The 57,671-nt window shown below is 38.3% G+C and carries 54 protein-coding genes and 1 riboswitch (1 of these 55 cut by a window edge); of the genes, 15 read left to right on the forward strand and 39 right to left on the reverse strand.

Going from position 1 to position 57,671, the window contains the following annotated elements; all coding sequences use genetic code 11:
- Positions 1–224 precede the first annotated feature (224 nt).
- The 3 genes from G6R08_RS04570 to G6R08_RS04580 form a co-directional block, all read right to left on the reverse strand.
- The gene (locus G6R08_RS04570) at positions 225–1,070 is read right to left on the reverse strand and encodes a DegV family protein (RefSeq protein ID WP_163526888.1); all 846 of its coding nucleotides are present in this window, start codon (positions 1,068–1,070) and stop codon (positions 225–227) included.
- Positions 1,071–1,462: 392 nt separating this feature from the next.
- Positions 1,463–2,140, reverse strand: a complete 678-nt coding sequence (locus G6R08_RS04575; RefSeq protein ID WP_079527233.1) for a response regulator — start codon at positions 2,138–2,140, stop codon at positions 1,463–1,465.
- Between the two features lie 163 nt (positions 2,141–2,303).
- Positions 2,304–3,443 (reverse strand): sensor histidine kinase, encoded by a 1,140-nt coding sequence (locus G6R08_RS04580; RefSeq protein ID WP_163526889.1) that lies wholly within the window; start codon positions 3,441–3,443, stop codon positions 2,304–2,306.
- Positions 3,444–3,611: 168 nt separating this feature from the next.
- Here G6R08_RS04580 and G6R08_RS04585 point away from each other — a divergent pair, with 168 nt between their 5' ends.
- The 3 genes from G6R08_RS04585 to G6R08_RS04595 all read left to right on the forward strand — a co-directional run bounded on the left by G6R08_RS04585 (position 3,612) and on the right by G6R08_RS04595 (position 7,028).
- Positions 3,612–4,250, forward strand: a complete 639-nt coding sequence (locus G6R08_RS04585; RefSeq protein ID WP_163526890.1) for a YigZ family protein — start codon at positions 3,612–3,614, stop codon at positions 4,248–4,250.
- Positions 4,251–4,298: 48 nt separating this feature from the next.
- Complete coding sequence (locus G6R08_RS04590) at positions 4,299–5,324, forward strand: LCP family protein (RefSeq protein WP_163526891.1); 1,026 nt, start codon at positions 4,299–4,301, stop codon at positions 5,322–5,324.
- Between the two features lie 243 nt (positions 5,325–5,567).
- On the forward strand, positions 5,568–7,028 hold the full coding sequence (locus tag G6R08_RS04595) for an APC family permease (RefSeq protein ID WP_163526892.1): 1,461 nt from the start codon (positions 5,568–5,570) through the stop codon (positions 7,026–7,028).
- Between the two features lie 38 nt (positions 7,029–7,066).
- Here G6R08_RS04595 and G6R08_RS04600 read toward each other — a convergent pair whose 3' ends face one another.
- The 5 genes from G6R08_RS04600 to G6R08_RS04620 all read right to left on the reverse strand — a co-directional run bounded on the left by G6R08_RS04600 (position 7,067) and on the right by G6R08_RS04620 (position 10,615).
- Positions 7,067–8,329 carry a TcaA second domain-containing protein gene (locus G6R08_RS04600; RefSeq protein ID WP_163526893.1) on the reverse strand — a complete coding sequence of 421 codons (1,263 nt, stop codon included), beginning with the start codon at positions 8,327–8,329 and terminating at the stop codon, positions 7,067–7,069.
- 185 nt (positions 8,330–8,514) lie between these two features.
- Positions 8,515–8,631 (reverse strand): anti-repressor SinI family protein, encoded by a 117-nt coding sequence (locus tag G6R08_RS04605; RefSeq protein WP_163526894.1) that lies wholly within the window; start codon positions 8,629–8,631, stop codon positions 8,515–8,517.
- A 28-nt stretch (positions 8,632–8,659) separates the two neighbouring features.
- A riboswitch (cyclic di-GMP riboswitch) is annotated at positions 8,660–8,770 on the reverse strand.
- Positions 8,771–8,827: 57 nt separating this feature from the next.
- Entirely contained in the window at positions 8,828–9,034 is a 207-nt protein-coding gene (locus G6R08_RS04610) for a YkvS family protein (protein ID WP_163526895.1), read from the reverse strand.
- Between the two features lie 131 nt (positions 9,035–9,165).
- On the reverse strand, positions 9,166–9,867 hold the full coding sequence (locus G6R08_RS04615; RefSeq protein ID WP_420810374.1) for a CpsD/CapB family tyrosine-protein kinase: 702 nt from the start codon (positions 9,865–9,867) through the stop codon (positions 9,166–9,168).
- Positions 9,857–10,615, reverse strand: a complete 759-nt coding sequence (locus G6R08_RS04620; protein ID WP_163526896.1) for a YveK family protein — start codon at positions 10,613–10,615, stop codon at positions 9,857–9,859. Before G6R08_RS04620 ends, G6R08_RS04615 begins: the two co-directional genes overlap by 11 nt.
- A gap of 225 nt (positions 10,616–10,840) precedes the next feature.
- Between G6R08_RS04620 and G6R08_RS04625 the strand changes: the two genes are divergently transcribed.
- Positions 10,841–11,956 carry an RNA-guided endonuclease TnpB family protein gene (locus tag G6R08_RS04625; protein WP_163526897.1) on the forward strand — a complete coding sequence of 372 codons (1,116 nt, stop codon included), beginning with the start codon at positions 10,841–10,843 and terminating at the stop codon, positions 11,954–11,956.
- Positions 11,957–12,318: 362 nt separating this feature from the next.
- On the opposite strand, the gene G6R08_RS04630 is transcribed toward G6R08_RS04625, so the two are convergent.
- From G6R08_RS04630 to G6R08_RS22250, 6 genes are all read right to left on the reverse strand, one after another.
- On the reverse strand, positions 12,319–13,365 hold the full coding sequence (locus G6R08_RS04630; protein ID WP_163526898.1) for a glycosyltransferase family 4 protein: 1,047 nt from the start codon (positions 13,363–13,365) through the stop codon (positions 12,319–12,321).
- Positions 13,366–13,406: 41 nt separating this feature from the next.
- Entirely contained in the window at positions 13,407–14,534 is a 1,128-nt protein-coding gene (locus tag G6R08_RS04635) for a glycosyltransferase family 4 protein (RefSeq protein ID WP_163526899.1), read from the reverse strand.
- A gap of 42 nt (positions 14,535–14,576) precedes the next feature.
- The gene (locus G6R08_RS04640; RefSeq protein ID WP_163526900.1) at positions 14,577–15,308 is read right to left on the reverse strand and encodes a WecB/TagA/CpsF family glycosyltransferase; all 732 of its coding nucleotides are present in this window, start codon (positions 15,306–15,308) and stop codon (positions 14,577–14,579) included.
- Positions 15,309–15,566: 258 nt separating this feature from the next.
- Positions 15,567–16,373, reverse strand: coding sequence for a teichoic acids export ABC transporter ATP-binding subunit TagH (gene tagH, locus G6R08_RS04645; protein ID WP_163526901.1), 807 nt, complete (start codon positions 16,371–16,373; stop codon positions 15,567–15,569).
- Between the two features lie 15 nt (positions 16,374–16,388).
- The gene (locus G6R08_RS04650; RefSeq protein WP_163526902.1) at positions 16,389–17,207 is read right to left on the reverse strand and encodes an ABC transporter permease; all 819 of its coding nucleotides are present in this window, start codon (positions 17,205–17,207) and stop codon (positions 16,389–16,391) included.
- A gap of 154 nt (positions 17,208–17,361) precedes the next feature.
- Positions 17,362–19,407: a CDP-glycerol glycerophosphotransferase family protein gene (locus G6R08_RS22250; protein ID WP_163526903.1), complete on the reverse strand. Its 2,046-nt coding sequence runs from the start codon at positions 19,405–19,407 to the stop codon at positions 17,362–17,364.
- A 172-nt stretch (positions 19,408–19,579) separates the two neighbouring features.
- Between G6R08_RS22250 and G6R08_RS04660 the strand changes: the two genes are divergently transcribed.
- Positions 19,580–21,151, forward strand: coding sequence for a glycosyltransferase (locus G6R08_RS04660; RefSeq protein ID WP_163526904.1), 1,572 nt, complete (start codon positions 19,580–19,582; stop codon positions 21,149–21,151).
- A gap of 51 nt (positions 21,152–21,202) precedes the next feature.
- On the opposite strand, the gene G6R08_RS04665 is transcribed toward G6R08_RS04660, so the two are convergent.
- Both G6R08_RS04665 and G6R08_RS04670 read right to left on the reverse strand, forming a co-directional pair.
- Positions 21,203–22,714: a glycosyltransferase gene (locus G6R08_RS04665; protein WP_163526905.1), complete on the reverse strand. Its 1,512-nt coding sequence runs from the start codon at positions 22,712–22,714 to the stop codon at positions 21,203–21,205.
- Between the two features lie 80 nt (positions 22,715–22,794).
- Entirely contained in the window at positions 22,795–27,414 is a 4,620-nt protein-coding gene (locus G6R08_RS04670; RefSeq protein ID WP_163526906.1) for a PA14 domain-containing protein, read from the reverse strand.
- A 350-nt stretch (positions 27,415–27,764) separates the two neighbouring features.
- Between G6R08_RS04670 and tagD the strand changes: the two genes are divergently transcribed.
- Positions 27,765–28,163 carry a glycerol-3-phosphate cytidylyltransferase gene (tagD, locus tag G6R08_RS04675; protein ID WP_163526907.1) on the forward strand — a complete coding sequence of 133 codons (399 nt, stop codon included), beginning with the start codon at positions 27,765–27,767 and terminating at the stop codon, positions 28,161–28,163.
- 16 nt (positions 28,164–28,179) lie between these two features.
- Positions 28,180–29,355 carry a CDP-glycerol glycerophosphotransferase family protein gene (locus G6R08_RS04680; RefSeq protein WP_275897947.1) on the forward strand — a complete coding sequence of 392 codons (1,176 nt, stop codon included), beginning with the start codon at positions 28,180–28,182 and terminating at the stop codon, positions 29,353–29,355.
- Between the two features lie 81 nt (positions 29,356–29,436).
- Here the strand turns inward: G6R08_RS04680 and G6R08_RS04685 are convergent, their stop codons facing one another.
- From G6R08_RS04685 to G6R08_RS04695, 3 genes are read right to left on the reverse strand one after another with little or no spacing between them, the layout of a single operon-like run.
- A complete protein-coding gene (locus tag G6R08_RS04685) occupies positions 29,437–30,150 on the reverse strand; it encodes a WecB/TagA/CpsF family glycosyltransferase (protein WP_163526909.1) in 714 nt (237 codons plus the stop codon).
- Positions 30,147–31,442 (reverse strand): nucleotide sugar dehydrogenase, encoded by a 1,296-nt coding sequence (locus G6R08_RS04690; protein ID WP_163526910.1) that lies wholly within the window; start codon positions 31,440–31,442, stop codon positions 30,147–30,149. Before G6R08_RS04690 ends, G6R08_RS04685 begins: the two co-directional genes overlap by 4 nt.
- Entirely contained in the window at positions 31,439–32,791 is a 1,353-nt protein-coding gene (locus G6R08_RS04695) for a phenylacetate--CoA ligase family protein (protein ID WP_163526911.1), read from the reverse strand. Before G6R08_RS04695 ends, G6R08_RS04690 begins: the two co-directional genes overlap by 4 nt.
- Positions 32,792–33,041: 250 nt before the next feature.
- On the opposite strand from G6R08_RS04695, the gene G6R08_RS04700 reads away from it, so the two are divergent.
- Positions 33,042–34,460: an O-antigen ligase family protein gene (locus G6R08_RS04700; RefSeq protein ID WP_163526912.1), complete on the forward strand. Its 1,419-nt coding sequence runs from the start codon at positions 33,042–33,044 to the stop codon at positions 34,458–34,460.
- Positions 34,461–34,504: 44 nt separating this feature from the next.
- Positions 34,505–35,575, forward strand: coding sequence for a glycosyltransferase family 4 protein (locus G6R08_RS04705; protein ID WP_163526913.1), 1,071 nt, complete (start codon positions 34,505–34,507; stop codon positions 35,573–35,575).
- 34 nt (positions 35,576–35,609) lie between these two features.
- Here G6R08_RS04705 and murJ read toward each other — a convergent pair whose 3' ends face one another.
- From murJ to G6R08_RS04795, 18 genes are all read right to left on the reverse strand, one after another.
- Positions 35,610–37,139 carry a murein biosynthesis integral membrane protein MurJ gene (gene murJ / locus G6R08_RS04710; protein WP_163526914.1) on the reverse strand — a complete coding sequence of 510 codons (1,530 nt, stop codon included), beginning with the start codon at positions 37,137–37,139 and terminating at the stop codon, positions 35,610–35,612.
- Positions 37,140–37,264: 125 nt separating this feature from the next.
- Positions 37,265–37,999: a 7-cyano-7-deazaguanine synthase gene (locus G6R08_RS04715; protein ID WP_163526915.1), complete on the reverse strand. Its 735-nt coding sequence runs from the start codon at positions 37,997–37,999 to the stop codon at positions 37,265–37,267.
- A gap of 51 nt (positions 38,000–38,050) precedes the next feature.
- A complete protein-coding gene (locus tag G6R08_RS04720; protein WP_163526916.1) occupies positions 38,051–39,151 on the reverse strand; it encodes a glycosyltransferase family 4 protein in 1,101 nt (366 codons plus the stop codon).
- A 106-nt stretch (positions 39,152–39,257) separates the two neighbouring features.
- Positions 39,258–39,587, reverse strand: coding sequence for an EamA family transporter (locus tag G6R08_RS04725; RefSeq protein ID WP_163526917.1), 330 nt, complete (start codon positions 39,585–39,587; stop codon positions 39,258–39,260).
- Positions 39,580–39,930 carry an EamA family transporter gene (locus tag G6R08_RS04730; RefSeq protein ID WP_163526918.1) on the reverse strand — a complete coding sequence of 117 codons (351 nt, stop codon included), beginning with the start codon at positions 39,928–39,930 and terminating at the stop codon, positions 39,580–39,582. Before G6R08_RS04730 ends, G6R08_RS04725 begins: the two co-directional genes overlap by 8 nt.
- Entirely contained in the window at positions 39,923–41,665 is a 1,743-nt protein-coding gene (locus G6R08_RS04735) for a DUF6020 family protein (protein ID WP_163526919.1), read from the reverse strand. Before G6R08_RS04735 ends, G6R08_RS04730 begins: the two co-directional genes overlap by 8 nt.
- A complete protein-coding gene (locus tag G6R08_RS04740) occupies positions 41,662–42,600 on the reverse strand; it encodes a DPM/DPG synthase family glycosyltransferase (RefSeq protein WP_163526920.1) in 939 nt (312 codons plus the stop codon). Before G6R08_RS04740 ends, G6R08_RS04735 begins: the two co-directional genes overlap by 4 nt.
- A gap of 211 nt (positions 42,601–42,811) precedes the next feature.
- Entirely contained in the window at positions 42,812–44,527 is a 1,716-nt protein-coding gene (locus tag G6R08_RS04745) for a phospho-sugar mutase (RefSeq protein WP_163526921.1), read from the reverse strand.
- A 324-nt stretch (positions 44,528–44,851) separates the two neighbouring features.
- Positions 44,852–45,337 (reverse strand): VanZ family protein, encoded by a 486-nt coding sequence (locus tag G6R08_RS04750; protein WP_163526922.1) that lies wholly within the window; start codon positions 45,335–45,337, stop codon positions 44,852–44,854.
- 172 nt (positions 45,338–45,509) lie between these two features.
- Positions 45,510–46,109: a hypothetical protein gene (locus G6R08_RS04755; RefSeq protein WP_163526923.1), complete on the reverse strand. Its 600-nt coding sequence runs from the start codon at positions 46,107–46,109 to the stop codon at positions 45,510–45,512.
- A 75-nt stretch (positions 46,110–46,184) separates the two neighbouring features.
- The gene (locus G6R08_RS04760) at positions 46,185–46,307 is read right to left on the reverse strand and encodes an anti-repressor SinI family protein (RefSeq protein ID WP_163526924.1); all 123 of its coding nucleotides are present in this window, start codon (positions 46,305–46,307) and stop codon (positions 46,185–46,187) included.
- 18 nt (positions 46,308–46,325) lie between these two features.
- Positions 46,326–46,556: a helix-turn-helix domain-containing protein gene (locus tag G6R08_RS04765; protein WP_079527301.1), complete on the reverse strand. Its 231-nt coding sequence runs from the start codon at positions 46,554–46,556 to the stop codon at positions 46,326–46,328.
- A 127-nt stretch (positions 46,557–46,683) separates the two neighbouring features.
- Positions 46,684–47,487, reverse strand: a complete 804-nt coding sequence (locus G6R08_RS04770) for a TasA family protein (RefSeq protein ID WP_163526925.1) — start codon at positions 47,485–47,487, stop codon at positions 46,684–46,686.
- 54 nt (positions 47,488–47,541) lie between these two features.
- Entirely contained in the window at positions 47,542–48,165 is a 624-nt protein-coding gene (locus tag G6R08_RS04775; RefSeq protein WP_163526926.1) for a TasA family protein, read from the reverse strand.
- Between the two features lie 61 nt (positions 48,166–48,226).
- Positions 48,227–48,763 (reverse strand): signal peptidase I SipW, encoded by a 537-nt coding sequence (gene sipW / locus G6R08_RS04780; protein WP_163531110.1) that lies wholly within the window; start codon positions 48,761–48,763, stop codon positions 48,227–48,229.
- A 41-nt stretch (positions 48,764–48,804) separates the two neighbouring features.
- Positions 48,805–49,728, reverse strand: a complete 924-nt coding sequence (gene tapA, locus G6R08_RS04785) for an amyloid fiber anchoring/assembly protein TapA (protein WP_163526927.1) — start codon at positions 49,726–49,728, stop codon at positions 48,805–48,807.
- Positions 49,729–50,059: 331 nt separating this feature from the next.
- Positions 50,060–50,515, reverse strand: coding sequence for an IDEAL domain-containing protein (locus tag G6R08_RS04790; RefSeq protein ID WP_163526928.1), 456 nt, complete (start codon positions 50,513–50,515; stop codon positions 50,060–50,062).
- 182 nt (positions 50,516–50,697) lie between these two features.
- Positions 50,698–50,901 carry a hypothetical protein gene (locus G6R08_RS04795; RefSeq protein WP_163526929.1) on the reverse strand — a complete coding sequence of 68 codons (204 nt, stop codon included), beginning with the start codon at positions 50,899–50,901 and terminating at the stop codon, positions 50,698–50,700.
- Between the two features lie 239 nt (positions 50,902–51,140).
- On the opposite strand from G6R08_RS04795, the gene G6R08_RS04800 reads away from it, so the two are divergent.
- The 5 genes from G6R08_RS04800 to G6R08_RS21950 all read left to right on the forward strand — a co-directional run bounded on the left by G6R08_RS04800 (position 51,141) and on the right by G6R08_RS21950 (position 55,382).
- Entirely contained in the window at positions 51,141–52,436 is a 1,296-nt protein-coding gene (locus G6R08_RS04800) for a homoserine dehydrogenase (RefSeq protein ID WP_163526930.1), read from the forward strand.
- A 1-nt stretch (position 52,437) separates the two neighbouring features.
- Positions 52,438–53,493 carry a threonine synthase gene (gene thrC / locus G6R08_RS04805; protein ID WP_163526931.1) on the forward strand — a complete coding sequence of 352 codons (1,056 nt, stop codon included), beginning with the start codon at positions 52,438–52,440 and terminating at the stop codon, positions 53,491–53,493.
- A complete protein-coding gene (gene thrB, locus G6R08_RS04810) occupies positions 53,490–54,398 on the forward strand; it encodes a homoserine kinase (protein WP_163526932.1) in 909 nt (302 codons plus the stop codon). The genes thrC and thrB overlap by 4 nt, the downstream gene beginning before the upstream one ends.
- 197 nt (positions 54,399–54,595) lie before the next feature.
- On the forward strand, positions 54,596–54,970 hold the full coding sequence (locus G6R08_RS04815; protein WP_240339646.1) for a hypothetical protein: 375 nt from the start codon (positions 54,596–54,598) through the stop codon (positions 54,968–54,970).
- A 247-nt stretch (positions 54,971–55,217) separates the two neighbouring features.
- Positions 55,218–55,382 (forward strand): hypothetical protein, encoded by a 165-nt coding sequence (locus G6R08_RS21950; protein WP_205439393.1) that lies wholly within the window; start codon positions 55,218–55,220, stop codon positions 55,380–55,382.
- 69 nt (positions 55,383–55,451) lie between these two features.
- Here the strand turns inward: G6R08_RS21950 and G6R08_RS04820 are convergent, their stop codons facing one another.
- Positions 55,452–56,348, reverse strand: a complete 897-nt coding sequence (locus tag G6R08_RS04820) for an AEC family transporter (protein ID WP_163526933.1) — start codon at positions 56,346–56,348, stop codon at positions 55,452–55,454.
- 202 nt (positions 56,349–56,550) lie between these two features.
- Between G6R08_RS04820 and G6R08_RS04825 the strand changes: the two genes are divergently transcribed.
- Positions 56,551–57,114: a transposase gene (locus tag G6R08_RS04825; RefSeq protein WP_240339647.1), complete on the forward strand. Its 564-nt coding sequence runs from the start codon at positions 56,551–56,553 to the stop codon at positions 57,112–57,114.
- A gap of 30 nt (positions 57,115–57,144) precedes the next feature.
- On the opposite strand, the gene G6R08_RS04830 is transcribed toward G6R08_RS04825, so the two are convergent.
- A protein-coding gene (locus G6R08_RS04830) for a sodium:solute symporter family protein (RefSeq protein WP_163526934.1) crosses the window boundary here: on the reverse strand, positions 57,145–57,671 show its 3' portion. It continues 1,126 nt past the right edge of the window; the window shows 527 of its 1,653 coding nt (coding positions 1,127–1,653); its start codon lies beyond the right edge, outside the window — the gene reads right to left on this strand; it ends in the stop codon at positions 57,145–57,147.

Here is a 57,671-nt window from a genome sequence, read left to right on the forward strand (position 1 = left end):
AGCGTAGTCAAAATACGTAGACTCCTGTGGGAACAGCGCGAGTCGAAGATCCCGCAAGAAAGCGTTCTTTGCTTTCTGAGGAATCTGAGGCCGTGCCCACGGAAAGCGAAGTGTTTTGACGAAGCGATGGCAGATAATCTTGGTACACGAATAATCCCTGCTGATTCAATAGAATCGATTGAATTATTTTATGCTTAACTAAATTTTGTCCCAGCCTCACTCACTTAAGACTTCTTATACCAGCCAATGCCCATAGCTCCCTCACCGAGATGTGACCCAATGACGGGACCAAAGTAACTAACGATGACCTCGACATTCTCAAACTGCTCTTCAATAGCGTTTTTGATTTGCTCGGCTTCCTGAGGTCGATTGGCATGAATTACACTTGCTTGAAATGTACCTTCTTCCATTACATCTTCTTCAAACAGCGTCAGAATTCGTTTGAGGGCTTTTTTACGCGTTCTTATTTTTTCAAATGGAACGATCTTAGTATCTACGAAATGAAGAACAGGTTTTACTTGCAGAAGGCTCCCTACGAAAGCTTGAGCACCATTCAGTCTTCCCCCTCTATGCAAATGGCTCAAATCGTCAGCCATAAAATAAGCTTGCATGGACGATTTCATTTCTTCTAATCTAGTAATAATCTGCTCAGGTGTTCCTCCATCGTTGGCTATTTCAGCTGCTTCTATCGCATAGAAGCCCTGCATAAGGCAGCTAATTTCAGAATCAAACACATGCACATCAAGGTCGTCCACCATTTCACTTGCAGCCACCATTCCTTGATACGTTCCGCTAATGCCGCTTGAGAGGTGAATCGCTACCACTGCATCAAAATCACGAGCTAACTCCTCAAGCTTTTCCGCCATCAGCCCGGTTGCAGGCTGTGATGTTTTGGGCAGTTCCTTGTGTTCTTTGACCATATCATAGAAGTCATCGGCTGTAATATCAACTTCTTCCTGGTAAGACTCAAGGCCAAAAATCACGTTCAAAGGCACCATATGAATTCTATTAGACTGACGTACTTTCTTAGGTATGTAAGCTGTACTATCCGTAAGCACCGCTGTTTTCATAGGATTGATCTCCTCCCATCTATTGATAACATATATGTATAGCTTGTCACGTTATTCTTTACCTACATTTTACATTAAGGTCTCACGCATTGCACCTACAATATCCAAAAAACGAGATCTATTCACTATATACTTGGTTAGGGCGTTATCCTATTAAGATAAGGCGCTATCGCTCAGAGGCAGGTCGCTATCTCCATCCGTTAAGGGAGTATCTAACATAGGTGGGGCTCTATCACGATTCGATAAGTCGTTATCCGGTGAATCTCATCGCTAAACCTCGACGGAACCTCAACAATCAAAAAGAAATCACCTTAATCGACTTTAAAAGTTGGTTCACAAGCAATAAAAAAGGGATCTGAAGTAATTTCTCTTCAGATCCCTTATCTTCTAGTTTATACGACTTCCACCCAGCCGTTCTTAATTGCCGTCACAACAGCTTGCGTACGATCGTTCACGTTCATTTTCTGTAGAATATTGCTAACATGGTTTTTAACCGTCTTTTCACTTATATATAACGCTTCCGCTACACCGCGGTTGCTGTTTCCGTCAGCCAAAAGCTGCAATACTTCACACTCACGTCTAGTTAAAAGATGAAGCGGCTTTCTGTACTCAATCGCGCGGTAAGCATTGCCTTCCTTCGTCTCAGACAGCCTGCGATATTCAGCGACCAGGTTATGAGTCACTTTTGGATGTAAGTATGAACCGCCCTCACTTACAACTTTAATCGCATCGATCAGTGCATCGGAATCCATTTCTTTCAACAAGTAGCCCTGTGCCCCTGTTTTTAATGCATGCGTTACATAGTTTTCGTCGTCATGAATCGACAAAATAATGATCTTTAAATCTGGGTATCTACTAGTAATTTCCGCTGTTGCTTCCACACCGTTCATACTTGGCATGTTAATGTCCATCAATACGATATCCGGGTTGTTTTCCTCGATTAGCTCCAACGCTACATCGCCATCGTCTCCTTCGGCAACTACCTCAAAGCTCGTTTCAAAATCGAGAATACGCTTTACGCCTTCACGGAATAATTTATGATCATCAATCAAGACTATTTTTGTCGTCATGAATCTTCCTCCTAATTATTACATTCGATTGTTTTACTGGTTTACTAGAATACGAATGAGTATCGTCTCTTATTTATCTCTGTTTAGTATGTTTTCGTTCATTACCCTAATCCTATTTCCTATTATAAACGATTCAAGTCTTTTTACATAGTTGAATTAAAGATTAACTAGTAATTGGAATTTGAATCATGACGATGGTCCCTTGACCTTCTGAGGAATCTATCTTCAATTCCCCATGCACCATGTCTACACGTTCACGCATACCCATGAGACCAAAGGATTTCTCTTTTTTTATAGCCGGGTCAAAGCCCTTTCCATCATCTTTAATTAAAATGTTCGCATTCTCGGGCTTCATCTCTATGGCTACGTGAATTTCAGAAGGCTCTGCATGCTTCACAGCGTTCTGAACAGCTTCTTGAATCAGCCGAAATAAAGCCACCTCATACTTGCTTTCGAGTCTTCGCGCATCTCCCATCGAAGTAAAGGAAATCTTGATGTTGTTATACTCTTCGGTTGTCGCTAAGTATTTCTTTAGGGTGGGCACCAGACCTAAATCATCTAATGCCATTGGACGAAGATCATAAATAATACGACGCACTTCATAGAGTGCAGATCGCACAAGTTTACGAACATTCTTCATCTCGTCAAGGGCTTCTTTAATCCCCCGCTCGTTGAATGTCCGTTCCACTAGGTCGGAACGAAGCATTACATTAGCCAGCATTTGTGCTGGCCCATCATGAATTTCCCGCGAAAGCCTTCTGCGTTCTTCTTCTTGTGCTTCAATAATCTGCAAGCCGAATTCCTGTTTTTCCTGGGCGGATTCCAAAGCATCAGTCACGTGCTTAAAGTCTTCTGTTAGGTAATTCAACACAATAGAAATCTTGCCCGCTAAAGCTTCAGCACGTTGAATCGTGTCGTCCAGGCTGCGCAGTCGAAATTCAATTTCCTGACGCCTGCTTCTTAGTTGTTTTTCTTTTTCCCTGGTCATGGATAAATCCATTTGCAAGGAATGAGTTTGTTCATAAACTTTACGAATTTCATGTTCTGAATACTGTTGAAATTGCTTGCTGACTTCCGACAATCGCTTTTTAGATAACCGAACCTTTTGATCAAGATGGTCGCCGTCTTCAATTAAGTCAGTTACCTGCTCTTTGATACGGAGCAACTCTTTGTTCAGTTTCTCAAATTCGCTTCGGGAGTCTTCACCAATCTGGAAAATTTCATCTTTACTGTTCGTAACGGTATCGACCATTTCCCTTATTACATAGTCGAGTTCTTTATTCCCAGATCCATTCTCTTTCATAACAAGTCTCCTCCATCAATATTCACATACTCATTCGATTGACCTACGTCAATTTGTGGGGGTTATGTGAAAAACCACTTTATTTTTTCTCTATTCTTGTTTTATCTACATTTGCCCATACCTATAAAGTCGTTATATAATAAAACCTTAGGAGGTTCAACCAAAACCATGTTAGAAAGTTATTATACCGTAAATCATCAAGGATCCGAAGAGCTGACAATACAAAAGTCCCGATTTATCGGGCATGTTAAACGTTGTGAGACAGAGGATGAAGCTCAAACCTTCATAGAATCTATGAAGAAACAATATAAAGATGCTACTCATAATTGTTCAGCTTATATGATAGGCGAGCACGATCTCATACAAAAAGCCAACGACGATGGTGAACCAAGCGGGACAGCAGGAGTACCTATGCTTGAAGTCCTTAAAAAAATGGGACTTAAGGATACGGCAGTCGTTGTCACTCGTTACTTTGGAGGAACGAAGCTTGGGGCCGGTGGTTTAATACGTGCTTACTCCAGTACAACTTCTGAAGCCATTAAGGCGACAGGAGTAGTTAAAAGAGAGCTCATGCAAACGATGAAAGTCTCTATTGACTACACGCTGCTCGGTAAAGTGGAAAATGAGATTAGAAATTCAACCTATCATTTAGACGAGATTCATTACTTAGAAAAAGTCGAAATGGACGTTAAAGTCGAAACCAATCAAACTGGAGCATTCGAAACTTGGATCACCAATTTAACGAGTGGTCAAGCACAGATTGCCAAGGGAGAATGCAATTATTCAGATACCCCCATTTCCTTGTGAAAGGGATGATTTATGAAGGTCGTTATTTTTTGAAGGGGAAGGTTAGTTATGAAGAAAAGTAAGTTAAAGGTATTCTTATGGTCGCTGGCTGCACTGCTTCTTATATTTGTAGGAGCTACAATTGGTTATGCGGCCTATTTAACAGATAAAGCACGAGAAGTAGCTAAAGAATCGCATGATACATTAGAACGCGGTGATAAATCAGCTATGCGGAATGAAGCCGTTCAACCTGAATTTGACAATACTTCAATTTTATTCCTCGGAGTCGATGATAGTAAAGCGCGATCCAATGGAAATACGTCAGGTCATACCAGCCGTTCTGACGCCTTAGTGCTGGCTACTTTTAACGATGAAGAAAAGTCTGTTAAATTATTGAGCATTCCACGGGATTCATATGTTTATATACCAGAAGTCGGATATCGCGACAAAATTACACATGCACACGCATTTGGCGGAACAGATGCAACAGTAAAAACAGTAGAAAACTTTCTGGATGTTCCGGTTGATTACTATGTCCGATTAAATTTTAACTCTTTCATTGAAGTTATTAACGCTCTTGGCGGAGTAAAATTTAACGTTCCGTTCGCCTTAACCGAGCAAAACAGTGAAGATACAGCAGGTGCGATTCACTTAGAAGAAGGATTACAAACCGTAACAGGGGAAGAAGCTCTGGCATTAGTACGCTCTCGTCAGTATGACAGTGATTTAGCACGTGGCGAACGACAAATGAAAATGATAGAAGCTATTATTGACAAAGCTTCCCAAATTGGCTCCATTACTAATTACAGTAAAGTAATTGAATCAATCGGAAATAACCTGAAAACGAACCTTACCTTCTCTGAAATGACAGCGTATAAAGATTATGTGATTCAACAGAACGGTTTAGATTTCGAGGAAATGCAGCTTAATGGCCGAGGAACTTACATTGATGGGGTCTGGTACTACAAGGTGAACCAAACAAGCCTATTAAATGTTCAGAATTCCTTGCAAGCTCATTTAGGATTAAACGAATCCTCAACAAATAACGCATTTGCTGGCGATGATCAGGAAGATTCCTATGACCCTCTGCAATAATTTGATTATTCCCCGGGAAATATCGTCAAAATGAATGGCAATGTAACAAAAAGCTATGTGTAACCTACTTCATCTAAAGTTCCATGAAGTAGGTTTTGTTATTTGTAAGTTTATTTTGTTGCTTTTTCGTGAATAGAAGAGAAGTGACTACAATTATGCAAAGAAGAGTGATAAATGCTAAATTGCACAGAATAACCTAAGAACCAAAGAAATTAACTAAATCATAGGGGGCTTTATTTTTTCATGGCTGACAAAGAAAGACAGAAATTAAAACGTTCACTTAAACCACATTGGGTCTGGGCTATTGCCTTTGGATCTGCCATTGGCTGGGGGGCATTTGTTCTTCCACCGGACTGGATTAGCCAGGCTGGACCAGCAGGAGTTATCATCGGTATATTGCTAGGTGCAGTTCTAATGATGGTGATCGGTGTGAGCTACGGATTCTTAATTGAAAAATTTCCTGTTACTGGTGGGGAATTCTCCTATGCTTACATAGGTTTTGGCAGAGGGCTGGCCTTTTTAGCAGGTTGGTTTTTAACACTTGGATACATTTGTATCGTTGCTTTAAATGCTTCTGCTCTTGCACTATTAGCAAAATTTCTATTTCCTGACTTTGTGCGAATGGGTAACCTTTATACGGTTGCAGGATATGATGTTTCCATTATTCAAGTATTGATAGCAAGCGCGGCTTTAATTATTTTTGCCTTATTAAATATTAGAGGAACTAGCTTTTCAGGACGCACTCAATTTATTTTCAGTATGATCCTTATTTTTGGAATTGTACTTCTGGCTGGAGGCGCAATTTTTGCTGAGGGTCCAAGCATATCCAATCTCTCACCTGCTTTTCTGCCTGACCAAACAGCAATCGCCTCTATATTAACGATATTAGCGATCGCTCCATTTGCTTATGTAGGGTTTGATAACATCCCTCAGGCTGCGGAGGAATTTAAGTTTGAAGCCAACAAAGCATTCGGACTTATTATCTGGTCCTTACTTGCCGCCGGACTCGCCTATGCTGTGATGATTTTCGTTACAGCCAGTGTGATGCCATGGCAAGAACTGCTTAGCCAAATTGAATCACAGAATTCTGTCTGGGGAACTGGTGACGCTATTGAAAGTTATATGGGCCGGGCTGGGGTGTTCATTATTGCCATTGCTGTCATCATGGGTATTTTCACCGGGCTAAACGGTTTCTTTATTTCATCAAGCCGCCTGACATTTGCTATGGGCCGGGCACGTATCTTGCCTAATGCCTTTCGAAAGCTTCATAAAAAGTACCATACCCCTTATGTCGGGATCTTGTTCACATTAATCGTCTGTTTAATAGCTCCTTGGTTCGGCAGACAGGCCTTATTATGGGTAGTAGATATGTCATCGACGGGTGTAGCAATTGCCTACTTTTTCTGTACAGCCACTGCCTTTAAGATTTTTAAGTGGTCAGATAAACAAAAGGGTACCCACGCGGCAAGTACCGTGGCGCCAGGAAGAAAGCTGCTATCACTAATTGGAATGATCAGTTCGATTGGCTTTCTTATTCTCCTGCTCTTGCCACAATCGCCTGCTTCGTTAGGAACTGAATCTTACATTGCCCTTGGCGTATGGATTTTGCTTGGGATTGTATTTTACCTTTTCAATGCACCACGCTATAACAAAATTAGTGAACAAGAAATGAACTACCTTATTCTTGGTAAAGAGAAACTATAACGAAGAAGACTCGCCTTTGACGGGCGAGTCTTCTTTATTTAAAATTCCACTTCTTCCGTTTCTTCGGTTTTCAGAGATGATACGATCATTCCTGAACTGATCAACCACATGTCTTCCTGCTCATCATACATGAGATCATAATTCCAAATATAAGTGTTCTCTTCCTTCAACCTCTCTGAACTGTCTACGTTTTCACCAAAATAACCTGATTGAAATGTGATCGACGCATACATCGTGGAAGTAAAAGGACGTTCATCTTCTTCGCTGGTTATTTCCATACTGCCTAAGTCAAACACTATCTTCGTAACCTCTCCCTCAAAGTCTGCCCCTATTGCTTCAAGTTCTTCCATTTTATCTTCAGCCGCTTCTAAATATTCCTTACTTTGCATTCGTTTAAATTTAGAAATATCTTTTGCTTCGTAGGCGGCAATATATTCTTTCACATGATCGGTAATCGCCTTCTTTAAATCCTCTTCAAGGGATTCAGAAAGACTTTTAGCTGTTGCTTCAAGGGTGTCGTTTTCAAACTCTAAAGAGATCGGTTGTGATGTTTCGTATGTATTAATCGATATAATTTCATCATGCTTTTTCTCATTAACCTCAACAACCCCTTTTAGTATATGGGAACCAGGTGTTAGACCCCCCAGCTCATATACGGAGCTTCCTGTTACGGTTCCAATCTTATTCCCATCAAGAAATAAGGTTACATGTTCTGCATTTGATGAAACATCTACACTTACTGGATCCAACGTCAGACTAAACTGATCAAAGAATAACCATTGTGATCCTTGATTTTGCAAATGAATCATAGAAGCAGACCCACTGTTATTTGCTTTCCCATCTGAAACAGAGCGTAAGTAGCTCAACGTTGACACAAACTGATCGGAGTGTTGGTTATAATAGTCGACCATCAATTCAGCTTGCTTAACATTGAATGACTGATTTTTATGGTTAAAAGCGACTAAATCAACAAGTTGATGCGCATCTTCCTCATTAATGGCTTCTTCAAACTTTTGAACGACGTGCTGGGCAGACGTTACTTTACTTAAATACAGCCAGAACGTAACAGCAAAGCCAATTAGAAGAGCAATCGTAATAAAAGTAATAAATATTTTTTTCCAATTTTTCTTTCGATAGGAGCGTTGTTCTTCTATATGATCACTATAATAATGACTGGCGTTTAACCATTCGTGATTCTCCGCAAATTCCGCAGGCTGTTTTGCCTTTCCTGCTGAATTGCAATCTTCACACTCCTGTTGCGAAGGAGATATTTCTCTTCCGCATTTTCGACACTCCCCCACAAAATTCCCCCTTTCCATACAAACTAATTCTATTTTACCATATCGTGAAACTTCCAGCAGGGTAATTTTCATTTATTTTACAGTTTAGCAAGGAGCATTTGAAAAGCTAGGTGAGCACTCACATCTATTTTACTGCACACAGAAAAGAGGCTTCTCTATTGTAAGAAGCCTCCTTTTATTCAGATCTACCGTTTCATAAAAAATTGTCTTATTTCTTCTTTAGTTAAGCCGATATCCCTAGCCTGCTTCATCAAAGCTACCCAGTCAGCGTCCAAACTCCTCTTACTCTTTACCTTATTCAATGAATGACTCTCCCTCCATCATTCACCCTCAGGCAACCCGGCCGCCATAACCATTCTAGGAGTATGTAATAAACACGGGGATGGCATTAGACCCGTAGCTTTGCGTCCTTATTTTTCAATAAGTTTGCCTTTTTGCAAGGAGAAGTTGTTTGTTATCCTAATTATAATCCAGGATTGTTAAAAAGCAATCGTTTTTTCAAGATAAGATTCGATAGTTTTCGTGAGCCACTACCGTTCGTTCATAGTCAAACTCAATTTCTTCAAAGTTTTCCATAATCGTCAGGTCTACAATCACTGATCGTTGGCACTGACTTGGAATAACCTCTCCTTTAAATCTTATATTGTTTCTTTCAAACTCTACAATATTTCCAGGATTGGCTTTTTTCGTATCTGCTTTAAACACGTTTAAAACCCCTTTCAACAAAAACAATATAAATGTAAGCTTAATTCAAATTTCTGAATTCAACAACCTTTTCAAATAAATTGTAAAAAAATTGTAATAAAAAAGAAACGGAGCACGCTGCTCCGCTTCTCTTATGAATTACCGTAGTAATAATAGTAGTTACTATTCTTTTTCTCACGATCATTCAATACAACACCTAGGAGATTAGCTTTAGACTGCTGTAACAATTCTTTAGCTCGTTCAGCAGCCTGGAACTCTGTTTGTCCACTGCGGACGACCAGCATAACTCCATCAACTTCTCTTGCTAATACTTGTGAATCAGACACTGCAAGAACTGGAGGGGTATCAAGGATAATTAAATCATAAGTTTGACGTGCCTCCATCATTAGCTTGTGCATGGCTTTAGAGCCCAAAAGTTCAGATGGATTCGGCGGGATCGGACCACTGGGCAATACATCTAAGTTATCAACCGCTGTAATTTGAGTTGTTTCTTTCAATGTCTGACGTCCCACTAAGAAGTTGCTCAAACCTTTTGTGTTGTTTAGGCGAAATGAATGGTGGACAGTAGGTTTTCTTAAATCAGCATCGACCAACAATACGCGCTTACCCTGTTGGGCGAAAACGGCAGCCATGTTTGCGGAGGTCATCGATTTACCTTCAGAAGGTCCTGCAGAAGTGATCAATAATGATTGAAGTTCCTTATCCACAGAAGCAAACTGCAAATTGGCTCGAATCGTGCGATACTGTTCAGCAATTGGAGATTTAGGGTTATCGTTAGCAATAATTTTCCTTGCTTTCATGGCGACTTGCTTTTTTCTGGACTTACGTACCAACGGACTCACCTCTTACCTTTGAAGATCGACTCGGCTGTCTATTCATTGTTTCCGGACCTAAATCTTCTTCAGATACAGTTGAAATGACACCCATTAATGGAAGACCTAACGTCTTCTCAATATCCTGCTCGGTTTTAACCGTGTTATCCAAGTATTCAAGTAAGAAAGCTAATCCGACGCCCACCATTAAACCAACTACTAAGGCAATAGCTATATTAAGCATTGGCTTCGGACTAACTGGTTGAGGGTTTTCCACTTCTTCAGCTGGAGATAGGATATTGACATTATTAACGCTCATTAAATCCGGGATAGTTTCCTGAAACGTTTCTACCGTGCTATTAGCTAATTCTACAGCCATAGAACGGCTTTCATCTGTGACAGTCACTGTAACTACTTGAGATTGTTCTGCACTCGCCACTTGAATTTTGTTACTTAACACATCAGATGACATATCCAAGTTCAATGATTGAATCACTTGATCAAGAATAGCCGGGCTTTTAATAATAACGTTATAAGTATTTATAAGTTCAACATTCGTACGTATATCGTTAATATCATATGGGGATTCTTCTTGCTGGCTAGCAGATTGGTTCACGATAAATTGAGTTGAAGCCTGATAGGTAGGCGTCAAAACAAAAAATGTAACAATCGCACTTATGACAGCAGCTCCCCCGGTTACTGCAATAATCATCCAAATTCTCTTTCTCAATACTTCAAAAATTTCTTTCAGAGAAATCGTTTCCTCCATAGATGTACCTCCACTTATGTAAAATATTCAAAAATATATTCACATTATATCACAATGTGTCTGGATTTGAAGGAACTATAGCAAAATTTTACTAAATATCGGCAGTACACCCCCTATTTCAATGAGAGGCGTGCTGTCGATGATCTATCTTTTTTAAATAAACATATCATTAAGGTTTTCAATCCGAACATACGTTTGGTATAATAGGTTTATGGAGGTGAAAACATGGCCACGAAAACGATTCTCGTAAAGCTAAAGCATGTAACGAAGAAAAAACACAAACAGTTCATGGATGAACAGGCTGCCTATGCCTCATGCGTGAATCATTGTGTGGAACGCCTCCTAAACGGCGAAAAGCTTTCGTCTAAAAATATATCCTTTCCCTTAAAATCAGCCATTAAGAACGAAGGCATCCGTCGAGCGAGGAAAGCTGTTTCCGATTTTAAGAAAGGCTTAGCGAAAACAATTCCTGTATTCCGAAATTCCCTTACCATCAAGATTAATAACCAAAATTGGAACACTGTCGATCAAAACGGAAGGTGGTATATCGCCTTCACAAGCAACCAAGGTAAAAAAGCCCTTCCTGTGGTTGAAACAAAAGATGTCCAAAGCTATTTTCCATTCTTAACAACCAAAACCAGAGAGTTCCGAGGAACAATAGAATTACTTCGTAAAGGAAGACGATGGTATGTCGCCATTCCCATCCAAGTAAGTTCTGACTTGGACCTAGAAAACAGCCATCCATCCGTTACGAAACCATTAATGGATTACACATCTATTGGTGTTGATCTAGGGTTGAGACACCTTGTGGTTCTGTCTGAACCGACAAGTGGCAAACGCCAATTCTTTTCGGGAAAAGAAGTCGGCTATAAACGACGTCACTTTCGTTCCCTACGTCGTTCGTTAGGAAAGAAAAAGGCACAGCGTGCTATGGAACGCGTAGGTCAAAAAGAAAGCCGTTGGATGAAAGACTACAACCGAAAATTAGCTCAAGATATTGTAACGTTTGCTCAGCAATTCGAGAAACCCATGATTAAACTCGAACAACTGGACAATATCCGAAAAACTTGTCGCAGCATGAAACGGGCAGATAAAACGATTCATTCATGGGCGTTTTATCAGTTGAAGCAATGCATCAAAGAACGAGCAGCTACAGTCAACATCCCTGTGGTGGATATCGATCCGTATCAAACAAGCCAAACCTGCTTCGCATGTAAGCATACGGAGCGATCCAATCGAAAGCGTGAGGTATTCCACTGTAAGAAATGCGGTCATAAAGCTCATGCCGATCTCAATGCCAGTCGAAACATCGCAACAAGCACGAACTTGGCGGCGTCCTAATGAATAGTCGAGAGATGGGTCTTTAGGGTAGTCCAAGCGCCCACTAGGTATAATCCTAGTTCCAACATGCAAGCCTGTTTTTCTTCGCATGGGGAGTCCCGAGTGGCACGGGATATAGCGGTCATGTTGGAAGGCGGGCCAGAAATGGAACAACACGGAGGCTGTCGCGAGATCCCCTCCCCGCCTTAATGAGCCGTTACCGCCTCTCTAGGAGAGGTCTTCACAGGAAGCTCCGTCCTTCAGGGCCGAGAGGATGTCACTAAATGGTAATATAATTTTCATAGAGACTAGCTAAATAAGTTATTTCTTCTATGTCTAATCACCTAGTAACGCAAAAAAGATCTCGTTTTAGGAGACCTTCTTTACTCTTTACTTCTAGCTGCTTCTATTCTGTTTAAAATGGGACGATATCTTTCACCGGCGGCCCCAGTAATTTCAACCATTAACTCTACTGTAATCAGGATAATTGTTCCCATGAGCAGGGAACTTATTAATGTGGCTTGTGAGAAAAACACTGCTGATAAACTGAATAAAGCACTCATCGTATAAATCATAATTACGGTTTCAGGATGGCTATACCCAAGCTTTAGCAAGCAATGGTGTAAATGAGCAGAATCAGGTTTCATTATGGGACGTCCTGTCATGGCTCGACGAAGAATCGCAAATATTGTGTCTGATATTGGTACACCTAGGATGAGAATAGGGATAACTAAAGAAAAAAGGGTAACGTTTTTAAATCCAAGTAACGAAAGAACTCCGATCATAAAGCCTAAGAACATAGCCCCTGTATCACCCATGAAGATTTTTGCTGGGTAAAAGTTAAACACAAGAAACCCTAAAGTCGCACCGAACATCATTAAGCCCATCAGCATTACAAATGAATTCCCCATGGTTATGGCCATCCCTGAAACGGTCAATAAAGCAATTGCAGAGATGCCTGCAGCTAGTCCGTCCAAACCGTCCACGAGGTTTATAGCGTTCGTAATGCCAACAATCCAAAGCAGTGTAATAGGGAAGCTTAACATGCCGAATTCTAATTGACCCCCATATGGAAGATTAATGAATTCAACCTCTACCCCATTTACGATCACAATTACAGCTGCTAAAGTTTGTCCACTTAACTTGTACCAAGGGGCAATTCCGTAAATATCGTCCATGATTCCCGTGGCAACAATGATCGTTGCTCCGACCATAATCGGCCATGTGTACACATTTTCCGGCATAAATATACTTACTCCAAGCAACACGCTTAAGAAAATCGCTAATCCACCTAACCGCGGCATTAAGCGTTTATGGACTTTTCGAGAATCAGGAGAGTCTGTTGCTCCGATATAAATCGCTAATTTTTTCACAAGAGGTGTTAATAAAACAACAGCTATCAAGCAAAATAAAAAGGCCCTGAACTCCATGGAGGAACCTCCTTTCCTTTGTCATCCGTGATTTATAACCTTTAACCATTGCACTCTATTTTTGTCGGTACTTCGGGAAATAAATGATAAACCTGATTTACTTGAGCTGCAAAATGGTGTAAGGAAAATCGACTGGATGCAAATTCACGGAAGCTTTCCCCTATCGTTTCAAGCTCACTTCTTCTTAAAGAATAGGCTTGGTTTAGCGCCACTGCAATTGCTTCAACCTCAGGCTGTTCCACGATCCAACCGTACTTTCTAGAAGGAATAAGTTTATCGACACCGCCAACATCAGTTGTAATAGCAGGAACCCCTGCCCTGGCTGATTCCAATAACACAAGCGGAAAACTCTCACTTTTGGATGTGAGGAGGGTCAAATCAACCATTGGAAGTACAGCTTTCACATCAGATCTAAATCCTAAGAAATGTACATGATCTTCTATTTTCAATGTTTTGCATTGTCTTTTCAATTGATCTTCTAGTGTCCCATCACCTAAAAGCAGTAAATGTGCCTCATTATTTTGTTCGAGAAAGGATGCAAATGAATTTAGAGCCAACTCATGTTGCTTCACCGCTTCAAAGCGGGCTACCATAGCCACTAAAAAATCATCTTTCTTAAACCCAAGATCTTCCCTCTGTAAGTTTACTTCAGGTCTCACTGAAAAATCAATCCCATTATAAATGGTGCTAATTTTATGGTCTGGGATGTTCATTTGTAAAAGCCTCTTGCGAAAACGCTCAGAAATGGCAAGGCAATGATCTGCTGAACGAATAGCTCGCTTATGAAGATGCATAAACAGTTCACCCTTTACCCCATGTCCAATAAAGTCATCATTGGGATCACTATGAAGAGTAAGAACCCAGGGGATCGAAATTTTTGATTTAAGCATCCTCAGAAGTACATTCGCCCGCGGTCCATGTGTATGAATAATATCAATATTTTCTTGCTGAATGTACCTTTTTATTTGAAAAAGAACAGACAGATCAAAGGGAAAAGACTGCTTAAAATTTACCGTTGGGATTCCTGACTCAGAAGCCCGCTGCACCATTTCCCCATCCTCTAAAACGCCTAAAATGACTTCCTCGTGATTCAATTCGTTTAATAAGGATAAGATGTGATTCATGCCACCGCCTGTTTCGTTTCCCGCATTTAAATGTAGAACTTTCATAGCCTTATCCCCCAATTTCCACCGCACTCTGTTATTAGAATGTCACTTTTTCCATAAGATATGCCAAATGAATCGTGGCAGCTGTAACATCCGTTTCCAGCGTGACGGTTGTTTAATTAATCTATAAAGCCATTCAATATTCAACTTTTGCCAGCTCTTAGGTGCCCGCTTCAAATAACCAGCCAACCCATCAAAACTTCCTCCAACTCCCATAAAAAGTCCTCGACTAAACTGATTGTAATGTTGATGTATCCACTTCTCCTGATTTGGAAACCCTAACCCTACAAAAATCAAGTCAGGGTTACTATCCTTAACCTCTTGAACGATAGAAGCATCATTAATATCAAAATAACCATGATGAGAGCCTGCAATAACCAAATTCGGGAATTTAATTTTAATATTGGCTATAGCCTTGTTCAGAACATCCTGTTTCGCTCCCAGGAAATAGCATCTAAGCCCATCATGATTCGCTTTCTCCAACAGCTGAAGCATCAAATCATAGCCAGCGATCCGCTCGGGAAGCGGCTGTCGCAGTAACTTGGACCCTATGACGACACCAATGCCATCTGCAATGACATAATCAGCTTTCTGAAGAATTTGTTTATAGTCTCGATCCTCTTCCGCTGCCATCACAATTTCTGGATTTGCTGTTACGACAAACTTCTTTTTATGTGATGCAATGGCAGGAAATAAATGATCATTCAACAGCTGTTGATTATTTATTTTCGCAAAAGGAATTCCTTTAATTTCAACATACGCCTGATTTTTTTCCATGACAAGACACCTTTCCATGCTTTTACAAAAATTAATATAAAGTTAACAAAAGTATACAGTTGATTTATTGCCTTGCACGTTGTATCAGGTATATTATAAAGGGTTGGTCTCAAAACGACAATTAATACCTAACCACACGACACCTTTAACAAATTCACACAGATATCTCTAAGATACTGAGAATGCTGCAGAAACTAATTTTTCATTCAAATATAATTAGAAAGCACCCATTTCCTGTTAAGGACTTGGGTGCTTTTGTTAAGTTGCTGCCTTTATGCCGCTTTGCTTACTAGTAACCTCTTCTTTATATTGCTGCTTCTCTTTTTTAGACATTTTCTTATACTTCTCTAAAAACTCTTCGTAGTGATTAAGAACTTCTTTGGCGGGACCATATTCTTTAACTGATCCGTACTCTAGCCATACTACTTTTTCACAAAACTTTTTCATCTGTCCGATCGAGTGACTAACAAAGAACATCGTCTTTCCACTCTCTTTAAACTCGTACATTTTCGCTAAACTTTTTTCTGCGAAAGCTTTATCACCTACAGATAAGGCTTCATCAATAAGCAAAATATCAGGATCCACGTTAACTGAGATCGCAAAACCAAGGCGTGACTTCATCCCGCTGGAATACGACTTTACTGGCTGATCAATAAACTTTTCAACTTCGGCAAAATCAATAATCTCGTCTTCAAGTTCTTTGATTTGCTGTTGATTGAAGCCCAGCATAAGGAGCTTTAGCTCGATGTTTTCACGACCTGTCAACTTATTGTCCAGTCCAGAATTAACCGCAATGATGGCAGCTTGTCCTTTCACCTCTACCGAACCAGAAGATTCAGGGACAACGCCAGCAATAATATTAGACAAAGTTGATTTACCGGAGCCATTCACTCCAACAAAACCTATAATGTCACCCTCGTCCACATCAAAACTGACATTCTGAAGCGCATAAAAGTCTTCCCCATAGGATTTCCGAGGAATAATCAGGTCTAACAAACGTTCCTTTGGACTCTCAAAAAGCTTATAAATTTTTGTAACATCTTTTACAATGACTGATTTAGCCATGTTATCACTTCCGTTTTATAGAAAATCAATAAAGTGTCTTCTGAATTTCACGTGTAAAGCTGAACCAATAATAAACAACCCTGCTATTACTCCAATGAAATATAAAGTATACTGCCAATGGTCAATGAAATACCAGCCTTGACCTAATAGTGATGTTCGGTAGCCTTCTACAATATAATAAAATGGATTAATCTTCATAATTACCTTAAGCCAAGCTAAATCTTGCCCCAACTGAGTAATATCCCAAAGGATTGGTGACAGATAAAGCAACATTCTCAACACTGATTGAAGGAACATCTGTACGTCACGAACAATCGTTGAAAGTGTCGACAATATTAAGGAAAGGGAATATAGCAAGGCAAGTACTGCCCCCATATATATTGGTAACTGAAGGTAGTAAATATTAATTGGATAACCTAATATTGTTAAAATAGCCGAAACTAACGCCAATAACAATAAATGAGGATAAAATTTTGAGAAAATAACATAACTTGGTATAACACTCATTGGAAAATTCATTTTTGAGAGCATTTTTATCTTGGTATAGATAGATTTAGAAGCCTGTATCAAACCTTGATTAAACAAGAACCAAACAACTATACCAGATAGCATCCAGGGGAAAAAGTCCATGCCCCCTGCACCTACTTTGTTACCGCGGATCCCAACTCCAAAGACAAACCAATAAATAGAAATTTGAATAGCAGGATTTAATAATTCCCAAAGCATTCCTAAGTAATTATTATTGTTTGTACTTTTAAGTTCATACAAGGATAGCCTTCGTATTAAATAAAAATATTTAATTTGTTCTTTAATAACTATAATCGATGACTTCATATTTTGCCCTTCCTTAAAAAACAAATGTCAAAAACACTCATCAAATTATACTAATATCCGGCATAAAACACAACACTATATATTTCTTAAAGTTCACCTTGGAATGAATAATCGACGCCTTTTACAATTAAAGGCGTCGATTATATAACATCCACTATTTTTTAAAGACTTCCTGGACAACCCTTTTGGAAGATTCCCCATCTTCCCAGTTACAGAACCGATCATAAAACTTCTCGAAATTATCACCAAGAAGATAATTGCTCATTTGAAATTCCTTAATGGAATAAATTACATCATCGGTTGTTTTAGCCAGTGGACCTGGGGATTCTGTTTCTAAATCAAGGTAAAATCCTCTTAAGCTGTCACGGTATTCATCAAGATCATATACATAAAAAATAATCGGTCTTCTTAAGTTCGCGTAATCAAAGAAAACAGAAGAATAATCTGTGATTAATATATCAGAAATTAAATACAAATCCCTTATATCTTCATGCTTAGAAAGATCGTAGGCAAAACCTTCATACGGCCCAAGGTCGAAGTTTTCAGCAATTAAATAATGCATCCGAAGAACGACTACATATTCTTCACCTAGTTCTTTCTTCATATGATCTAAATCCAGACTCAAATCGAACTTGTATTTTCCTTTTTGATAAAATTGATTGTCTCTCCAAGTTGGAGCATATAAAATGACTTTTTTATCAGTCGGTATGTTTAAAGATTTTTTCAATTCGTGAATCGTTTCCTTATTATCCTCTTGAATTAAATAATCGTTTCTTGGGTAACCTGACTCAATCATTTTTCCATTAAATAAGAATGCTCGTTCAAATATCTCACTGGAGTATTGATTAGGTGCCACTAAATAATCCCATTTAGCAGTTTCTTTAATAAAGTTACTTTTATATTTAAACGTATTAGTTCCAGGCATATGGACCTCTTCCATATCAACTGCTAAGCGTTTTAAAGGTGTGCCATGCCATGTTTGTAAATACTCGGTCCCTCTTGGCTTTGGTATCCAATTCGGAAGTCGGGTATTTGTAACCCAGTATTTAGCTCTAGTCATTACTATTAGCCATTTTACTGAAAAGCGCCTTACAACAGGAAGACCCTTGGATTTAAGGTCGCTATAATATCTTCTATCTGCACTCCAAATCAATTGATATTCAGGCTCGTTCACCTTCATATATTCGTAAACCGCCCGAGGACTATCGCTATACTGTTTACCGTGAAAGCTTTCGAAAACAACTAAATTCTTTTTCTTAGGAAGTAAGCTTGCAATATTAAATATATGTTTATAAAGCTTTAATGCTCTTTTACCTCTTCTCATTTTCACTACTTTTAACTCAAGCTTGTCAGCAGTTTCCTTTAGAGGGTTATCCTCCAATATTTTAACTGATAAATACCTTTTTTTCTTAGTTGGTTTAATAGTTACTTTAAGTTTTGTATCTTCATTATTAAACGTGAATGTATCTTCAAACTTAATGGCTCCATGGTACTTAAGTCGTGGACTTTCTTTTACTATAACTGTTTCCTCTTCTGTGAACTCTACACCAAGGGTGAATTTTAATGAGTTAGGTAACGATTCAATATACTTTTTATCAAGTTTCAATTGAGCTTGAAAAGTGTCAAATTGCTTACCTGTTCTTTCAGTAATGTCTATAGGTAAACGACTTTCGTTATTCGAAACATCCGTTATAGCCAGATATTTCTCATGCACCCTTTTAAGATCTATCTTTTCTATTAGCCCTTCTACGATCAAAACTCCATCATTTTGAAATTCCACATTATTCACACCAGCAAACAGTTCCACCTCGCTATGCTTAAAGGAAATGTTCCCTTTTTTTGTAATATAAGCATGAAATGTGCCTGCTTCTCCGTTTATTCTTACAAATTCAATTGAATTGTTCTTACAAATCACCCTCTGAGTGCCTTTACTATTTTGTAAGTATAAATCCCAAAACTCTCCATTAAGCAATATTCCTTTTAAGTCAAAATAGTCTAAAACACTATAAAGAAGTTGGGTTTCACCGTTAACATACTTAATTTTTATTGGCAAACTGATTTCTTCCTGATTATTTCTATTAACTAGAATTAAGCGATTGTTACGATCCTTTGTATCTATAGGTATAAAAATAGACATTTTCTGATTTTCATGAATTTTAATATCTACAACACACGGCTCTTGTTTATTATTTGATTTCATAACATTCTCCTTATTTAATACCTTGATAATTTCGTTTGTCGCTATGTTTGAGGGAGACACGTTTTTATTTAAAGTGAAAAATGCTATACTCTATCTTACTATATGATACATGAACCATCTAGTGATAAAATATTATTTAATGATAACTCATAATAGAAAAGAAGGTGTTTTCGTGGACAAGAACCAACCGATATATTTTTTAATGAACTCCATTGATGTAGTTAAAGGAGGACTAACCAGGGCTTCCCTAAAACAAGCTTCCACATTCGCTGAAATGGGCTATGATGTACACATGCTTACCTTCAACTATAACTTAAACTATCCAAAAATTCGAAAGAAGTTACTAGACCTAGGAAAGATTAATCCTGCTGTTAAAATTAGAAACATATACGAAGATATGGAAGAAATGAGTGAAAATGAAAGATTAACCCCAGCTTCTCCAAAAGAGGCTTCTTTAAGTAATTTAGCCGATGGAGGAAATTTAGATAAGAGAGATGGCTATAATGCATTCAGAGTCTATAAAAATGGACTTTATGTTAAATATATTGCTCTAAACGAGGATGACTCCCTTAAGTTCATTGACTATTTTAACGAAAATCGTTATAGAACAAAACGAGTTGAATACGACCTTATTGGCAATATAAGAAGGATTCTATATATGGACTACGAGAACAATAAGCCCAGACAAACTATCCATTTTAATAAAGGCGGAACAGCCTACCTTTCAATTTGGACCACATCTAGCGGGAAAATACAAAGAATAAACATTTTCCAAAACAATGGAGAAATTGAAAAAGTTTACACCGGTGCAGCGGGGGATATTTCCTTTAAACAAAGTTGGCTCCAAAGATGTATTTCCGGTAAACGTCATCCAATTATAGTTACTGATACAAGGTCAACTGATGAATTATTAGCAACATTCCAAAATAAAGATGCTATTAAAATTTGGAGGTTACACAGTTCTCATTTAGATAAGCCATTTAGTGTTGATGCGCCAATAACCAAAAAAGTCAAAACTGGAGTTAAGTATTTAACGAATTTTGATGGTGTATTATTGTTAACAAACCAACAAAGAGTAGATCTTATAGAAAGGTTTGGTAATAACTCATTATTTTATGTGGTGCCACACTTTCACGAACAAAAGAAAAAGAAGTCTTTACTTAACTCATTACCTTACCGGAAAAATCAAGATGAAAAAAAAGCTGTCATTATTAGTAGATTATCTACACTTAAGCGAATAGACCATGCCATATATGCATTTAAAGAAGTTGTAAATGATGTACCTGACGCAAAATTAGAAATTTGGGGTAAAGGTGATGAGGAAAGTAATCTCACAAAGTTGATTAATGAACTGGGGCTTCAGGACAGTATAGAGATAAAAGGATACACACATGAGCCTGATAAAATATATAAAAGTGCCTTATTTTCTGTATTAACCTCTAAAAGTGAGGGCTTTGCTCTATCCGTTCTTGAAAGTATGGTTAATAAAACACCAGTTATTAGCTATAATATTAGGTATGGACCTAACGAGTTAATCTCCAATAACGAAACTGGTTTCCTGGTTGAAAATGGCTCAACTAGCGAACTCTCAAGAAAAATGATTGAACTATTTAAAAACCCCGAAGCTGCTAGAAGGACTGGGGAAAATGCCGCTGATTTTATAGATCAAAACTATAGTAAGGAATTATATAAGAAGAAATGGATAGAATCACTTAATGATATTATTAATAAAAAAAAGTCTTAACATATAGAAAAACAGCTAGCTATTAATTGCTAGCTGTTTTTCTTATTATTTCTATTCAGTATTCAATAACTTCTTCCAAATTTTAAAATGAGAATCATATGAAAACCTTTTTTGGGTTTTAAAAGCTCCCTTCACCATCTTTTTTCTCAACCTTCTATTTTCAATTACTTCAATTATTTGATTGCTCAATTCTTCTATGTCACCATCCTTTACCAATTTACCACTGTAGTTATGCTTGATTAAGTAAGATGGGCCATACTTAAAATCATAACTGATTACTGGGCACCCATAAGACAGAGACTCTAAGATACTTAAACAAAACCCTTCATATTCAGAAGTAATTACTGATAATGTACTTCTACAATATAAGCTTTTTATATTTTTTACATAACCTTTAAAAATCACAGAATCGGCAATACCTAAATCAACTGTTAATTTCTTTAAATACTCTTCTTCTGTACCACTTCCGCAAATCATCAGCCTTACTTCGGAATCTCGTTTTTTAACTAGTGAGAATGCTTTTACTATATGGTCAATTCTTTTTTCTTTGGATAACCTGGACATTATAAGTATTGTCTTATTATTTCTCTCTTCATTACAATTTTCAGGTTCAAAATAATGAGGTACAACATATGTTTTATGGGAACTATTGTGTATTTCATCAAAATCATTTTTTTGTTCATCTGTTAAGAAAAATATTCTCTCTATACTATCAAGATACTTCTCTATCGTTTTGAACTTCACCTCTCTAAGGTTTTTATAAGGTGACTTCAAATGATTGGTATGCATAAAAATATGTTTGTGAAAATTTTGTTTGTCTTTAATTGGAAGGATTACATTATCTTGTGCCCTATTTTCTATAATAAAATGATGTTCATTGCTATTATCCTTGAGAAGCTCTTTAATCCAAAACTGTCTTAACTCAGTTTCATTACTAAAGAAGAGCACTCCTTCGTCACTATACCACTGTATACTTTGAATTGTTCTTTTATTATTTTCAATCTGGAATATCTTCTTCATATAACATTTTCCATTTTCATTGATAAACTCTTCCAGTATAGCTAACTTATGATTTTTATCATTATAATATTGAACTAGATGAAGTTTTCCATGAATATCATAACTTTTTCTGCATAGTTTCTTCGAATTAAGATTTACATAATCAATAAATTTTAAAGCACCATTATCGTGTTCATAACTAACAAAACACTTATACGCTCCATCCATATAACATTTTAGAGCATTTCTTCCTTTTACTTCTTTTACCTCCGTAAATACCTCGTAGAAGTTTGGTATTTGTTCTTGGTATTCGAAAGTATGATTTCCTTTTATTTTAGCGTAATAGTCTTTGTACATATTTAAAATGTTTGTATTTTGCCCTAATATCCCCTCACTTTTTAAAGAACTTTCTTTCAAAAATAATGATGCTCTATTTGTGTATCTGAAAGTTAAGATGTTGTTTTCTTCATTGAGGGAAGAAAATACCCTACTTCTTGAATAAACCGCATTCATCATTCCCCCTACTTCGTGAAGATATGCCATTACAAAATAAAATTTTCTCACCTAAACCCTCCTAAACTCTCTAATTTTTCTATTTCCAATATAAATGAAACAAAACCCTGAATATCAGGGTTTTGTTTCATTTATTTATATCTTGGGATTTCTAATGTTATGGAATAAGATTCTAACAAATTGTAAATTTGCTCCATTTTCCATGTTTGTTTACTTGCCCATCCTATATCTGTCGCATATTGATGACCGAACCTACCATTCTTAGCAGCAAACTCTGGATCCCATCTCATCTTATACAAAGTGTCCTGACCTTTATTAACATAACCCTCTCCAATAAAGGCAGCACCTCCTTTAATAGCTGCTTCAGGTGTAAACCATCCAGCGTCATAGGCATACTTTGCCCCACAAGAAAGTGGACAACTGTCATAGGCACCTATTCCATACATATTATAAACTATTTTATCATTGTAGGATACTCCTGTTGCCAAGGCGGATTTTCCATTTCCAGTTTCTAAAAGTGCATGAGATATTAAGTAAATCTCGTTCACCCCATGCTCCTTGCCACCTTCTACAAAAGCTTCCGCTTTACCTTCTAGTATCCCTTTCCCATTTAGAATTTTATTATTAACCTCTTTTGGATTAATGTCAGATGACATAGACAACTTCGCAAATTGTAAAGAATCTTTAAAATTACCAATAAAATTATTAGGGTTTAAATAGTATACTAGGTCTCCCTTGCTAGGAATGACCCAACCACTAGTATTTTTAACGTGATACCATGTATATCCGTCTGGACCCTTCGTACTTGAGTATAATGGCAACCTTGTTCCAGTGGAGACTTGATCACCAACCCTATAACTCGTATACGGACCTCTCCGTAAATTCCAAACACCGCCTGTGACCGTTCCTTCTCCTCCGGAAATATCAGTTAAGCCATCTTCTCTTAACCATAGCTTGTATCTCTTATCGGTTTGAGGAGTTGCAGTCATTTGAATGTTGGCCATTTCTTCTAGACTAATAGCATAACTTTTATATGTTGTATTTACTTCCTTCTTTTTAACAACCTTGAAGTCAAACTTTAGTGATGCAGCCCCAGTTTTTTCAAAATACTTAATTTGAACTTTGTGATTTCCTTTGGACAAAGAAACCCTCTTAGTCCTTGCAGAATTATTGCTGGCTTTCCATGAGTCAATAATCACTTTATCATCAACTTTTAGAATAACTCCATCATCAGCCTGTACTTCAAACTCATACTCTGCAGATTCAGGTATATTTATAACCTTGGTAAACACCCCAGAAAAGTAGTTTGAGTTAACACCTTTGTACGGAGAACCTTCGCTCCAATCAAAATTAATTGAATTGATATTATTCTGAGCATGTTGTCCCCCGAAAATATAAGATAGTCCAGTTGAGGAGCTAGGTTCCTCTGGGTTTATTACACCATTGAAATACTCAGCTAACCAACTTTCAGATGAGATCAACGTTGATTGATCATAGGGAACTATAGAAAAGTCTATATTACCTACACTACTTTCATCGAAATACCTTACTTCTATCCAATGAATATTTCCATTTGATGTGTTTTGTAGGTCTATTCTAGTCCTGTCCAACTTTCCATTATTTGTCTCCCAGTGGTCTACTACAACCTCACCATCCACCAGAACTTGAACTCCATCATCTACCTTGGTTTCTAGAATGTAGCTACCAGGGTCCAGTCTCTTTGCAGTAACATACCTTGCAGAAAACTGGTTACTAGAAACTCTTTCCATCGGTGTGCCGTACCCAAAGTTCTCAGAGAACCCATTTTCAGAGTTAGATGGTATAACCTTTGAATTGATAGGATGTCCATTCAAATTGGTATTATTGTAGTAATAAGATACCCATTGACCAAAAGGTACCACGTCATTATACAGAACAGCTGCACTAGACTTTTCGATATAATTTGCTGTTACGGTATGCTCTCCGTTAGGTAAGTTAGGTAACAATGCCTTCACAGGCTCACCTGTAAAAGTAGTTTGGTTGATAACTCTATTGTCATTCACAAAAACTTCCAAACTATCATCCGCAAATGCTGAAATAAAATAGTCTCTATCCCCATCGATCTTCGTCTTATATTTTGCTGAAAAATAGTTGTTATTTGTACCTGGTATAGGTGAATCCATCCCCCAATAATTCGAAACCCTCGGGAGTGAATTAGTAGAATATTTTCCACCTTCGCTTATAGGAACACCAGAAAAATCAGGATTATTATAATATAAGCCTAGCCACTCACCTCTAGGTATTTCATTATTTATTGGTTGAAATGAAAAATCAAACTTGCTAATACTACTTTTATCAAAATACTCAACTTGTATCTTGTGGAATTTGTTTCCACTAACATTTACTTCATGCGTAGTCTGCTCTCCATACTTACTTAATTCCCAGGAATCTGAAACTAGCTCTCCATTTAAGTAAACTCTAATACCATCGTCTGCATTTGTACGCAAAATATAATTACCAGGCTCTAATTTCGCATAGGTTGTATAAATAGCTGAGAAATCATTATTGTTTACGGCTTCAGAAGGGCTCCCATAACCAAAGTCGAAGGATAAATTACCATTGTAATTCCTAATAATCTCTTTATCGACTGGGGCTCCCTTTATATCAGGATTATTGAAGTAATAAGCAATCCAATTCCCTGTTTCTACTATGTCTGCAATAAGTGAGGCGTTCCCAGTCCCTTCTTTATATGCAACCTCTAAAAGATCATTACTTTTGCCCACAGAAGGTATTAAACCAGAGGAAATATTACCTGTTGTGCTTTGCCAATCATCAATCACTAATTGATTCCCAGCTCTTACTCGGACACTATCATTAGAATAGGCATGTGCAAAGTAACTTTTTCCTTGTTCCAGTTTTCTGTAGAATTTGGATGAAAAATTGTCTTTTGGAAACCCATCTCCGGGTGCTCCACTACCCCAATTATAAAAAATATCTTTCACTTTATGTTCTGATAGCTTTCCACCCTCGACAGATGTTTCACCTGTAAAGTTAGGTTTGGAATAATAGACACCTAGCCAATTATTTACAGTGGATTCCTCGTTAACAGATGAAAGAGAAAATTCAACTTTGCCTACACTAACTTCATCAAAATATTCTATACGGATATCATGTACATTTCCTTCGGCATTATCTCGTATTTTGATTAGTCTAGTATCTTTTTCACCGAAGGTACTTGTCTCCCATTTATCAACAACTAACTCCTTGTCAATATACACTCTAACTCCATCATCAGCCCTTGTACGTAAGATATAATCACCTGCAGGTAGCTTTTTTGTCGTAACATACCTTGCAGAAAATTCATTTGACTTAACATTAGAGTCGGGGCTTCCGTAGCCATAGTCTACAGAAAAGGTATTATTGTTAGATCTAATAACTTCTCTAGATACAGGCATACCTTCCAGCCCAGTATTATTATAGTAGTAGGCTTCCCAATCCCCGAAAGGGACGGCATTAACTAATACTTCAGCAGCGCCTGTTGCTTCTCTATAATCTACCCGCAAAACATGATTACCCGAATTCAAGTTTGTTATATGGCTCATGTTAATTTCCCCAGCTGAATTACCCCAACGATTCATTATTTCTTTACCATTAATTGAGGCCTTCACACCATCGTCAGCATAGGTTTGCACAAAGTAATCTTTGTTTCCTTCTAACAATTTGTAGTAAGAAGCTGAAAAGTAATCTTTAGGATACCCATAAATAGGCTCACCAGAACGAAAGTTATAATAGATTTCTCCAATACTAGCTTTCTTACCCCCATAGGTCTTAGCCGGGCCTGCTATGTTGTCATTCTTATAATAAGTATTCATCCAAGAGCTAGTAGATAATTCCTTTTTAATAGGATTAATAGAAAAGCTAAGTTTACCAACACTGGATTTATCAAAGTATTCAACTCTTATCCAATGGATATTTCCATTTTCTTTCGAGTCCTTCACACTGATTTTAAACCTATCACTCGAGAATGCTTGTGGATTCCAATTATTTATGACTAGTTTATTATCAATAAACACTCGTACGCCATCATCTGCACCTAGGGAAATAATATATTCTCCTTCTTCTAGCTTCATAGCTGTATGAAATTCACCTGAAAAGTTATTCTTATTCACTCGAGAAGAAGGCGAGTTGTATCCATAGTCCAATGAAAGAGTACCTTTTTTGTTAGATGATATAGCTTCGCCATAAACCGGGTCACCACTTAACGAAGTATTATTGTAATAATATGAAACCCAATCTCCAAACGGCTGAATTTCTGAGAAGTAATTTGCTGCACCACTTGCTTCGAAATACTCCGAGGTGATCGTATGAGTCCCTGCACTAAGATTTGGAAGTAATGCTTTGTCCATGACTCCAGCGGAAAGCTCCCACCTATCAATTTTCTCCTGACCATCGACAGACAAACGAATGCCATCATCAGCATATGTATGGAGAAAATACCCCGTTTTCCCATCCGTTGTGATTTGCTTTTGAAACTTAGCACTGAAGTTATTGGCGTTTACACCCTTTGCCGGAGCACTATTACCCCAATTAAAGTACAAGCTCTCATAGCTAGCCGGTATAGGAGTACCAGTTAGGGATCTATTATTATAAAAATCCCCTGACCAATTACTTTCTGCTGCCTTAACTGGCTTCCCCATTAGAGGAATTAAGATGATTATAAGAGCCAAAAACAAGGATACTTTCATATTCAATTTTAACTTTGAAACTATCATTAGCACCTCCAATAGTAATTAATCAAACATCGATAATTATACAAGAAATTCTTATAAAATATAAGACTATTTTCGACTATATTCTTAAGTTTTTCCAAATATTCCACAATTAACGATGTTAATCATTGGTACATGTAGGTAAGGCTTGTGTTCCAAAGATGAAACAGTTAAAATATTACCGATGTACCTTTTTAATATCGGTCGAATTATAGGGATTTTTAGGATTAATTTTAAATAAATTGTTAAGTTGATGTTAACGCCATGTAAAAATAGGTTATTATAATAGTAAGTTGTAAGCATATGTTTCTATTAGAGTACAGGTGTTTATAAATCTTAGGAGGAATAATGTAATGAAGAAGGTAATCACTTATGGAACATTTGATTTGTTGCATTGGGGACATATAAATCTACTGAAGCGAGCTGCAGATCTAGGAGATTACTTGATTGTAGCCATCTCTTCAGACGAATTTAATGCTATTAAAAATAAAGAAGCTTATCACAGTTTTGAAAACCGCAAAATGATCTTAGAAGCCATTCGCTATGTTGATGAGGTCATCCCTGAAGATAATTGGGAGCAAAAAGTAAATGACGTTCAGGATCATAACATCGATGTTTTTGTTATGGGAGATGACTGGAAAGGTAAATTTGATCATTTGAAGGATCACTGTGAGGTTGTTTATCTTCCACGTACTGTAGGGATTTCAACGTCTAAAATTAAAGACGACTTGCTTGATGTGGAAAATGGTTAGAGACCTTCTTGTAAGCATGTACTTGCTTACAGTAAGAATTTTATTTGTAGTGTTTAAATTGAGTCCCCAACAGAGGAAAACGGTGTTTGTTTCTTCTTTTGGGGATAATATTTTGCATACAGTTGAAGCCTTAAGGAAACAGTACAGTGGAAATATTGTCATTCTAAAGGACGGAGGTTGTCGTTATAGTTATAAAGAAGACTCCCAAACCTCCGTTCTTTCCTTTGACATGAAAAAGCCTTATGCTTTTATACTCTCAATCTATCATCTAGCTACTTGCGAAAAAGTATTTGTCGATAATTACTTTGGGTTCTTAGCTGCTGCTGATTTTCGTGAAAATGTAGAGTGCATCCAACTATGGCATGCCTCAGGTGCCGTAAAACGGTTCGGACTTAAAGACCCTTCCATCCTTACGAGAACAAAACATGCAAACGAGCGTTTTCGTAAGGTATATAGTAAATTTGATCATGTTGTAGTGGGATCTGAAAAAATGGCGGATATATTTAAAGAAAGTTTCGGGCTCTCCGACACTCAAATCTTGAGAACAGGTGTACCTCGAACCGATTATTTTTTTAAGGACGAGGATAACGAGGATAACGAGGATATCAAAGCTAGGATGGAGAAAAAACACCCTAGAATTAAAGGTAAAAAGGTTATTTTATATGCCCCGACTTTTCGGGACAATAAATTAACCGATCCAGATATTCAATTAAATTTAAAGTTAATGTATGAGAATCTACAGGAAGACTATGTACTTCTTATGCGGCTTCATCCGGCAATAAGGACAAAATTCATGAACTCTTATCCTAACTTTATCATTGATGTTTCTACAGGTGAGAAAATAAATGAACTATTAATGATTACGGATTTATTAATAACGGATTATTCTTCAATTCCCTATGAATTTTCTTTATTAAATAAACCTATGATTTTCTATTCGTATGATCTTGAGGATTATTCGAGGGCAAGAGGTTTCTGGGAAGATTATCATTCAATGGTTCCTGGCCCAGTTGCTTATACAAGTGAAGAAATCATCGAAATTATTCTCAATGAGCCGTACGATATGAATGTTGTCAGCCAATTTGCTCAAGATTGGAATCAGTATTCAAAAGGACAATCCAGTCAGCAGCTAATCCAGGCTATTTATGGGGATGCTGCAGAGAAAGAAAAAGTATTACTTGAACAAAGATAGTCGTTAAGTAGTTTACTCGACGACTATCTTTGTTCTATTTTTAAAAGTTATGTTTATCCTCAAGCCTATAATATACATCTGTTATCTCCTGCCTTCCCAAACTTTGAATAAAAACATTGGCAGTTTAATCTGCCTTTTAATTCTCCACGGTTCAAGAATCAACCGGTACAACCACTCTACTCCAAACCGTTGAAAAATCGCAGGAGCTCGCTTCACTTTACCAGATAATACATCAAAGGAACCGCCAACCCCTTGAAAAATTCGTACATTAAGATGTTTCATGTTTTCAACAATCCAGTGTTCCTGGCGTGGACTTCCTAAGGCCACAAATAAAATGTCTGGCTTAGCTGCATTAATTTCCTGCTTAATGAAATCTTGATCCTTTACGTATCCATCCAGAACCCCGGCTATTTTTAAGTTAGGATATCTTCTCAATAGACCCTCTTTGGCTTTATCCGCCACTCCCGGCTTAGCTCCATAAAGAAATACAGATTTATTATGGAGGGCTGCCTGTTCACATAATGTTAGGAACATATCGATGCCTGTTACGCGCTGCGAAATGTTCCCTCCTTTAATTTTTGAAGCTAGCAGCACACCTACACCGTCCGGTATCTGGTATGTTGCTTGATTCAGTAACCGTCTCAATTCTGCATCTTGCTGTGCCTTAAGAATCTTTTCAGGATTAATCGCTACAATATAGGATTGTCTCTTTTGCTCAATGTCCGACATTACTTTTTCCTTAAGTTGTTCATACGAATGACTGCTTACGTTAACCCCTAAAAACTTCTCCTTCATATTTTCACCTGAACTCTGTCATTTTTTGAATCTCCCAGCCTTTTTACAAGGAACCCTGTATTTTTCCATTTGTCTAAGTCCAGAACATTCTTCGTATCAAAGACAAGCTTATTCCTCATTGTATCCTTTACCAGATCTGGATCTAGTGTTTTAAACTCATCATGGTCAGTTAAAAAGACTACAATGTCTGCTTGATTCAAGGCTGCCTCCATATCCTGAGTTTGATTCATAACTACATTGTGTTTTATATGGGGATCATAGGCTGTAAAGTCCATCCCTCTTTCAACCATTTTTTCAATGACCTTCAGGGAAGGACTCTCCCTCTGATCATCAATATTAGCTTTAAACGATATCCCAAATAACGCTATTTTTGGGTTTCCTATAAAGTTTTCATGCAACAACTCTTCGATTTTATTAGCTGTAAATACAGGCATATGATCATTTGTATTTCTACAAAGCTGGATAATGTTTGACAGCTCGGGTTCGATTTCAGCTAAGAACCATGGGTCAACGGCTATACAGTGTCCGCCTACACCTGGTCCAGGCGTGTGGATATTTACGCGAGGGTGGTAGTTGGCCAATCGAATCGCTTCCCACGAATTGACGCCAATTTTTTCACTTATTAAAGCAAGCTCATTCGCGAATGCGATATTGACATCACGATAAGTGTTTTCAATCACTTTTGCCATCTCAGCTGTTGTGGCATCAGTCAGATGGATATTTCCCCGTACAAAAGATTGATACAATTCTTTTGTCATTTGTGATGACTTCTGATCAATCCCTCCAACTATTCGGTCATTACCGACCAGTTCTTGAAAAACTTTTCCTGGAATAACACGTTCAGGTGAATGAGAAACGAACAAGTCCTCCCCTAACCTCAATCCAGATTTACGTAAAATAGGGAGCATTACATCCTCAACTGTTCGAGGTGGCACAGTTGATTCTAAAATGACAAGGTTGCCTGGTTTTAGAAAAGGAACTATAGAATCTGTAGCATTACGTACATAATCCAGGTTGGCGGTTTTATCTGCTTTGATTGGGGAAGGTACAGCAATGATAAATACATCAGCTTCGGTTGGCTCTAAGGATGCTTTAAATGCCTTGGAATCAACTGCTTCTGTCAATCGTCCAGCCAACCCGCATTCTTCAATATGAAGCTGTCTATTATTGATCATCTCCACTACTCTAGGATTTACATCAACACCATGAACTTCGTGTCCATTTAGGGCAAACATAACTGATGTTGGTAAACCTATATAACCTAACCCTATTACGCATAATGATTTCTTCATTGCAGATACTCCCCTTCCAGTTCAGACACGTTGTTTACTACAAATTTATGCTTTCCACCCTTGGTTTTTTCAAAATTATCTGTGATTTCTATATATACTTTATTTAACTCGGCCTGTTCTAAAATATTTTGTCTGACACGTTCGATACTTTGTTCAAAATCTAGGTCTGATAATTTCAGTTTAATCCGCACTTCACCAGCTTTATCTTGAATCACCTGGAATTGCTCAACAGCATCATATTGTCTGAAAGTCGTTGAAAAAAATCCTCCATGTACTTTTCGTTTGCCTGCTGAGTAAATGAATTCCTGCTGTCTGCCTTTAATATGTGTAAATCGTATTAAACCTCTTCCACAAGAGCATGGTTTTGTAATGATAGCACCATAGTCTCCTACTTCATATCGAATAAATGGCATCGCATAGTTAGAAAGATCTGTCAGCAGGATTCTGCCTTCCACACCTTCTGGAACAGGGTTTCCTTCTTCATCAACGATTTCTACATAGCAGCGTTCCATTCCAATGTGTAACCCTTGATGTTGCTCACATTCAAATGCTGTCACTCCGCCATCATTTGCCCCATATTGATCAAAGACCTTACACTGGAAAGCCTTTTCTATTGCATTCCGGTAATGAGGCAATAGCACTTCTGATGTAGTGATTACGCCATCTAGCTGAATGGTTTCTCCTCTTTTTATTATGAAGTTTGCTAATTCATACGTAGACGATGAATAGCCATAAAGAAACTTCACTTTCCCCTTTTTCAGTTTCCTTATGTAGGAACTCATCGTGTTCTCCGACATGTTATAGGATGAGAATGGAATCCAGTTATTCAGGAAATAATACAATTTCCGCTTCACATCAAATCCTGATAATAATGACCCTCCAGCTAATACAGCGATTTTGTCGCCTGGTTGGTAACCTGTAACGCTCCACCCCCGCCAAAGATTCGCCCACATTAAGGAGTGAGATAATTTGGGTACGAAGAATGTTAACGGTTCTCCTGTAGAACCGCCTGTCCGCTTTTCCGACGCGTCATAGGTCTCTATATTATTTGTTACCATCTCTTTTTTATGAAGTTTGATTTCTCCTTTATCTACAATCGGTAATTTACTTAAATCTTCTAAAGAGGTGAAATCCTTGGGTTTAAGGCCTATTCTTCTCATATATTGGCTATAATATGGAACATGGTCATAAACGTGATTTAATAAACTCATTAATTGAGTGAATTGAGAAGATACCAATTGTTGTTGGCTGCTCCACTGGCTTTGTTTATGCTTTTTATAATAATGAATCCCATTTGTTTTTCTTATCTTTTCCATTAGAAAAATCTTCAACCTTTTGATCACATCCATATGTCTCTCTCCTTAAGCGGTTTTCTGTTTCTTTCGCAAAGGTTTATACCACTTTTCATAGTTCAGCTTAATTTATTTGGTTGATATGGATAATTTTAAGTTTTGCTCCTTTATAGATACAACATGGTTTTTGTAAAGATTTGTTTACGAATGTAAAATGACTTTACATACGGTTAATAGACACTATGAAAATAATGGTTTATACTTCAGGTGTCCGATTGAAACAAAACTATTTTTGAGGTGCTATTAGATGCTCACAATGATCAATAAAGAATTTTATACAAAACTTCTGTTACTCTTCATTATTATCCAGCCTGTCTTGGATATACTTACATACTTTTCAATTAGAGCATTAGAGACTAGTGTGACCATTGGGATCATCTTCAGGGTTTTGTTTATGCTTGTGTCTTTATGCTTTATCTTATTTGGCAATTCAAGCAATCTGAAGAAATATGTCATTTTTTATCTTCTGGCTATGTTCGTTGTATTCGGTATAGGTCTCGTCTATAATTTCTTTGCAAAACCCATCTTTGACCCTTTCACAGAACTTCAGTTTCTTGCTAAAACCGTTTATTTCTCCATTATGCTTTGTTCTTACTTACTGCTCTTTACGAACATCGATCATAAAAATGAAGTAAGTCACCGTATTCTCAAAGCTATATCGGCTGCTATGCTGATTGTGTCTGTGACCATGTTCATTGCTATATTAACGGGTACCTCATCGAGTACTTATGAATGGAATAAGTTCGGGTTTAAAGGCTGGTTTTTTTCCGGTAATGAGCTGGGTTCTATCGTTGCGATCAGTTTTCCATTAGTTTACTTATATGCATTAATTAAATATGATCAATTGAAAAAAATTTACTATTTCATACCTGTGGTAATGCTGGCAGCAGTCTCCATTCTAATTGGAACAAAGGTAGGTTACTTTGCTGTCTTAGGTGCAGGTATCATGGTTTTTCTAACCTACCTAACCTACTGGATTATCCAGAAGATTCGCAAGTACAAAAAACCGCTCACATCTATGCATCTAACCTGTTCCTTTATATTTTTGCTGTTATTCTTACTGGTCACCCCCTTTTCACCGAGCTTTTCCAATGTATCCGGGGATGTTGATGCCATAAATGAACAGTCTGAACAAACTAGTGAGGAACAAAATAAAAATCAATCCTCCGGTGATTCCGGTGAGGATAACTCTGACAAGAATCAGGATCAAGGCCAGCAACAATTGATGGAATCACCTATTTTAAAAATCATCTTGAGCTCTAGAAATGTCTACTTTACGGAGATTTATAATGATTATATGGATGCTTCCCCCATGCAGAAAATGTTCGGGATGGGATATGCCGGGAACTACCGGGAAAGCCCAAAGTTAATTGAAATGGATTTCTTTGATTTATTCTTTTCCTATGGGATTATCGGGTTTCTTTTCATATTAGTCCCTTTTATCTTTATTGTCGGCTTATTTATCAAGCTACTGTTTCAAGTACCTGGACGCTTATTGCATCCCGAGAATATGCTCATCCTTCTTTCCATAGGATTAGGCACAGGCATCGCCTTCTTAGCAGGTCATGTATTGTATGCTCCAGCCGTTAATATTTACTTAGCGATTTCCATGGTGTTATTGATGATGAACATGATGAAAATGAATAAAGACCGTTCTGAAGCTTAAGCCTCGTTTGCTTAAGCTTCACTACATGTTAGGAGATCAACTAGATGGCAAAAATCAAAATTTTACAAGTAGGACCTCTTCCCCCTCCTATTGGCGGGATGTCAGTATTTCTCAACAATCTAAAAAAGTTTAAAAGTAATCGCTATGAATTAAGCTTTTTTAATATTTTCCCTAAGAAAGACAGAAAACTTAATAAGATTTTCTTTAATGTCTTTATATTGCTCAAGTTTCTATGGACAATTAAGAAGGAGCAGCCGGAAATAATTCATATCCATACCGCGGCTTACCGGGCTTTTACAAAAAGCATGTTTTTCGTGAAGTTGGCAAAGTGGAATAAGAAGAAGGTCATTCTACATATTCATAGTGGTATGTTTGTTGAGTTTTATAACAAAAGCAGCAGCAAACGACAACAAAGGATAAATCATACCTTACATCAGTGTGATCAAATTATTTGTTTGTCTGAGACCTGGAAGGATTTATTTATGCATACGTTTTCTGTGGAGGAGGAGAACTATGCTGTATTGCCAAATGCTATTTTTATAGAGGAATTTAAGGAAGTAGAACCGTTACCACCTGAGGAAGGAAAAACAATCCTTTTTGTTGGTAAACTGATTAAAATTAAAGGAGTACTTGATATTATTGAGATGGCCAAACGGCTGAAAGACAACTCCGAAATCAAGTTTCTAATCATGGGAGACGGACCTTTGAAACATGTGTTAGAGAAGGCAATTGACACCCATGACTTACATATGAACATGCTGGGGACACTTTCGGGAGAACAAAAGATCGAACAATTCGAACGCGCTAATCTTTTCCTTCTCCCTTCTTACTTTGAAGCACTCGGACTATCTAACCTAGAAGGGATGGCTGCAGGACATGTGGTGCTGTCAACTAACGTTGGTGCGATTCCAGACATTGTCCGCGATGATCAAGAGGGATATTTATTTGAAGCTGGGGATATTCAAGCTTTTGCAGATAAAATAGTGGAGCTGGACAAGGAAACGATGCAAAAGATCGCAAAACATAATAAAGAGCATGCTAAGCAGTATGACTTTAGCAGACTAAACGAAAACCTTGAACAAGTATATGATGCCTTTTTAAACAATAGGAATTAGTAAAAGCAGAGCGCGGGATTGCGCTCTGCTTCTTTTATCCATTACTCTTTTGATTACTTCGTTTAATGACAGACAACATCTGCTGAAACCCTTCCCGGTAAAAAAGATATAGACCGACAATATAAAAAATCACACCAAGAGGAACTAAGATTAATAATTGATACAATGAATAAATGTTTTGTATGGGAGTCAACCATTGAATCAGTAGGATCGGAAGCGCCATGACAGCTGTCGGGATACAGACTTTTATTACTAATGTAAGCAGTCTATATAACTCACTGCGTGGATACTCTTTATAAACAACCAGCGTAATAAATACTAAATAATAGAATGAAACAATCGTACTGGCCAGTGCTAACCCCGGATAGCCTAATGGAATCAGGAGCACATAGTTCAACACAATATTTAGCAGCACTGTTGTTGAACTGATCTTAAGCAGGCTTTTTGTAGCTCCTTGTGCGTACATTGCTTTGACCGGTACCATAAGCATACCTTGTGTAACAATGAGAGGAATGTACATGTATAGGGCATCAAGGGTGTTCTGAGTATCCTCAGGCGTAAAAGCACCTCGTTCATATATGAATGAAATAGCCGCTTCAGCGACCAGCAGAACTCCTATCGCTATCGGGACTAATGTCATTAAGCCTACTTGATATCCCATATATAATGTTTCTTTAAATTTATTACTATCATCACTTTGCTCAGACAGTAAAGTGAAAATGATCGCAACAATAGTTGTTTGGAAGATGGCACTTGGAATACTCATTAATAAAGAAGAGTTATTTAAATACGTAACGGCCCCTTTTACTGTTCCAGCAGCAAACATTTTATCTACGAATACGTTGATATGCCCCACTGAGGAGTGCAAAATAGCAGGGATAAGCAAAATACAAAATGTTTTCGCGAACTTTTTATCAAGAACAAGTGTAGGACGCCACTTGTAATCGTATTTATATAAGTACCACAGTTGGATAAGCAGGCCTAACGAAAGCCCAAACAGAAACCCATAAGCAATACTGTATATTCCCCATCGATCAGCAAATAACAAGATAAATAAGGGAGCCATAATCGCACCTAATAAATTTACGATCTGGTTGGGTACAAAGCTGCGTACAGCTTGTAAGTAAGATTCCAAAATACTAGTGAGACCAATAACGAGCATGAATAGAAAAAAGATTTTAGTCATCTTGATTGCTACGGTTTCAGTGATTTCCGGCATATCACCAAAGATCGTTGTTACGATAAATGGTGTTGAGAAATAGGTAATTACCGTCAGAATGATCAATAGCAGAATCGAATAATTTAACAGACTGTTTGCATTGCGTTGGGCCAGGATGTTATCTTCGCGCATCCCTTTTACATACTGCGGTAAAAAAACAGAGTTAAAACCATTTTTAATCAACGTTTTCATTAACGTAACAAACGTGAAGGCTAGCAAAAACCCATCCGTATAAGCGTTAGCTCCAAATTCTTTTGCAATAAGACTTTCTCTTACGAAGCCAACTAATTTTAGGACTAATGCCAAAATGGTGATCCACAACGCAGCCTTTTTTAGTTTGGACATATACGTATACCTCATTTTTTCTCTATACTATATAAACACTATTTCCCATACTACCACTACTTATTATAACTGAGAATAAAATCTCTTTACCATTTCAATGAAAAAAGAGCCTGCTTAAGGCTCTTTTATATGATCTTTTTCAGTCTTCTTTTTACTTTAAACAAAAAGTAGCTAAATTCCTCCGCCTTACTTGGATCAGGCACCCTTCTTTGTAACCCTTCATTCCTAGTGTATTTACACGGGTTACATAATCCGCATGGAGTACCGTTCTTCTTTGGTGTATGGCAAAACCAGGTCATCTCCATTAAGTAGTGATAACCATTTTCTCTTGCGACCTTTTCCATGTCCAGCTTTGAAAGCTCCAGCAATGGAAAACGGTATGGATGAAAGATCCTATACTCGGGTCTGGAAGGTTGTTCTTTCACGCGATAATAATCATCATCGCCATCTTCTACTTTGTAAGCATCATCCTGAATCAGCCCTTGCACCTTATCATGCAAATGTACAGATAATTCAAGATGATCAAGATTCCGAGAAATTGCATATCTTCCTAACCAATCATATTGGTCTCCGAGCCGTTCTGATGAAGCAAGCTTGTTGTATTCTTTCGTAATATCATCACTCAAAGGAATATCCTCTTTTTTTATTTCAACAGTTGGATAGATGTTTTTTCGAGCTTCTGGAAAATCTCTTTCTAATTGTTCCTTTATGGCTGTCATCGTCCGAAGTTCCATTTCCGTTGAAGGCCTTACTGGATCAAGTACATAATAAGGTTGTACTTTTTCATTTTTATCTATGACCAGGCTCAATACCCTAAATGTAGAATCCCATCCACCAGTCCATAAAACGTTATGTGTCATACGATCCTCCTTATCCAAAATACAGTCAAATCGAACTAACTTGTTGCAAATTTATTCAGTGTTACTATTTTTCTGCTTCTTGTTTTTTTTAGATCCTTGTTTCCTAATTGTATCTAATAAAGGTCGTTTTCCTTTATACACAACCCCCGTTAATTCTGCGAATAAATGTAACAGAAAAATGAATATCAGCGTAATGATTAGAGATATTCCAAACGAAGTTAGCGAAAATATAATCGCCAGGAAGCCAAACACAGCACTAAAAGCATAAACAATTAATACAGTTGCTCGATGGCTAAACCCTTCCGCTAAAATTTGATAATGAATATGTTTATTGTCAGGCATCATGATCTTTTGTTTATTTATAATTCGTCTTATTATCGAGAAAACCGTATCAAACACTGGTACGGCTAATACAATGATTGGAATAACAAAGCTGAATAAAGTTACATTCTTAAATAATCCTACCGTGGAGATAATAGCCATACAGTAGCCGAGAAATAGCGAGCCTGTATCCCCCATATAAATTTTTGCAGGGTAGAAGTTATGGACTAGAAATCCTAAGTTACTTCCTATTAACACAACGCACAAATAGACGATGGATATTTGCGGTTCTATAGCTAAGGCCATAATGGCAATACTGATTAAAGAAATGGTCGTTACGCCAGTTGCTAAACCATCAAGTCCATCTATTAAATTAATGGCATTGGTAATCCCGATAATCCAAAGGAAGGTAAAAATCACACTAATTGGTTCATTTAATGGGATCATCCCTATAAAAGGGATGGTAACAATATCAATCTTCAATCCAGGAATAATCACCACAAAGGCAGCAATAATCTGACCTGTTAGTTTTACTAGTGGATGAAGTTGGTACCGATCATCAAGCAAACCGGTAAGTACAATGATAAAAGCCCCCACACTGATAGGTGTTAAATAATCAATATCAGGTCTTATTATAAGCATACCTGCCACCACTCCCCCAAAGATGGCAATACCGCCCATCCGCGGAGTGATGATTTTATGGATTTTTCGTTCTTCTGGATAGTCCATCATTCTCCATTTTACGGCTAGTTTTAATACTGGAAATACAAGCAGATAACTCACAAGCATGGATATTGCGAGTGCTATTCCAATTTGGATGTATTCATTCATTAAAAAATCCTCATTTTTTGTTAAAGTCTGTAGAATTTGGCACATTTCCGTTTTATTATACCATAACCTTGTTATCCTAAGCGGGCGGCCTCAGAACATATTTGTTCTAGGTAATAAGTAAACAAGACCCTATGATTATAAATAAAACTCCGATTAACTTCTTTCCCGAAATGATTTCATTTAAAAAAATATAAGAAATCAGCATTGTCCACACATAGGTGATTGAAGTTAATGGAAAAACAATCGTATAAGGCAAGTATTTCAAAGCGATAATGTTCAAAATAGCCCCAGTTCCATAAAACAGTCCGCCTATGATAATATTTTTCATAACGTGGCCATTTATCGCAATACCATCCCTGGTTGCTCGTTTAAAAAAATATCCTCCTATAGCTCCTAGTAAGGTGAAAACCATGATGAGACACGCCCATTTAATCATGATCCCCACCTCCTATCAGAGCTGCACCTATCATAATAAATAGTGTTCCAAGTAAATTGCTTTCCGTTATTGTTTCCTGCAAGACCAAACTTCCCAAAAACAGGGCAAACACGTATCCAATACTTAACAATGGATGAAGCACTGATAAACTCCCAAAACGAAAGGCAATAATCATAAATACAGCACCGAGAAAATATAGAAAAAAGCCAAGAATTAAAGCTCCATTCAACTCTCCATTGGCCATCTTCCAGAACATTTGACCTAAGGCTGTCTGAAGTGAAGCCAATACCATTAATACTATTCCTAATCCATTCTTTTTAAATGACTGTTTAAATTCATTCATGTTTGATCGTCCCATTATCAAAATTCAGGAAGACAACTGCCATCATCAGGAATGCTATAAACACATTAGCTAATTGATAACGAAAGTCCTGTGCTGGTATGGCCAAAAACATGGTTCCTGTATTGAGCAGCACTGGTAAGATGACCAGCAAAGAACGCGGACCGTTCTTTATAGCTGCTGCCACACCCGCAAGAATGATAAAAAATGTATAAGTGGCTGGCCGTAAAATAAATTCACGCAAGTTCTGGTCAATCCATCCAAGACCATAATTGATATAACGATGTAAGGTGTTACTGAGCGGATCTGTTTTTAACCCATAATCATTGTACAAATACACATTCCTGGCATACGTACTCGTATAACCGTCATCCGGCTGATTGATTTGCCACAGAAGCGAAGTTTGGTCCAGATAAGCTTCTACTGCCAATCCGAAATTGTTAGACACAATTGACGCCCAAGTTTTTAGATAATAAGGGAAATCATTAAAAATAACCTCCTGATTATATTTCCCCGCGAACTTAATTGGGTTGGTTATATAAGGGTTATATTTTTCTTCCCATTTTTCTAGCGGCAAGATTTTATTGAGGTAGGTGCGCTGCTCTTTTGTAAGATCGCCATCTTCAACGATTACCTTAGCAATTTGCTGCGTTGGAATCCCCAGCGCTTCGTTTGGGCTTGTTGAACTCACATCCATATACGAATAAAATGGCCCGGATACAACAAAGTAGACCACCACTACTAAACCTAAAGTTAAGACTAACCGTTTCAAATACTTCCGAAAAGTGATCATCATAAGTATAGCCATCACAATGAAAATTGGCAGACCATTGTTACGCATAAAGCTAACGCCCAGCACCGTTAAACCAAGAATAAAAAGATGACCATTAGAAGCAAGCCATTTTCCTTTTGTTGAGATAATGTTGAACACTAGAATGGTAAAAAGGAAAAGGAATGCACTGAAAAAGATATCCTTCCACATAGCGATGGCGAAAATGCCGTTTAAAGGGAAAAGGGCGAACATCATTAGACATGCCCAAAGCCACTTCTTAGAAAATCCTCTTTTTTCTAAGCTGTACACCATATAACCACTTATAATCGCAATGACTACAATTTGAGAAAACGCTACGATGGCTGGAGACTTCCATATACTCGTAAGCCCCAGTATGTACCACGTATAAACCACCGGATGCCAATTACTAAAATCATAGGTATGGATTTGTTCCCAATGTGAGAATGAATCTGGCGTCATGGTTCCAGGGAAATAAGCAACCAAATAAAGCGACCAAATTAAGATCGGCGGAATGGCATATAACAATATTCTCCAACGTGATACTTCCCTCATCTTAAAGTGGAATGAAGTATGAACTAATGTGTATAACAGCCAAGTTATACCTATAAAAATCAAGATATACGACATACTATAGACCATTGCTTGGAACAGCCACGGGTAAGAGGCCAAATATTGATTTGTGTTTTTTAAACTAAAAATTAGCAACAAAGAAAATAAAGCTCCAAAGCTGAGTACCACGGGTCTTTTCATGAATGTCTGCAATTCATTTTTTCTTTTATTATAAGAGAGTGAAATGATGAAACTTAAAGCAAAGAATCCGAAGTAACTCAGAATAATGATTTTCCATGAGGTAGCTGAAAGCTCCTGATATAATGAAATAAAAGATACGGTACTTATTAAACCAACTATAATACTGACCATAGTGAGCATAACTATTTTCTTCATTTTTGAAAGTCCTTCATATCTGATTTGATCTTATTCAATTCGAGTTCATATTGCTTATTAAAATTAGCAGCTACCGTGTCAAGAATCAGACCACAAACAAGTGATAATACCGATAAAATCACAAGACCTACAGCCAATATAGCAGAGGGCACTTTCGAGATATACCCCGTATTGATAAATTCGACAATAACCGGGATCCCTGCGGAGAGTCCTAATAACAGGAACACCCCCGACCAAAAGGAGAAAAACAGTAAGGGTTTGTATTCCTTAAATAAGTTGAAAATCTTATTCAACACTTTATAGCCATCACTAAATGTGTTTAATTTTGATTCACTTCCATCTGGGCGATCCTTATACTCAATCGGGATTTCTCTAATTGTAAAACGTTTATCCAAAGTATGAAGGGTCATTTCTGTCTCAATTTCAAACCCTGGACTCATAATAGGCATCGACTTCACAAATAATCGATCGAAAGCGCGATACCCTGTCATAATGTCCTTCAAATCACTTTTATACAAAAAGTTAATCAAATTACGGACAAGGTTGTTCCCCAAATTATGAAACTTTCTTTTATTTTCTTCTATATATGTACCGTTTGATAAACGATCTCCAATCACAATATTGGCTTCTTGATTTATCAAGGGTTCCAGCAATTGGTGAACAAATTTTGCGGGATAGGTTCTGTCGCCGTCCACCATCACGTAGTAATCTGCTTCGATATCACGAAACATAGAACGTACAACGTTCCCTTTGCCCTGTTTATACTCCCTGCTAACGATAGCCCCGTTTTCTTCGGCTACCTTAGATGTTTGATCTTTAGAGTTATTATCATAGACATAAATGTCAGCTTGCGGGAGTTCCTTTCTGAAATCTTGAATGACGCTGCCTATTGTCTGTTCTTCATTATAGCAAGGTATTAATACAGCAACTCTCACAACGACGAACTCCTTTTACAAATCAATTTAAGTTATCGTTCTCCCAACACTTTAAAACATGAAACGACATAATTTATACATCATTTTTGTTAAGTTTTGTTAAGTTGTGTAAAGTTATACCTTGATATAGTTATAAAAAAGTAGTCAAAAGCTTTGTTTCCCACAAAAAATCCCGATATACAGTTAACAAACTGCTATCGGGACATTGATATTAAAGATGATGCTGAATTTTATGATTTACAGATTCCTTCACAACTTCAAGCAACTCACTACTATCTCTTCTGGAATCCGTCTTTACACCATAATAAAATTTAATTTTTGGCTCGGTGCCAGATGGACGAAGGCAGAACCAGCAGTCATTCTCGAGGTTGAATTTAAGAACATTTGCTTTCGGCAAGTGAATCGTCTCCACCTCTCCGTTAGCATTCGTTCTTTCTGATGAAGTGTAATCCTCAACAGATTCCACCTTCAATCCGCCAGCATCTTTTAAAGGACTTTCACGAAAGTCATCCATGATAGCTTGGATTTGCTGCGATCCTGATATTCCTTCCATTTTCAACGACTGAAGATCCTCAAGGAAATATCCATGCTTTTTGTAAATACCTTCTAACGCTTGCAGTAAAGTTTTCCCTTTCGATTTCCAATAAGCAGCAACCTCTGCTGAGAGCATAGCTGCCTGGACAGCATCCTTGTCTCGGGCAAAATCTTTAACGAGATAGCCATAGCTTTCTTCATAACCAAACAGGAATGTATGTTGACCGGTTTCTTCATATTCCTGGATCTTCTCACCGATAAACTTAAAGCCAGTTAGTGTATCTAATGAAGTTACTCCATAATGGTTAGCAATGACTCGCCCAAATTCTGAGGTCACAATCGTCTTAATCATAATTCCATTACTCGGTAAATCTTTATTCTGGGAAAGAAGGTAATCCAGCAGTAGAGCACCTGTTTGGTTACCAGTTAAAACTTGATATTCTTCATTTTCATCCGGTACTGCTATCCCAAGCCGGTCAGCGTCTGGGTCGGTTGCAATTAGAATATCAGCGTTTGTCTCTTTCCCTTTATTAATAGCCAACTTAAAAGCCTGATGTTCCTCCGGGTTAGGTGAGGCAACGGTCGAAAATTCAGGGTCTGGATCGGATTGTTCAGCAACCGTATGGACATTAGTTAAACCAATTTGGCTTAGACCTTTTTCCACTAACATTTTTGCCGTTCCGTGAAGAGGAGTGAAAACGACACTAAAGTCTTCGGCTGTTTTCGTTACTTCAGGATTTACATTGACCGTTTTTAATTCATCTAAATAAGCTTGATCAACTTCTTCATCAATCCACTTCAATAAGCCACATTGTTCAAGTTCTGCTCGGTCAGCTACTTCCACCGTCAATTCATTCTCTACTTGATTAACATAATCGATGACCGTTCCTGCTTCATTAGGAGGCATCTGCCCCCCATCACCGTTATAAACTTTGAATCCATTATATTCTGGTGGATTATGACTGGCTGTGATGACAACCCCCCCTGCAGCTCCAAGGTGTCTAACGGCAAACGAAAGTTCTGGAGTCGGTCTTAAGGAAGAAAACACATAGGATTGAATGTCATGATTACCTAGTACCTTTGCTGTTTCAACAGCAAATTCCTTTGACATGTATCTGGAATCATAGGCAATAGCAACACCTTTTTCTTGCCCTTCTCTTTCCTCTATGTAAGATGCCAGACCTTCTGCGGCACGACGAATCGTATAAATATTCATACGGTTGGTCCCTGGCCCTAGTTTGCCGCGCATGCCCCCTGTACCAAATTCAAGGTTTTTGTAATAGGCATCCTCCAAGGATTGTTCATCATCTTGAAGTTGATCCAACTGTGTTCGAAGGTTATCTTCAAGAGATGCGAAAGTCTGCCAGCGTTCAAATTCCTGTTTCCAGTTCAAGCAATCACTCCTCTGAACATTTTTACTATGTATTGGATATAAATTATATCATAATTTTATAAAGGTATAGACATAAAAAAGGACAGAGTAAACTGTCCTGCTTGTCTTAGCTTTGTAATTGTTGGATCAATCGATTAATTACGTCTTCTGAAGAAGCTAGTTCCGATTTTTCAGTTTGACTAATCACCGACTGGAGAATTTCTTTCAGGTCTTCTGCTTTCATAATTCCCACCTTTTCTAAATTGCTCGTTAGTATGTCCTATTCCTCATTATTTCGATAATAAACTATTTTTTTCGTCGGTCTTTTACAAGCCCTATCTAACGTTAGTTTCGATGTCTAAAGTAGTACCCGATGCTGATTAACACAATGGCAATCAAACCGCCAATCCCGTCTAAAAACACATCCCCATAATACGGCGTGCGATTTGGTGTGATCCCCTGGTGCAGCTCATCACTAATCGCATAAACCAATGTTGCTAACCACGCAATACTGATAGACCATTGGTACGTTTGTCGAGTGGTTTTACGGAGTGCATAGTAAATCAAAACGGTTAACACTAGAAATACGGTTACATGAGCACCTTTTCTAATAAAGAACTCAATAAACCCCGCTATACCGAGGTTTTCCACACTAATCTCACTATGGTGATATGTAAACGAGACTCCTTCAAACAAGGGGATGAGCCCTGAGAGGTCAAACCAATTGCCTAATAAGGGCTTTACATTCTGCTCCTCGTAAGGAGTCGATGAAGAATAAAAGATGATCCCCATCCAGACGAGAGCCGGCACCCAATATATAAACTTTTTCATAGATTTCCTCACAATTTGTAAAACTTGTTCTTATTTTAGCATATTTCCTCATAGATTGTGAGTTTTTTACAAAAATCACTGAGTCTTTACATGATTTTAAAGTCATCTCGAAATAGCGGGTGATGATAGATTTTCCCCATAAAAAAACAGGCCTCCAAAAGAGCCTGTTTCTTTAATTAAATCCTATTCGATTCCAGATGAACGATGATTCATCATTCGAAGCAATCATTCTACTATGTGTTTTCAATTCATAGCCTTCGTAATCAAAACGGTGAAGGTGTTTAATAATACTCTCCCCATCAGTACTTTGATACGTATAGAAAATGACAACAGGATGATGAAGGGGATCATAAAAGAAAATCGGATCTAAACTTCGAATCATTTTTTTAAAAGGCCACAAACCCAGGCGAGTCATCTTATCAATGTACTGATCATCGAGAATCCTTTGCGAATCCCATTGCATGTCCTTGTAGTAACTGTACTGCTGTAATTCACGATAGCAGACAGCTGCCTGAAGATAAGAGAGTGGGGATTCATCCCCTTTTATCGCCCTCATCGGATTTTGCTGTGCTTTTTCTTTTTGATTATACGATTGCAAATGTCCAGCACGACTCCAAATATAACTGTTTGAACTCATAATAAGTTGGGAAAATTGCTGTACAACTGGAGTTAAGTCGCAAATTATATTATCCCCCTCCAGGTGCGGTGGAACAGCCAACCCCAATCTATTCGGGTGGGCAGCTAACCGTGTAAACCTGTACTTCCCCTTCATCCTCTCACCTCTTCCTGCGGCCCATTCCTGCAGGCACTTTAATTAGAAAAAATGCAGTCAGGATCAAGCCGCAGTTTAGGCTCGTTCTCCTGAAATGAATTGTTTAATTTCTTCAATGCTGAGTCCAAGGTGTCTGGCTTCTTCTATTAGCTCGATCCATTCCTGATCAAGTTGTTCTTGTACATTCGATTCTGCCATATGATTCCCTTCTCTCATTTATTTTGCTTGATAATTGTTATATGTCTGATTGATTAATAATAATTCCTCGAGTGGAACATTTAATGTATCTGCAAATTTTTTCATAACAATAAGGGAAGGATTCCTTTGAATTCCTCGTTCTATATTGCTGATATATGATTTTGAAACGCCTGACATTTTAGCGAATTGATTTACGGTATATCCTTGTCCAAGACGCAAGACTCGTATTCTTTCTCCAATGGTTGTCACGTCTTCCTTGACCCCCGCTTCCTCCCCGGATATATTCGGTTATTTGTTTAAAAAAGCAGACACAAGCTGTTGTGCTCATGTCTGCTTGTGAAAATACTTTCTCTTTAAAATTAAGTAGCTTATTAGATTAACCTTCGGAATGGGCTTTTTCATTCGTTTTAATGTAACCATTGTCATCCACGTCATCTTCCTGAATGTTCAGGCCACCCCATTGGCGGGCTTCGAGAGTGAAAGTTACGTCAGCTGAGTCGCCTTGGAATTTGTTTTGGAGATAGTATTTGTCTTGATCATCTTTAGTATCATCATCTACGAACTCAACAGTAATTTGAACGTTATCAGGGTCCTCAGGAACAACTGGAATTCCCGTCCATTCATCAGGGTTAACGGTTGCAATATTGATTCTGCCGTCATTACTAACATATCCAGGTGTAACAGCGCCTAAGATTTTACTCTTCGCAGTACCGTCTCCCTGAGAAGCTTTATGAAGATCAGCTAGGGTTATATTGGCTTCACCTGTTATAATTTTAGGAAATTCTCCATCGCCACTACCTTCAGCTCCAACTTTAATGACTGTAACCTCAAATTGCTCTAAAAAGTCAATTTTGTCACCGTTATCGCCCATATCTCTATCCCCAGGCTTACCATCTTTAAATGTCACATTTTCTATGGAAAGCAGTACATCTTTGATCGCTAGACTTCCCGCATTTTCCATTTTAATTGTCCTAGTTGCACGGTCACCTGGTTTTAAGTCTGATAGTTGGAATTCCATAGACCCATCCACACTCGCTAAATTCAAGTCTAATGTTCCTGCAGCAACCTGGTTATCTAATGCTTCAACGTCATTAAAGGCCGCGAACGTTCCGCCTCCCACTAAAGCTAATCCCATTGTTGCCGCTAGCGCACCGCCCGATAGTTTCTTTTTAATACCCATGGCATCCCCTCCCTTCATATTTTAAGTAATGTATTCTTCAAATCATTTTATTTGTTATTCAGCAGCAGGGTCATTCTCGCTACGGTTTTCTCCAGCTTGCTGAGTTGCTTCGAAGTTCATAACGACATCTACACTATCGCCTTGATATACATTTTGAACGTATTCTCCTGATTCTTTAGTTTGGTCATCCTTAAATTTAATAGTAAATTCAAAATTAGTTTCTTGGCCTGATGATAATCCTTGTGCGAAATGGTATCCACCAGCGCTATGCGTTTGTAAAGCAGTTAAAGGAATATTATCATCCACAAGAGTTCCATCCTGTTTAATATCAACCGTAAATTGACTTAAAAAATCTTCTGCACTATTTTCTCCGCCTTCAGGAGTCTCTAAATCATCAGTAAAATTCTCAAAGGTTATTTTAGCTATAATATCTTTAAAAGTTAAAGACCCATCATTTTCAAGAACCACTTTTTCTGTAAAAGAATCACCAGGCTTTAAGTTACTAAGGCTAAAAACCTTTTCCGCACCATCATTCACAGTTAAGTCCAGCGTCCCAGCAGCAAAACTATTGTCCAAAGCTTCCACATCGTTAAACGCCGCAAATGAACCTCCACCTACAAGTGCTAATCCAAGTGCTCCTGTTGCAATCCCCATACCCATTTTCTTTTTAATACTCATTTTACTTCCTCCCTAAAATAATTTTTTTATATATTGAAGTCCCTATCCAAGAGACGCTCAATCATGAAGGTGTTGATTCTTCTTTTCTTTTCGGATCAATCTCCCGCAGTGCCCCTAAGATCGTGAAGAAGGCATAGCCTATGAGAAGTAATCCTGGAACAATAAGCAGTAAGGCCGTTCCCATTTGTGAGTTGGAAAAGTCTAAGAAGTAGCCTATATAAGGAACAGTCACGCCTGTATATTCAGCAACGACATTATCAGCAAGGACTAGCTGCTGATCTGGGTTCTCGTTGTTATCCCCTTTGGTTTGAAACATTAATGCATCACCTTGCTGCACGACATCGATAATTCTGTGGGTGACGAGTTTGTCTTCTGACTCAGCAAATGTAATAACGTCCCCTTTTTCAAGATTCGCTGTATCGATTTCAGAGTCTACGGCAATGACCGATCCTGTTTGGAAGGTTGGTTCCATCGATCCTGATAGGACTACTTTAAATTGATGTCCGAACAAGGTTGGTTCCCCGCCAGATGCTCTTGAGATAATGACTAGGAACACCATGGCGATCAGGAGGGTAAACAAGATTACGTTGACAGACATGCTAAGTATTTTCTTTACTTTCACTGCACTCTCTCCCTTCTTTATTTCTCTTTAGTAGATGTTTGGTCCGACTTTTCTTGTTTTTTCTGTTCACTTTCAGGTGATTGAGATTCTTTCTTTACCTTCTCTTTCGTATCAGCCGTCTGTGCTGACTTTGGTTGAGGTTCATCATTCTCGTCCTTGGTCTTCACCTTCGAATTGGATGGCGAGGATTGAGGAGACTCAGCTTTCTTTTTCTGAGTTTCTTCCGATTTAGGTTCTGGTTCAGATTGTTTCTTTTCAGCTTCTTCTTTTTTCTGTTTTTGAGCGGGTTCTGAATCGGCTTCTTGTTCTTTTTTGTTTGGTTGATTGTTCTTAGGTAGTGTTGACTCCTGATTTTTCATGTTTTCTGTGGTGGACTTCTGTTTTTCTTCTTGAGCAGATTCTTTTTCAACTTCCTTCTCATTCAAGCCCGGTACGATGAATTCAATAGATTCACTCCACAATTCGCCCTTACCTGGATGACCTTTACTTTGGTAAGCCTTAAACATATAGTTACCAGGCTTTGTAGCTGAAAATGTGATGCGGAACGTTTCTCCCTGATCCAGAACCGGGATTATACCTTCAGCGACCTTCTCACCCTTTTTGGGATTCCCTCTTTCAGCAAAATACACTTCATAAGTCGTGGTTCGCTCCATGGCTTCAGAATCACCACCGTTTTTCACAATGGCGTACAGCAAGCTTTTGTCTACTCCTTCCTTACCTTCAATAAATCCCAGGGAGCTCTTATCCCAGCCTTGATCTTGTTCTATATCTGCTTGTATGGAAAAATTCACGGATTCAATATCGTTAAAAGCTGCGTTCGTTGGAACGGACAGAAGCGACTGACCTGTTAATGGAGCACTCATAATAGTGACCGTTACTAATAGGAGACTCCCTTTGTGTTTATAAGATTTTAAATGAGTCCTGGTCCGTTTCTTTCGCATCTCCCCACTCCTTTCGCGACATTGTTTTTTGTTCTTTATAACGAATTTATAATTTGAGTATAGGTTGTTCGAATCAAAATAGAAAACCGTAAAATCGACGAAATTTTCTTTAAAACGAACAAAATTATGTGATTTGCTCTCGTTACCTACTATTTTCTTAGTTTTTCATTCTTTTTAATGAACGAATTCACATCATAAAGAACAAAAGAGGAAAAAGCTTCCACCTCAGGTCATCCAAATATTGGATGACCTGAGGTGGAAGCTTTTAGGGGATTTTCCATTAAAAAAAGCGCTACAAGTCGTAGCGCTTTTTCAAGTGTAGCTTATTTTATCAGCCGTATTCAGAATGCAAGGTCTTTGTTAAAGTTGTGAACGCATCTTGATCACGGAGATCCAGCGACTGATCAATTAAACGTTGGAGATTAATTTTCTCAAGTTCACCGATGATCGCTGCTATGTCTGTTTTTTCTTCAATAAGATTCTCAACATCTTCTTTATAATATGGTGCTGTTATCGAATGCAAATGAGTCAAAAAGTCAGGGAGAGCAATCAAGTCCGCTACAGAGACATAAACAATACGTTTGCCTCGTTGAAAAACAAAAATATCAAATACATTATGAACGCGCTTACGTTTTCGATCGATAATAATTTCACGCGACTCTTTTGGAATAAATTGATACAGTTCGTCATCAATAAACAGGGAGAAATACTGGTAGGCTAAAACAACTCGTATAAACCGCTTATCTTCTTTAACATAATATGGTTTTAACATTTTCACATTTAGCATATCACCCACCCCTTTGTATCAGAATATTCAGTATTTTAATCTATTATCTCTCATTTTCTAAAAAATTGAAAGGATTTTTGTAAACGGATTCATAAGTATTGTGAAGCATCTATATTTTGTTTATTCCTCATTACAAATAATGTGAAACAGTTTTCGGATAAATTTTTTTGAAACGAGGGACTTCAATCATGGATGGCAAATAAAGAACGTAAATGTTTACGAACAGCTATATCGATGAGATATGGTGTACATTGATGTTCCTCAGGATGGCTTACCTTAAAATTATGTACGGCCCGTAGTCCTTCCTTCATAAAGTCATCCTTCTTACCCAGTAAGCCCATTTCTGAAATAACCTGCAGAACAACTGCTTCCAAAACACTATTCATGACCCTTTGCTCCTTTAAAATAAATATAAAACCAGTCTTTCTTATTAGGTCTTTATATCTATTATAGTGTTAACTAAGGTTTAAACAACTATTATCGTTCGTCTTTTTTCTACAATTATTGCAAGTATTAAATTTATTCATTATTTTGGGGTTTCTTCCTTGTTAAGATTCTCACTTTCCGTTACAATGTCCATTATACAAAAATATATGTTTATTTCAGGTGGACAGGAGTGTGAACAATGAAGAATACCATTTCGGTGGGATTATTAGGTTTAGGTACAGTCGGCAGTGGGGTCATTGAGATTCTAGACGATCATAAAGAAAGCATTCAGCATAAAACGGGGTGTGACGTTACCATTAAAAAGGTTCTCGTCCATGACTTATCCAAGCCGCGACAATTACCTGCTGAAACGACTCAATTGACAGATCGCTATCAGGATATTACGGAGGACCCTGAAATTGATGTCGTTGTCGAAGTGATGGGAGGAATTGATCACACTTTATCAATCGTACTTGAAGCGATGGAACACGGAAAACACATTGTAACAGCCAATAAAGATTTAATTGCACAGCATGGTGCGCAGCTTTTTCAAACGAGTCAGCGAAATAGCTGTGATTTATATTATGAAGCAAGTGTTGCTGGAGGAACGCCCATTATCCGGCCGATTCTCGATGGTTTATCTTCCGATCGTATCAGTAAAATGATGGGTATTGTTAATGGGACTACAAATTTCATTCTAGATAAGATGACTAGGGATGGTGCTGATTTTGATTCCGTATTGAAAGAAGCTCAGGATCTAGGTTTCGCGGAAGCTGATCCAACAGCTGATGTGGATGGGCTTGACGCTGCCCGGAAAATGGCGATCCTATCAATCTTAGGTTTTTCCATGCCCTTTAATTTAGAAGACGTTTCCGTAAAAGGAATCCGCGGAACATCTTTATCTGATATAAAATACGCCAAGCAATTAGGCTATTCTATTAAACTTATCGGGATTGCTGATCATAATAAGGACGGGGCTTCTGTTAGTGTTGAACCAACGCTGCTTCCTGTTGAACATCCGCTTTCCTCTGTACATGACGAGTACAATGCGGTTTATGTCTATGGGGATGCAGTCGGAGAAACGATGTTTTACGGCCCTGGAGCAGGAAAGCTTCCTACTGCGACCGCTGTTGTTTCTGATTTAATAGCTGTCATCAAAAACTTGCGCCTCGGTGTATCTGGTTCAGCTTACGTGCAGCCGCAGTTTCCGAAACAACTGAAATCTCGAAAAGATCAGCTTACTAAAAAATACATCCGCCTTCATGTCATGGATCAGCCAGGCATGCTGATGGAGCTGACAAAGATTTTTGCCCAATACGGCATCTCTTTTGACCAAATCATTCAGCGACAGGCGGATCAGAACGACGAACGGGAACTAATGATGATCACGCACCAAGTAAGTGAAGAGGATTTTGATAAAGCTTATAATGAACTGGAAGCTCTGGACACCATCCGATCAATTGACAGCGTGTTTCGAGTAGATGGAGGGAAATGACATGTGGAAAGGATTACTACATCACTATAATGAACTTTTGCCAATTAATGAACAAACACCAAGCTTGACATTGCACGAGGGAAACACTCCCCTCCTCCCGATCCCGACGATTTCAGAAAAACTGGGGATCGAAGCTTATGTAAAAATTGAAGGAGCTAATCCGACTGGATCGTTTAAAGACAGAGGGATGGTGCTTGCCATGGCAAAAGCGATTGAAGAAGGGTCAGAAGCCGTCATTTGCGCGTCGACTGGCAATACCTCTGCATCTGCTGCTGCCTTTGCAGCTCGGGCTGGACTGAGATGTATCGTCGTCATTCCTGATGGAAAAATTGCTGAAGGAAAGCTTGCGCAGGCAGTTATGTACGGAGCTGAAATTTTTGCGATCAAGGGAAACTTTGACCAAGCTTTAAAAATGGTCCGGGAGATTGCTGAAAAGGAACCCGTCACTCTTGTTAACTCAGTAAATCCATACAGAATTGAAGGTCAAAAGACGGCAGCTTTCGAAGTATGCGACACGCTGGGTAAAGCTCCTGACTTTCTATCCATTCCAGTGGGCAATGCAGGGAACATTACTGCCTACTGGCGCGGATTTAAGGAATACCATGAGCAGCACGGCTATCAGCTTCCGCAAATGATCGGATTTGAAGCAAGTGGATCAGCAGCGATTGTGCGGAACGAAGTTGTGGAGAATCCTGAAACATTGGCTACAGCAATCAGAATCGGAAACCCGGCAAGCTGGCAGCCGGCTGTTGCTGCAGCAAGTGAATCCAACGGCAGCATCAATGAAGTGAGTGATGATGAGATCATCGAGGCCTATCAATGGCTGGCCCAAACTGAGGGTGTATTCGCCGAACCCGCCTCCTGCGCTTCATTGGCTGGTACTATTAAAAAAGTAAAGGATGGCACAATTCCTAAAGGTTCGAGTGTAGTTCATGTCCTGACAGGCAACGGGTTAAAAGACCCCGTAACAGCCATTGATACAAGCCTGGTAAAACCTACCATTATTGAAAATGATATTAAGCAATTTTCTGATGCCATCTCAGGTGTTCACTCATGAATAGCGTCACGATCCGAGTCCCAGCCACTTCGGCCAACCTTGGTCCTGGATTCGATTCGATAGGAATGGCCCTTTCAAAATATATCACTCTGGAATGTCAGCCAGCTGAAAAGTGGTCCTTTTCTGTAGCAGAAAAGGATCAGCCTTATATTCCAAGTGATGAAACGAACCTTATTTATAAGACAGCACTTTTTACAGCTTATCACTACGGAATCGAGGAATTACCTCCTTATCATGTATCGATGGTAAATGATGTCCCTGTTGCACGTGGACTTGGCAGTTCTTCAACGGCGGTTGTTGCCGGAATCGAGCTTGCTAATGCCCTCCTTCACTTAGAGCTAAATAAGCATGATAAGCTGAAAATCGCCTGCAAAATTGAGGGCCACCCCGATAACGTAGCTCCAGCAATATTAGGCGGTGTAGTCATCTCAAGTTACACGGGTGAAGACCTCGAATACGTTCGATTTACGAAGGGACTGAAGGATCTCTCCTTTGTTACGGTTATTCCAAGTTACCACGTGGAAACGGAAAAGGCTCGTTTGGTCCTGCCTGATGCGCTGAATTACAAGGCAGCAGTGCTGGCCAGTGGGACGGCAAACGTATTGGTTGCTGCTTTAGCTGAGCAAGACTGGACTTTAGTAGGGAAAATGATGAAACGTGATCAGTGGCACCAGCCTTATCGCAGGGAGCTTATTCCAGACTTCCCAGTCGTATCGAAAACACTTGAAGAGAATGGATCTTACGGCAGTTATATTAGCGGGGCGGGCCCAACAATGATAGCATTGTTTCCGAAATTAACTTCAGATCAACGCAAATCATTAACCCATCAATTTCCCGAACATCACGTAGAGATTTTAACAATAGATACAAAAGGATTAGAAACAGCCGTACATGTGGATCAGTGATTTTTCACTGATCTTATTTTTTGAAAGAATAACTTCTTTTTTGAAAAGTTGATAATTAGTTAAATTATATTTCATACCAATGAATGGCTATTTCTGAAAAATATTTGCTCATATGAAAAAAAATCGAAAAATTCTACTATAAAAATGGCGAATAATTGGATACAATAGAATAAGAGAATTCATAAAGGGGTTAGACGATGATGGCAAAAAAAAGTAAGCAATATGACTATGACTTAAAAGAAGTAAAACGACTAATTGAGGAAACCGATAAAAACTATCGGGAAATTTCTCAGGATACCGGGTGTCCTTACGCAAGTGTTGTGTATCATGGTCGAAAAATTCGCGGCCGAGTCAATCGAAGCAAACATGACATGATCAGTGAATTACCACAGTCTACACTTTTTTCATCGGAAGAAAAGATCCAAGAGCCAATGCCGTTATTCGATGGCACTACTTTAAACATCTCGAGAAACAATATTCCCATCCATGATGCTGAACAAGAAGCAGTCAGGATGATTAAAGCAGCCAGAGCTCTCGGATTGAGCAAAATCAACATAACGATCGAGAAATAAACATACCAAATACCCCTAAACTAAGCATCCCCCATTTTTATAATAGGGGATGTTTTTCTGTCTTAACTCTGGTTTCCACATTTCTTCCACCTCAGGTCATCCAAATATTGGATGACCTGAGGTGGAAGTTTTTTGTAAATATAGCAGCTAAAAGGATAATACATGAATTTGGTGGGAATAGCTTTTCTAGAAAAACACTGATCCTCTGTGTTATTTTTATATAGTGAAAAGAAAGGAAGATCGTATCATGTTTTATTTATTATTCGCTGCCTTTTTCGTCATTTACTTAATAGCAGGTTATGTTACACCACTCGAGCTTTCTGCATTTGCAGTTGTGCTATCTGTTGCGCTTATTTGTTCAAACCTATACATGTTCTTTAAAAATCGCAAACAAGAAAAAGAAAACAAATAGCATTTCCCAATTTATTTCCACCTCAGGTCATCCAAAATCTGGATGACCTGAGGTGGAAATTTTCTGCCACTACGTTAGGATATTTAATACAATGGGAATCGTAATGATACTCAAAATCGTAGTAATGAGTGTGATACTAGATACTAGGTCTGGCTTTGAATCAAACTGAACGGCATACATTGTCGTGGTTGCGGCAGATGGCATCGCTGCTGAAATAATTAAGACATTAGCCATTAAATTACTCATTGGCAACAGTACTGTTAATCCCCAGGCGATAAGAGGTGATCCCACCAATCGCAGGGTGGCAGCATAAGAAATTCTGCCCCACTCTAGATGTTTCACGGTAATATTGGCAAGCTGCATTCCTAAAAGAATCATTACCGTCGGGATGGTAGCGCCCCCTACTAGAGAAACACTCGACATCAAATTCTCCGGAATTGAGACAGAGGAAAATTTCATAATCATAGCTGCGATCACGGCATAAGTCGGGGGCATTTTTAATACTGTTGAAATAGCCATTCGTACCCCCGCAGAGCCTTTTGCTGCATAATATACGCCAAAGAAATTCATGACAATCTGCTGCAGTACCATGAAGGACACGGAATACACAAATCCCGCTTCCCCAAAAGCAAATAAAACGATCGGCGCCCCATAATTACCTGCATTCATAAATGCTGTAGAGAGGATCATGCCACTTTCCACCGAAGAATCAAGTTTCATAACTTTAGCGGTAATTTTATTAATCAATAGAATAAGAAAAAGTAGTAGAATCGAAAAGATCAGCATCATTAAATACTCACTATTAAATTCAGCCTGATAGAACGTTTCAAAGACAAGGCACGGAAGCATTATGTACAGCGTCACCGTAGAAAGTGATTTAATTTCAAGGCGCAGGAACTTCTGCAAAACGAACCCGGCTATAAAGACAATGATAACAGGAAGAACGACTTGGAAGAATATCGTCATAGAGCTAAGCCTCCAATAATAATTTTAACTCTATAAGTTTATCAAAATTGAAGTCATCATACATAATATGCCACCTCAGGTCATCCAGAAACTGGATGACCTGAGGTGGCATATTTACCCTTTTTCTAATTATGCAGGATTTTCAGGATAAAAGTCGAATAGTAACTAAGTGTTTATGTACTAATTTAGAGAGGATGTTGTTATGGCTAACCCGAAACGAATATGGTTTCCTCATGCCAGCTATCACATTACGGCGCGCGGAAATCGAAAAGCAGATATTTTCTATGATTATCACGATCGCTATTATTATCTTGAACTTCTTGCCCAGAACAAACAAAGCTACCCCTTCCACCTCCATGCCTATTGCCTCATGACTAACCACGTACATTTGCTCATCGAAACGATCGACCACCCTCCCGGTATCTTCATGAAAGAACTTCATTCCAATTATGCCATGTATTTTAATAAGAAATATGACTATGCGGGCCACCTTTTTCAAGGACCATACAAGGCGGATCTCCAGGATGATGTGAATGCAATGCTGCAAGTCAGCCGCTATATTCATTTAAACCCCTGCCGCGCCAACCTTACCCACTCTCCTGAAGACTATCGATGGAGCAGTTACCCACACTACATGTCAACAAATTCACCCAACACACTTGTGACAACCTCAAAACTACTTTCTTACTTTAAGAATCCAGCAGAGTACGACTGGTTTGTTAAATTACCAATAAAAACCACCTCAGGTCATCCAGAAATTGGATGACCTGAGGTGGTAAATATATCCTACCAGCGGCTACTCTTTTAGCCAAACTTCTCCGTTTTTGTATTGTACTTGTTCTGGATAGCGTAAGTCTGTGACTTCATCTTGAGTTTCCTGTGTCGGCGGTTTAGTAGACAGTGAGACGAAAATATTCGTAATGATGGCTGCAGCAGCTCCAAATACTCCAGCGCCGGTGTCAATAATCCCTAAAATCGTAAATCCTCCGTACTTAGCAGCGAAGATATAACCTAGCGTAACGGTTAAACCAACGATCATTCCAGCAACTACCCCCGGGCCATTCGCACGTTTCCACCATACACCAAGGAATAAAGCGGGGAAAAAGGATCCTGAAGCTAAGGCAAATGCCCAGGCCACAATTTGTGTGATCGCTCCTGGTGGGTTTAACGCAAGTAAACCTGCACAAACAGTCGCAAGGATAATCGACCACCTTCCTACTGCGAGGCGTTTCTTTTCACTGGCATTAGGATTAATGGACCTGAAATAGATATCGTGGGACAACGCAGCTGATATCGAAATCATTAGTCCGCCAGCGGTCGATA

Origin of the sequence: Halobacillus ihumii (genome assembly GCF_902726645.1) — a bacterium.
Classification (GTDB): Bacteria; Bacillota; Bacilli; order Bacillales; family Halobacillaceae; genus Halobacillus_A; species Halobacillus_A ihumii.

Excerpts from the sequence above, each read along its gene's own strand:
- G6R08_RS04570 (WP_163526888.1), bottom strand. The coding sequence starts at position 1,070 with ATGAAAACAGCGGTGCTTACGGATAGTACAGCTTACATACCTAAGAAA.
- G6R08_RS04575 (WP_079527233.1), bottom strand. The coding sequence starts at position 2,140 with ATGACGACAAAAATAGTCTTGATTGATGATCATAAATTATTCCGTGAA.
- G6R08_RS04580 (WP_163526889.1), bottom strand. The coding sequence starts at position 3,443 with ATGAAAGAGAATGGATCTGGGAATAAAGAACTCGACTATGTAATAAGG.
- G6R08_RS04585 (WP_163526890.1), top strand. The coding sequence starts at position 3,612 with ATGTTAGAAAGTTATTATACCGTAAATCATCAAGGATCCGAAGAGCTG.
- G6R08_RS04590 (WP_163526891.1), top strand. The coding sequence starts at position 4,299 with ATGAAGAAAAGTAAGTTAAAGGTATTCTTATGGTCGCTGGCTGCACTG.
- G6R08_RS04595 (WP_163526892.1), top strand. The coding sequence starts at position 5,568 with ATGGCTGACAAAGAAAGACAGAAATTAAAACGTTCACTTAAACCACAT.
- G6R08_RS04620 (WP_163526896.1), bottom strand. The coding sequence starts at position 10,615 with ATGGAGGAAACGATTTCTCTGAAAGAAATTTTTGAAGTATTGAGAAAG.
- G6R08_RS04625 (WP_163526897.1), top strand. The coding sequence starts at position 10,841 with ATGGCCACGAAAACGATTCTCGTAAAGCTAAAGCATGTAACGAAGAAA.
- G6R08_RS04630 (WP_163526898.1), bottom strand. The coding sequence starts at position 13,365 with ATGGAGTTCAGGGCCTTTTTATTTTGCTTGATAGCTGTTGTTTTATTA.
- G6R08_RS04635 (WP_163526899.1), bottom strand. The coding sequence starts at position 14,534 with ATGAAAGTTCTACATTTAAATGCGGGAAACGAAACAGGCGGTGGCATG.
- G6R08_RS04640 (WP_163526900.1), bottom strand. The coding sequence starts at position 15,308 with ATGGAAAAAAATCAGGCGTATGTTGAAATTAAAGGAATTCCTTTTGCG.
- tagH (WP_163526901.1), bottom strand. The coding sequence starts at position 16,373 with ATGGCTAAATCAGTCATTGTAAAAGATGTTACAAAAATTTATAAGCTT.
- G6R08_RS04650 (WP_163526902.1), bottom strand. The coding sequence starts at position 17,207 with ATGAAGTCATCGATTATAGTTATTAAAGAACAAATTAAATATTTTTAT.
- G6R08_RS22250 (WP_163526903.1), bottom strand. The coding sequence starts at position 19,407 with ATGAAATCAAATAATAAACAAGAGCCGTGTGTTGTAGATATTAAAATT.
- G6R08_RS04670 (WP_163526906.1), bottom strand. The coding sequence starts at position 27,414 with ATGATAGTTTCAAAGTTAAAATTGAATATGAAAGTATCCTTGTTTTTG.
- tagD (WP_163526907.1), top strand. The coding sequence starts at position 27,765 with ATGAAGAAGGTAATCACTTATGGAACATTTGATTTGTTGCATTGGGGA.
- G6R08_RS04680 (WP_275897947.1), top strand. The coding sequence starts at position 28,180 with ATGTACTTGCTTACAGTAAGAATTTTATTTGTAGTGTTTAAATTGAGT.
- G6R08_RS04685 (WP_163526909.1), bottom strand. The coding sequence starts at position 30,150 with ATGAAGGAGAAGTTTTTAGGGGTTAACGTAAGCAGTCATTCGTATGAA.
- G6R08_RS04690 (WP_163526910.1), bottom strand. The coding sequence starts at position 31,442 with ATGAAGAAATCATTATGCGTAATAGGGTTAGGTTATATAGGTTTACCA.
- G6R08_RS04695 (WP_163526911.1), bottom strand. The coding sequence starts at position 32,791 with ATGGATGTGATCAAAAGGTTGAAGATTTTTCTAATGGAAAAGATAAGA.
- G6R08_RS04700 (WP_163526912.1), top strand. The coding sequence starts at position 33,042 with ATGCTCACAATGATCAATAAAGAATTTTATACAAAACTTCTGTTACTC.
- G6R08_RS04705 (WP_163526913.1), top strand. The coding sequence starts at position 34,505 with ATGGCAAAAATCAAAATTTTACAAGTAGGACCTCTTCCCCCTCCTATT.
- murJ (WP_163526914.1), bottom strand. The coding sequence starts at position 37,139 with ATGTCCAAACTAAAAAAGGCTGCGTTGTGGATCACCATTTTGGCATTA.
- G6R08_RS04715 (WP_163526915.1), bottom strand. The coding sequence starts at position 37,999 with ATGACACATAACGTTTTATGGACTGGTGGATGGGATTCTACATTTAGG.
- G6R08_RS04720 (WP_163526916.1), bottom strand. The coding sequence starts at position 39,151 with ATGAATGAATACATCCAAATTGGAATAGCACTCGCAATATCCATGCTT.
- G6R08_RS04725 (WP_163526917.1), bottom strand. The coding sequence starts at position 39,587 with ATGATTAAATGGGCGTGTCTCATCATGGTTTTCACCTTACTAGGAGCT.
- G6R08_RS04730 (WP_163526918.1), bottom strand. The coding sequence starts at position 39,930 with ATGAATGAATTTAAACAGTCATTTAAAAAGAATGGATTAGGAATAGTA.
- G6R08_RS04735 (WP_163526919.1), bottom strand. The coding sequence starts at position 41,665 with ATGAAGAAAATAGTTATGCTCACTATGGTCAGTATTATAGTTGGTTTA.
- G6R08_RS04750 (WP_163526922.1), bottom strand. The coding sequence starts at position 45,337 with ATGAAAAAGTTTATATATTGGGTGCCGGCTCTCGTCTGGATGGGGATC.
- G6R08_RS04755 (WP_163526923.1), bottom strand. The coding sequence starts at position 46,109 with ATGAAGGGGAAGTACAGGTTTACACGGTTAGCTGCCCACCCGAATAGA.
- G6R08_RS04760 (WP_163526924.1), bottom strand. The coding sequence starts at position 46,307 with ATGGCAGAATCGAATGTACAAGAACAACTTGATCAGGAATGGATCGAG.
- G6R08_RS04770 (WP_163526925.1), bottom strand. The coding sequence starts at position 47,487 with ATGGGTATTAAAAAGAAACTATCGGGCGGTGCGCTAGCGGCAACAATG.
- G6R08_RS04775 (WP_163526926.1), bottom strand. The coding sequence starts at position 48,165 with ATGAGTATTAAAAAGAAAATGGGTATGGGGATTGCAACAGGAGCACTT.
- sipW (WP_163531110.1), bottom strand. The coding sequence starts at position 48,763 with ATGTCTGTCAACGTAATCTTGTTTACCCTCCTGATCGCCATGGTGTTC.
- tapA (WP_163526927.1), bottom strand. The coding sequence starts at position 49,728 with ATGCGAAAGAAACGGACCAGGACTCATTTAAAATCTTATAAACACAAA.
- G6R08_RS04790 (WP_163526928.1), bottom strand. The coding sequence starts at position 50,515 with ATGCTAAATGTGAAAATGTTAAAACCATATTATGTTAAAGAAGATAAG.
- G6R08_RS04795 (WP_163526929.1), bottom strand. The coding sequence starts at position 50,901 with ATGAATAGTGTTTTGGAAGCAGTTGTTCTGCAGGTTATTTCAGAAATG.
- G6R08_RS04800 (WP_163526930.1), top strand. The coding sequence starts at position 51,141 with ATGAAGAATACCATTTCGGTGGGATTATTAGGTTTAGGTACAGTCGGC.
- thrC (WP_163526931.1), top strand. The coding sequence starts at position 52,438 with ATGTGGAAAGGATTACTACATCACTATAATGAACTTTTGCCAATTAAT.
- thrB (WP_163526932.1), top strand. The coding sequence starts at position 53,490 with ATGAATAGCGTCACGATCCGAGTCCCAGCCACTTCGGCCAACCTTGGT.
- G6R08_RS04815 (WP_240339646.1), top strand. The coding sequence starts at position 54,596 with ATGATGGCAAAAAAAAGTAAGCAATATGACTATGACTTAAAAGAAGTA.
- G6R08_RS21950 (WP_205439393.1), top strand. The coding sequence starts at position 55,218 with ATGTTTTATTTATTATTCGCTGCCTTTTTCGTCATTTACTTAATAGCA.
- G6R08_RS04820 (WP_163526933.1), bottom strand. The coding sequence starts at position 56,348 with ATGACGATATTCTTCCAAGTCGTTCTTCCTGTTATCATTGTCTTTATA.
- G6R08_RS04825 (WP_240339647.1), top strand. The coding sequence starts at position 56,551 with ATGGCTAACCCGAAACGAATATGGTTTCCTCATGCCAGCTATCACATT.